At 68.0% G+C, this 54709-nt stretch carries 62 protein-coding genes and 2 tRNA genes (2 of these 64 only partly in view); 13 read left to right on the top strand and 51 right to left on the bottom strand.

Annotated features, from left to right (window positions below):
- Positions 1-948, top strand: the 3' portion of a protein-coding gene (locus ACI3KT_RS16165) for a LacI family DNA-binding transcriptional regulator (protein WP_404905566.1). 54 nt of this gene lie to the left of the window's left edge; only the last 948 of its 1002 coding nucleotides appear in the window; its start codon lies beyond the left edge, outside the window; its stop codon occupies positions 946-948.
- A 19-nt stretch (positions 949-967) separates the two neighbouring features.
- Here ACI3KT_RS16165 and ACI3KT_RS16170 read toward each other — a convergent pair whose 3' ends face one another.
- Positions 968-1717 (bottom strand): SURF1 family protein, encoded by a 750-nt coding sequence (locus tag ACI3KT_RS16170; protein ID WP_404905598.1) that lies wholly within the window; start codon positions 1715-1717, stop codon positions 968-970.
- A gap of 59 nt (positions 1718-1776) precedes the next feature.
- Complete coding sequence (locus tag ACI3KT_RS16175) at positions 1777-2898, bottom strand: GuaB3 family IMP dehydrogenase-related protein (RefSeq protein WP_292905546.1); 1122 nt, start codon at positions 2896-2898, stop codon at positions 1777-1779.
- Between the two features lie 53 nt (positions 2899-2951).
- Between ACI3KT_RS16175 and ACI3KT_RS16180 the strand changes: the two genes are divergently transcribed.
- Complete coding sequence (locus ACI3KT_RS16180; RefSeq protein ID WP_404905567.1) at positions 2952-4049, top strand: FAD-dependent oxidoreductase; 1098 nt, start codon at positions 2952-2954, stop codon at positions 4047-4049.
- Between the two features lie 64 nt (positions 4050-4113).
- On the opposite strand, the gene ACI3KT_RS16185 is transcribed toward ACI3KT_RS16180, so the two are convergent.
- The 4 genes from ACI3KT_RS16185 to ACI3KT_RS16200 form a co-directional block, all read right to left on the bottom strand.
- Positions 4114-5802, bottom strand: a complete 1689-nt coding sequence (locus tag ACI3KT_RS16185) for an ABC-F family ATP-binding cassette domain-containing protein (protein WP_404905568.1) — start codon at positions 5800-5802, stop codon at positions 4114-4116.
- Positions 5803-6098: 296 nt separating this feature from the next.
- A complete protein-coding gene (locus ACI3KT_RS16190; protein WP_404905569.1) occupies positions 6099-6650 on the bottom strand; it encodes an OsmC family protein in 552 nt (183 codons plus the stop codon).
- Positions 6651-6746: 96 nt separating this feature from the next.
- Positions 6747-6896 carry a hypothetical protein gene (locus ACI3KT_RS16195; RefSeq protein ID WP_404905570.1) on the bottom strand — a complete coding sequence of 50 codons (150 nt, stop codon included), beginning with the start codon at positions 6894-6896 and terminating at the stop codon, positions 6747-6749.
- Positions 6877-7509 carry a TetR/AcrR family transcriptional regulator gene (locus ACI3KT_RS16200; RefSeq protein ID WP_307295196.1) on the bottom strand — a complete coding sequence of 211 codons (633 nt, stop codon included), beginning with the start codon at positions 7507-7509 and terminating at the stop codon, positions 6877-6879. The genes ACI3KT_RS16195 and ACI3KT_RS16200 overlap by 20 nt, the downstream gene beginning before the upstream one ends.
- Before the next feature lie 94 nt (positions 7510-7603).
- Here ACI3KT_RS16200 and ACI3KT_RS16205 point away from each other — a divergent pair, with 94 nt between their 5' ends.
- Complete coding sequence (locus ACI3KT_RS16205) at positions 7604-9043, top strand: DHA2 family efflux MFS transporter permease subunit (RefSeq protein WP_404905571.1); 1440 nt, start codon at positions 7604-7606, stop codon at positions 9041-9043.
- A 61-nt stretch (positions 9044-9104) separates the two neighbouring features.
- Here ACI3KT_RS16205 and guaB read toward each other — a convergent pair whose 3' ends face one another.
- On the bottom strand, positions 9105-10607 hold the full coding sequence (guaB, locus tag ACI3KT_RS16210; protein ID WP_292905557.1) for an IMP dehydrogenase: 1503 nt from the start codon (positions 10605-10607) through the stop codon (positions 9105-9107).
- A 221-nt stretch (positions 10608-10828) separates the two neighbouring features.
- On the opposite strand from guaB, the gene ACI3KT_RS16215 reads away from it, so the two are divergent.
- The 4 genes from ACI3KT_RS16215 to ACI3KT_RS16230 are packed head-to-tail and all read left to right on the top strand — an operon-like array spanning position 10829 to position 14919.
- Complete coding sequence (locus tag ACI3KT_RS16215; RefSeq protein ID WP_292905559.1) at positions 10829-12175, top strand: branched-chain amino acid ABC transporter permease; 1347 nt, start codon at positions 10829-10831, stop codon at positions 12173-12175.
- A gap of 2 nt (positions 12176-12177) precedes the next feature.
- Positions 12178-13155 (top strand): branched-chain amino acid ABC transporter permease, encoded by a 978-nt coding sequence (locus ACI3KT_RS16220; RefSeq protein ID WP_292905561.1) that lies wholly within the window; start codon positions 12178-12180, stop codon positions 13153-13155.
- A gap of 46 nt (positions 13156-13201) precedes the next feature.
- Positions 13202-14185 (top strand): ABC transporter ATP-binding protein, encoded by a 984-nt coding sequence (locus tag ACI3KT_RS16225; protein WP_404905599.1) that lies wholly within the window; start codon positions 13202-13204, stop codon positions 14183-14185.
- Positions 14182-14919, top strand: coding sequence for an ABC transporter ATP-binding protein (locus ACI3KT_RS16230; RefSeq protein WP_292905563.1), 738 nt, complete (start codon positions 14182-14184; stop codon positions 14917-14919). Before ACI3KT_RS16225 ends, ACI3KT_RS16230 begins: the two co-directional genes overlap by 4 nt.
- Before the next feature lie 410 nt (positions 14920-15329).
- On the opposite strand, the gene ACI3KT_RS16235 is transcribed toward ACI3KT_RS16230, so the two are convergent.
- The 3 genes from ACI3KT_RS16235 to groES form a co-directional block, all read right to left on the bottom strand.
- The gene (locus ACI3KT_RS16235) at positions 15330-16589 is read right to left on the bottom strand and encodes an ABC transporter substrate-binding protein (protein ID WP_404905572.1); all 1260 of its coding nucleotides are present in this window, start codon (positions 16587-16589) and stop codon (positions 15330-15332) included.
- Positions 16590-16733: 144 nt separating this feature from the next.
- Positions 16734-17666 carry an EamA family transporter RarD gene (gene rarD / locus ACI3KT_RS16240; protein WP_404905573.1) on the bottom strand — a complete coding sequence of 311 codons (933 nt, stop codon included), beginning with the start codon at positions 17664-17666 and terminating at the stop codon, positions 16734-16736.
- A 76-nt stretch (positions 17667-17742) separates the two neighbouring features.
- Positions 17743-18039, bottom strand: coding sequence for a co-chaperone GroES (gene groES, locus ACI3KT_RS16245; RefSeq protein WP_017203655.1), 297 nt, complete (start codon positions 18037-18039; stop codon positions 17743-17745).
- A 136-nt stretch (positions 18040-18175) separates the two neighbouring features.
- Here groES and ACI3KT_RS16250 point away from each other — a divergent pair, with 136 nt between their 5' ends.
- The gene (locus tag ACI3KT_RS16250) at positions 18176-19456 is read left to right on the top strand and encodes a THUMP-like domain-containing protein (RefSeq protein WP_404905574.1); all 1281 of its coding nucleotides are present in this window, start codon (positions 18176-18178) and stop codon (positions 19454-19456) included.
- A gap of 1 nt (position 19457) precedes the next feature.
- On the opposite strand, the gene ACI3KT_RS16255 is transcribed toward ACI3KT_RS16250, so the two are convergent.
- The 12 genes from ACI3KT_RS16255 to ACI3KT_RS16310 all read right to left on the bottom strand — a co-directional run bounded on the left by ACI3KT_RS16255 (position 19458) and on the right by ACI3KT_RS16310 (position 29930).
- Positions 19458-20684, bottom strand: coding sequence for a hypothetical protein (locus ACI3KT_RS16255; RefSeq protein ID WP_404905575.1), 1227 nt, complete (start codon positions 20682-20684; stop codon positions 19458-19460).
- Positions 20668-21099 (bottom strand): hypothetical protein, encoded by a 432-nt coding sequence (locus ACI3KT_RS16260; RefSeq protein ID WP_404905576.1) that lies wholly within the window; start codon positions 21097-21099, stop codon positions 20668-20670. The genes ACI3KT_RS16255 and ACI3KT_RS16260 overlap by 17 nt, the downstream gene beginning before the upstream one ends.
- Before the next feature lie 313 nt (positions 21100-21412).
- Entirely contained in the window at positions 21413-21877 is a 465-nt protein-coding gene (locus ACI3KT_RS16265; RefSeq protein ID WP_307295156.1) for a hypothetical protein, read from the bottom strand.
- Positions 21874-22935 carry a tRNA (adenosine(37)-N6)-threonylcarbamoyltransferase complex transferase subunit TsaD gene (gene tsaD / locus ACI3KT_RS16270; protein WP_292905577.1) on the bottom strand — a complete coding sequence of 354 codons (1062 nt, stop codon included), beginning with the start codon at positions 22933-22935 and terminating at the stop codon, positions 21874-21876. Before tsaD ends, ACI3KT_RS16265 begins: the two co-directional genes overlap by 4 nt.
- Entirely contained in the window at positions 22932-23462 is a 531-nt protein-coding gene (gene rimI, locus ACI3KT_RS16275) for a ribosomal protein S18-alanine N-acetyltransferase (RefSeq protein WP_404905577.1), read from the bottom strand. Before rimI ends, tsaD begins: the two co-directional genes overlap by 4 nt.
- A complete protein-coding gene (gene tsaB, locus ACI3KT_RS16280) occupies positions 23459-24070 on the bottom strand; it encodes a tRNA (adenosine(37)-N6)-threonylcarbamoyltransferase complex dimerization subunit type 1 TsaB (protein ID WP_404905578.1) in 612 nt (203 codons plus the stop codon). The genes rimI and tsaB overlap by 4 nt, the downstream gene beginning before the upstream one ends.
- The gene (locus tag ACI3KT_RS16285) at positions 24067-25227 is read right to left on the bottom strand and encodes a hypothetical protein (RefSeq protein WP_404905579.1); all 1161 of its coding nucleotides are present in this window, start codon (positions 25225-25227) and stop codon (positions 24067-24069) included. Before ACI3KT_RS16285 ends, tsaB begins: the two co-directional genes overlap by 4 nt.
- Positions 25224-26837 (bottom strand): sensor histidine kinase, encoded by a 1614-nt coding sequence (locus ACI3KT_RS16290; RefSeq protein WP_404905580.1) that lies wholly within the window; start codon positions 26835-26837, stop codon positions 25224-25226. Before ACI3KT_RS16290 ends, ACI3KT_RS16285 begins: the two co-directional genes overlap by 4 nt.
- Positions 26838-27008: 171 nt before the next feature.
- A complete protein-coding gene (locus ACI3KT_RS16295; RefSeq protein WP_404905581.1) occupies positions 27009-27794 on the bottom strand; it encodes a response regulator in 786 nt (261 codons plus the stop codon).
- A 188-nt stretch (positions 27795-27982) separates the two neighbouring features.
- Positions 27983-28474: a tRNA (adenosine(37)-N6)-threonylcarbamoyltransferase complex ATPase subunit type 1 TsaE gene (gene tsaE / locus ACI3KT_RS16300; RefSeq protein ID WP_404905582.1), complete on the bottom strand. Its 492-nt coding sequence runs from the start codon at positions 28472-28474 to the stop codon at positions 27983-27985.
- Positions 28471-29574: an alanine racemase gene (alr, locus tag ACI3KT_RS16305; protein WP_404905583.1), complete on the bottom strand. Its 1104-nt coding sequence runs from the start codon at positions 29572-29574 to the stop codon at positions 28471-28473. The genes tsaE and alr overlap by 4 nt, the downstream gene beginning before the upstream one ends.
- Positions 29571-29930: a holo-ACP synthase gene (locus ACI3KT_RS16310; protein WP_292905591.1), complete on the bottom strand. Its 360-nt coding sequence runs from the start codon at positions 29928-29930 to the stop codon at positions 29571-29573. The genes alr and ACI3KT_RS16310 overlap by 4 nt, the downstream gene beginning before the upstream one ends.
- Before the next feature lie 250 nt (positions 29931-30180).
- Here ACI3KT_RS16310 and ACI3KT_RS16315 point away from each other — a divergent pair, with 250 nt between their 5' ends.
- Entirely contained in the window at positions 30181-31047 is an 867-nt protein-coding gene (locus ACI3KT_RS16315) for a DUF559 domain-containing protein (RefSeq protein WP_404905584.1), read from the top strand.
- Positions 31048-31177: 130 nt separating this feature from the next.
- Here ACI3KT_RS16315 and glmS read toward each other — a convergent pair whose 3' ends face one another.
- Positions 31178-33025 carry a glutamine--fructose-6-phosphate transaminase (isomerizing) gene (glmS, locus tag ACI3KT_RS16320; RefSeq protein ID WP_404905585.1) on the bottom strand — a complete coding sequence of 616 codons (1848 nt, stop codon included), beginning with the start codon at positions 33023-33025 and terminating at the stop codon, positions 31178-31180.
- 171 nt (positions 33026-33196) lie between these two features.
- A complete protein-coding gene (gene coaA / locus ACI3KT_RS16325; protein ID WP_292905597.1) occupies positions 33197-34141 on the bottom strand; it encodes a type I pantothenate kinase in 945 nt (314 codons plus the stop codon).
- A 38-nt stretch (positions 34142-34179) separates the two neighbouring features.
- Here coaA and ACI3KT_RS16330 point away from each other — a divergent pair, with 38 nt between their 5' ends.
- Positions 34180-35118 carry a Ppx/GppA phosphatase family protein gene (locus ACI3KT_RS16330; RefSeq protein WP_404905586.1) on the top strand — a complete coding sequence of 313 codons (939 nt, stop codon included), beginning with the start codon at positions 34180-34182 and terminating at the stop codon, positions 35116-35118.
- Positions 35119-35134: 16 nt separating this feature from the next.
- On the opposite strand, the gene ACI3KT_RS16335 is transcribed toward ACI3KT_RS16330, so the two are convergent.
- The 5 genes from ACI3KT_RS16335 to ACI3KT_RS16355 all read right to left on the bottom strand — a co-directional run bounded on the left by ACI3KT_RS16335 (position 35135) and on the right by ACI3KT_RS16355 (position 39369).
- Positions 35135-35986: a patatin-like phospholipase family protein gene (locus ACI3KT_RS16335; RefSeq protein ID WP_404905587.1), complete on the bottom strand. Its 852-nt coding sequence runs from the start codon at positions 35984-35986 to the stop codon at positions 35135-35137.
- A gap of 76 nt (positions 35987-36062) precedes the next feature.
- Entirely contained in the window at positions 36063-37421 is a 1359-nt protein-coding gene (glmM, locus tag ACI3KT_RS16340; RefSeq protein ID WP_292905621.1) for a phosphoglucosamine mutase, read from the bottom strand.
- 14 nt (positions 37422-37435) lie between these two features.
- Positions 37436-37921 (bottom strand): 30S ribosomal protein S9, encoded by a 486-nt coding sequence (rpsI, locus tag ACI3KT_RS16345; protein ID WP_292905623.1) that lies wholly within the window; start codon positions 37919-37921, stop codon positions 37436-37438.
- Positions 37922-37953: 32 nt separating this feature from the next.
- A complete protein-coding gene (gene rplM, locus ACI3KT_RS16350; protein WP_292905625.1) occupies positions 37954-38400 on the bottom strand; it encodes a 50S ribosomal protein L13 in 447 nt (148 codons plus the stop codon).
- Positions 38401-38616: 216 nt separating this feature from the next.
- Complete coding sequence (locus ACI3KT_RS16355; protein ID WP_404905588.1) at positions 38617-39369, bottom strand: MBL fold metallo-hydrolase; 753 nt, start codon at positions 39367-39369, stop codon at positions 38617-38619.
- 70 nt (positions 39370-39439) lie between these two features.
- Between ACI3KT_RS16355 and ACI3KT_RS16360 the strand changes: the two genes are divergently transcribed.
- On the top strand, positions 39440-40411 hold the full coding sequence (locus tag ACI3KT_RS16360) for a GlxA family transcriptional regulator (RefSeq protein WP_404905589.1): 972 nt from the start codon (positions 39440-39442) through the stop codon (positions 40409-40411).
- Positions 40412-40450: 39 nt separating this feature from the next.
- Here the strand turns inward: ACI3KT_RS16360 and ACI3KT_RS16365 are convergent, their stop codons facing one another.
- The 7 genes from ACI3KT_RS16365 to ACI3KT_RS16395 all read right to left on the bottom strand — a co-directional run bounded on the left by ACI3KT_RS16365 (position 40451) and on the right by ACI3KT_RS16395 (position 46882).
- Complete coding sequence (locus ACI3KT_RS16365) at positions 40451-41119, bottom strand: endonuclease/exonuclease/phosphatase family protein (protein WP_307295130.1); 669 nt, start codon at positions 41117-41119, stop codon at positions 40451-40453.
- A gap of 43 nt (positions 41120-41162) precedes the next feature.
- Positions 41163-42041: a hypothetical protein gene (locus ACI3KT_RS16370; protein WP_404905590.1), complete on the bottom strand. Its 879-nt coding sequence runs from the start codon at positions 42039-42041 to the stop codon at positions 41163-41165.
- A gap of 223 nt (positions 42042-42264) precedes the next feature.
- Positions 42265-43548, bottom strand: a complete 1284-nt coding sequence (locus tag ACI3KT_RS16375) for a hypothetical protein (protein WP_404905591.1) — start codon at positions 43546-43548, stop codon at positions 42265-42267.
- Positions 43548-44393 carry a tRNA pseudouridine(38-40) synthase TruA gene (gene truA, locus ACI3KT_RS16380; protein WP_292905636.1) on the bottom strand — a complete coding sequence of 282 codons (846 nt, stop codon included), beginning with the start codon at positions 44391-44393 and terminating at the stop codon, positions 43548-43550. The genes ACI3KT_RS16375 and truA overlap by 1 nt, the downstream gene beginning before the upstream one ends.
- A gap of 9 nt (positions 44394-44402) precedes the next feature.
- Complete coding sequence (gene rraA / locus ACI3KT_RS16385) at positions 44403-44876, bottom strand: ribonuclease E activity regulator RraA (RefSeq protein WP_292905638.1); 474 nt, start codon at positions 44874-44876, stop codon at positions 44403-44405.
- Positions 44876-46414 (bottom strand): APC family permease, encoded by a 1539-nt coding sequence (locus ACI3KT_RS16390; RefSeq protein WP_404905592.1) that lies wholly within the window; start codon positions 46412-46414, stop codon positions 44876-44878. Before ACI3KT_RS16390 ends, rraA begins: the two co-directional genes overlap by 1 nt.
- Before the next feature lie 102 nt (positions 46415-46516).
- Positions 46517-46882, bottom strand: coding sequence for a helix-turn-helix domain-containing protein (locus ACI3KT_RS16395; RefSeq protein ID WP_292905642.1), 366 nt, complete (start codon positions 46880-46882; stop codon positions 46517-46519).
- A 94-nt stretch (positions 46883-46976) separates the two neighbouring features.
- Here ACI3KT_RS16395 and ACI3KT_RS16400 point away from each other — a divergent pair, with 94 nt between their 5' ends.
- On the top strand, positions 46977-47822 hold the full coding sequence (locus ACI3KT_RS16400; protein WP_292905644.1) for an SDR family oxidoreductase: 846 nt from the start codon (positions 46977-46979) through the stop codon (positions 47820-47822).
- Positions 47823-47900: 78 nt separating this feature from the next.
- Complete coding sequence (locus ACI3KT_RS16405) at positions 47901-48635, top strand: hypothetical protein (RefSeq protein ID WP_404905593.1); 735 nt, start codon at positions 47901-47903, stop codon at positions 48633-48635.
- Between the two features lie 25 nt (positions 48636-48660).
- On the opposite strand, the gene ACI3KT_RS16410 is transcribed toward ACI3KT_RS16405, so the two are convergent.
- The 15 genes from ACI3KT_RS16410 to ACI3KT_RS16480 form a co-directional block, all read right to left on the bottom strand.
- Entirely contained in the window at positions 48661-48999 is a 339-nt protein-coding gene (locus ACI3KT_RS16410) for a hypothetical protein (protein ID WP_292905648.1), read from the bottom strand.
- Positions 48996-49622, bottom strand: coding sequence for a hypothetical protein (locus tag ACI3KT_RS16415; protein WP_404905594.1), 627 nt, complete (start codon positions 49620-49622; stop codon positions 48996-48998). The genes ACI3KT_RS16410 and ACI3KT_RS16415 overlap by 4 nt, the downstream gene beginning before the upstream one ends.
- Entirely contained in the window at positions 49619-50185 is a 567-nt protein-coding gene (locus ACI3KT_RS16420; RefSeq protein WP_307295115.1) for an RNA polymerase sigma factor, read from the bottom strand. The genes ACI3KT_RS16415 and ACI3KT_RS16420 overlap by 4 nt, the downstream gene beginning before the upstream one ends.
- 111 nt (positions 50186-50296) lie before the next feature.
- Positions 50297-50563, bottom strand: a complete 267-nt coding sequence (locus ACI3KT_RS16425) for a GlsB/YeaQ/YmgE family stress response membrane protein (protein ID WP_292905654.1) — start codon at positions 50561-50563, stop codon at positions 50297-50299.
- 43 nt (positions 50564-50606) lie between these two features.
- A complete protein-coding gene (locus ACI3KT_RS16430; RefSeq protein ID WP_292905656.1) occupies positions 50607-50780 on the bottom strand; it encodes a CsbD family protein in 174 nt (57 codons plus the stop codon).
- Positions 50781-50925: 145 nt separating this feature from the next.
- On the bottom strand, positions 50926-51528 hold the full coding sequence (locus ACI3KT_RS16435; protein ID WP_307295112.1) for a hypothetical protein: 603 nt from the start codon (positions 51526-51528) through the stop codon (positions 50926-50928).
- The gene (locus ACI3KT_RS16440) at positions 51525-52091 is read right to left on the bottom strand and encodes a DUF6286 domain-containing protein (protein ID WP_307295110.1); all 567 of its coding nucleotides are present in this window, start codon (positions 52089-52091) and stop codon (positions 51525-51527) included. Before ACI3KT_RS16440 ends, ACI3KT_RS16435 begins: the two co-directional genes overlap by 4 nt.
- On the bottom strand, positions 52088-52423 hold the full coding sequence (locus tag ACI3KT_RS16445) for a hypothetical protein (protein WP_404905595.1): 336 nt from the start codon (positions 52421-52423) through the stop codon (positions 52088-52090). The genes ACI3KT_RS16440 and ACI3KT_RS16445 overlap by 4 nt, the downstream gene beginning before the upstream one ends.
- The gene (locus tag ACI3KT_RS16450; protein ID WP_292905664.1) at positions 52420-52611 is read right to left on the bottom strand and encodes a DUF2273 domain-containing protein; all 192 of its coding nucleotides are present in this window, start codon (positions 52609-52611) and stop codon (positions 52420-52422) included. The genes ACI3KT_RS16445 and ACI3KT_RS16450 overlap by 4 nt, the downstream gene beginning before the upstream one ends.
- Entirely contained in the window at positions 52608-53054 is a 447-nt protein-coding gene (locus tag ACI3KT_RS16455; RefSeq protein WP_404905596.1) for an Asp23/Gls24 family envelope stress response protein, read from the bottom strand. Before ACI3KT_RS16455 ends, ACI3KT_RS16450 begins: the two co-directional genes overlap by 4 nt.
- A gap of 179 nt (positions 53055-53233) precedes the next feature.
- A complete protein-coding gene (locus ACI3KT_RS16460; protein ID WP_292905668.1) occupies positions 53234-53776 on the bottom strand; it encodes a hypothetical protein in 543 nt (180 codons plus the stop codon).
- A 93-nt stretch (positions 53777-53869) separates the two neighbouring features.
- Positions 53870-54166 (bottom strand): hypothetical protein, encoded by a 297-nt coding sequence (locus ACI3KT_RS16465; RefSeq protein ID WP_292905670.1) that lies wholly within the window; start codon positions 54164-54166, stop codon positions 53870-53872.
- Positions 54167-54290: 124 nt separating this feature from the next.
- Positions 54291-54364, bottom strand: a tRNA-Met gene (locus ACI3KT_RS16470).
- A 34-nt stretch (positions 54365-54398) separates the two neighbouring features.
- A tRNA-Thr gene (locus ACI3KT_RS16475) sits at positions 54399-54470 on the bottom strand.
- A gap of 79 nt (positions 54471-54549) precedes the next feature.
- Positions 54550-54709, bottom strand: the final stretch of a protein-coding gene (locus ACI3KT_RS16480) for a M23 family metallopeptidase (protein WP_404905597.1). 1016 nt of this gene lie beyond the right edge of the window; 160 of the gene's 1176 nt are visible here — the last part of the coding sequence; the start codon falls outside the window, past its right edge; the stop codon is at positions 54550-54552.

The raw sequence follows: 54709 nt of genomic DNA on the forward strand, positions 1-54709 counted from the left end.
GTCTCCAAGGTCCTGAATTCACGGCCGGATGTGGCAGCGCGCACCCGTGCGCGGGTCACGGAGGCGCTCGAGCGGCATGGCTACGCGATCAGGACCCGCGCGACCGCGGATACCGGGTTCCTCCACGTACGTGTGGTCGATCTCGACGGCGCCTGGTCCGAGGCCGTCGTGCGTGGCGCCGTGGAGGCTGCGCGGGCACAGGGCAAAGATGTCGTCCTCACGGTCGACCCTGCTCCCGACGACTGCGACGATTGGGTGCGTCACGCGCTGTCACGCGGGACCGACGGCCTGCTCAGCGTGGTCGCGGTTCCCAGCGAGCACGCACGCCGCGCCCTGGCCGACGCCGGGGTGCCGCTCGTCGTGGTCGACCCGCTGCACCAGGTTCCCGACGGCACGCTGTCGGTCGCGGCGACCAACTTCAAGGGCGCCTTCGACGCTGCCCAGCATCTGATCTCGCTCGGGCACCGCCGCATCGCGACCATCACCGGCCCGATCGACCAGGACAACGCGATCGCTCGACTGGCCGGATTCCAAGCCGCGATGCTGCAGGCCGCGGTCCCCGTCGACGACGGTCTGATCATCCGCGCGCACTACGGCGTCGACCAGGGATACGAGGCGACTCGCCTCCTGCTCACACGGGCCAGCCGCCCCACGGCCATCTTCGGGGCGAGCGACGACACGGCGCTGGGCGCGATCCATGCACTGCGCGAGCTCGGCCTGCGAGTGCCCGAAGACATCTCCGTGATCGGATTCGACGACCTGACCGCCGCCGCCTGGGCTGATCCCCCGTTGACGACGATCCGTCAGCCCCTTGCCCAGATGGGAAGCGCTGCCGTCGACGCACTCGTCCAATCGCGACTGGGCCGCGCGCCGGCCGCGCACACCGAGCTGTCCACCACGCTGATCGTCCGTTCATCGACAGCACCGCCGCGGGAGCCTCAGGACTGACAGGGGTCTGCGCGGAGGATCAGGCGGATGCCGCGTCCTCGAACTCCTCGACCTCGCGCTCCCACGCGTCCTTCGCGAGGCGGTACCAGAGGTAGAACGCGAAGCCGGCGAAGATCGCCCACTCCACGGCGTAGAAGATGTTGAGCCAGTTCACCGACGACCCTTCTTCGGGCGCGGGCGAGGAGATGTCTACCAGGCCCGCCGTCGCCGTGGTCGAGGCGAGATACGGGCGGTACACGTCGAGCTGCTCGACATCGTGCCAGCGGCTGAGCAGCGCGGCGGTCGACATGCGGTCGAGGCGGTCGGGATCGTCGCGTGTCGGAAGCACCGGCCCCTCGTCCGAGATGATGCGCCCGCTCACGGTGATCACCTCGCCATCGGAGTCGGCGTCGAGGCGTTCCGCCGCGGCATCCGCGCTTTCGCGGTCCGGCGCCCAGCCGACCGCGACCGCGATCGAGGCGCGATCGTCGACGCGAAGCTGGCCGGTGACCCAGTAGCCCTGCACGCCGTCGTTGAAGCGGGAGGACACGATGATGAAGTCGCCGGGGATCCAGTGGCCCTCGGTCTCGACCTTCTGCCCGACGAGCGGCTCCGCGAGATACTCGCCGGGCTGGAGCACGTCGTCGAGGGGTCGCACCTGCTCTGTGGCACCGGGCTCCTGTGGCGCCGTGTCGACCGCGCGGCCGAGCTGCCACTGCCCGAGCCAGGCGAAGACGCCGGCGACGAGCAGGCACAGCAGCAGCATGGCAATCCAGCGCCCGCGGAGCATCACCTCACGCAGGGTGGGCGGGAACAGCGCAGGGGTGGTCACGGTGAGGCGGACGGCTCTCAGGCCTCGTACGGTGCGAGGACGACCTCGACCCGCTGGAACTCCTTGAGGTCGGAGTATCCGGTCGTCGCCATCGACTTGCGAAGCGCCCCGATGAGGTTCGCCGTGCCATCGGCCACGGGGGCCGGACCGTACAGGATCTCCTCGAGCGTTCCGATGCCGCCCACCTCGACGCGGCGACCGCGCGGAAGCTTGGGGTGGTGCGCCTCCGGCCCCCAGTGGAAGCCGCGGCCGGGTGCGTCGGTGGCGCGAGCGAGCGCGACGCCGAGCATGACGGCATCCGCCCCCATCGCGAGAGCCTTGACGATGTCTCCCGAGGTGCCGACGCCGCCGTCGGCGATCACGTGCACGTAGCGGCCGCCGGACTCGTCGAGGTAGTCGCGACGCGCGGCGGCGACATCGGAGACGGCGGTGGCCATGGGAGCGTGGATGCCGAGGGTCGCGCGCGTGGTCGACGCCGCTCCCCCGCCGAAGCCGACGAGAACACCCGCGGCCCCCGTGCGCATGAGGTGCAGGGCCGCCGTGTACGTCGCGGCGCCGCCGACGATCACGGGCACGTCGAGGTCGTAGATGAACTTCTTCAGGTTCAGCGGCTGGGCGACGCTCGAGACGTGCTCAGCCGAGACCGTGGTGCCGCGGATGACGAACAGGTCGACGCCCGCGCGCGCGACGGTGTCGTAGAACTCCTGCGTGCGCTGCGGAGTCAGGGACCCGGCGACGGTGACGCCGGCGTCGCGGATCTCCGCGAGGCGGCTCGTGATCAGCTCGGGCTTGATCGGCTCCGAGTAGAGCTCCTGCATCCGCGTGGTCGCGAGCTCGTCGCTCAGTCCCGCGATCTCCGCGAGCAGAGGCTCGGGGTTCTCGTAGCGGGTCCACAGGCCCTCGAGATCGAGGACCCCGAGTCCGCCGAGTTGACCGAGCATGATCGCGGTCTGCGGGCTCACCACCGAGTCCATCGGGGCGCCGAGCACGGGGATCTCGAAGCCGAAGGCGTCGATCGTCCATGCGGTCGACACGTCTTCCGGATTGCGGGTGCGCCGTGAGGGCACCACCGCGATGTCGTCGAACGTGTACGCGCGGCGCGCGCGCTTTCCTCGGCCCAGCTCGATCTCTGTGGTCACCCATCAAGACTACCCGGTGCGGTGAGGGGCCCCGTGGCTGGGAGACTGGGGGCATGCGAGCGGATGCTGTGGAGGTCGCCGTCGTCGGCGGCGGTGCGATGGGCCTGGCGACGGCCTGGGAGCTGACGCGGAGGGGCATGCGACCGACCGTTTTCGAGCGGTTCTCGCGCGGTCACCACGAGGGCGCGTCGCACGGCGCCACCCGCAACTTCAACAACGCCTACGACCAGGAGCACTACCTCGATCTGCTCGTGCGCGCCCGCGAGGGCTGGGATCGCCTCGGGGTCGTCGACGGCGAGCCGCTGCTGCGTCTGCACGGATTGGTCACGCACGGCGCTGTCCAACTCTCCTCGATCGCCCGGCGTCTCACCGATCGCGGCATCCACGCCGAGATGATGTCCGCCGCCGACGCCGCGTCGAGGTGGATCGGCATGCGCTTCGACGGCGACGTGCTGTTCTCGCGCGACGCCGGAGTCGCCCGAGCCTCCTCCGCCCTGATCGAGTGGGAGCGGAGGATCGTGGAGAGCGGAGGATCGGTGCACTGGGAGACCCCGGTCCTCGGCATCGAGGAGACGGATGCCGGAGTCGAGCTGACGCTGCCCGACTCCGTGGTGCGCGCCGACGTCGCCGTGATGACGGTCGGAGCGTGGAGCGAGCGGATGCTCCCCTCGATCGGCCTTCCGCGGTTGACCGTCACCGAGGAGTCTCCGGCGCACTTCTCGCCGACCGGCCCTGCGCAGTGGCCGTCGTTCAACCACTACACCGACCCCGAGCGCTACCCCGCCACCGTGTACGGCATGCCGACTCCCGGTGAGGGCGTCAAGGTCGGATTCCATCGGGTCGGCGACGAGGTCGATCCGGATGCTCGCCCGCACCGCTCGGCGCACGCCGACGCTCTCACGGACTACGTGCGGGAGTGGATGCCGGGGTTGGAACCGGCATCCGCTGTTCCCGTGAGCTGCACGTACACCTCGACCGACGACGGCACGTTCGTGCTGGACCGCCGCGGGCGCCTCGTCGTCGGCGCAGGCTTCTCCGGTCACGGCTTCAAGTTCGCCCCCGGTATCGGAGCCGTGCTCGCCGACCTCGCGCTCGATCCCTCAGCTCGCGCCGCCGAGCCCTTCCGTCTGCCCTCACCCACCGGTCGTTGAGCGAGAGAGCGCAGCGAACGAGACGAAACGCTACGTCAACACGGAGCAGCAGCCCCGATGACGCTCAGCGCGCTCGCGCGACCCGCTTCTCGTCCCAGACGGGGGCGTCGGCCTCGTAGACCTCGCCCTCGGAGCCGAAGACGAGGAATCTGTCGAAGGAGCGGGCGAACCAGCGGTCGTGCGTGACCGCTAAGACCGTGCCCTCGAAGCGCACGAGGGCGTCTTCCAAGGCCTCGGCGGACTCGAGGTCGAGGTTGTCGGTCGGTTCGTCGAGCAGCAGCAGAGTCGCACCCGAGAGCTCGAGCAGCAGCACCTGGAACCGCGCCTGCTGCCCGCCAGACAGCGAGTCGAAGCTCTGTTGCGCCTGCCGCACGAGGCCGTAGCGGTCGAGTGCGCTGCTCGCGGCGTCGCGCGGCAGGCCGGTGCGCCGCTCGTCCCCGCGGTGCAGGATGTCGAGCAGAGTGCGTCCGAGGAACTCCGGATGCGCATGCGTCTGTGCGAACAGTCCCGGAACGACACGCGCGCCGAGCACCGCCCTCCCGGCGTGGGCGACTTCGCTCAGCTGCTCACCGGTGGATGTGACATGGCCGAGGGTCGGATCAGGATCGCTGCCGCCTCGAGCCAGCAGCCGCAGGAAGTGCGATTTGCCCGATCCGTTCGAACCGAGCACGGCGACCCGGTCGCCGTACCAGATCTCGGCGTCGAACGGGCTCATCAGTCCGGTGAGCTCCAATGCTGTCGCGACGACTGCACGTTTGCCGGTCCGCGCTCCGCGCAAGCGCATGTCGAAGTCCTGCACAGGCGGACGCTCTTCGGGCGGGCCGGCCTCTTCGAACTTGCGCAGACGGGTCTGCGCCGCCTGATATCGCGACGCGAAGCCGTCGTTGGCCGAGGCTTTCACCTTCAGATTCGCCACGAGAATCCGCAGTTTCTCGTGCTGCTCATCCCATCGCCGGCGCAGTTCGTCGAGCCGGTCCATCCGGTCGCTCCGCGCCTGGTGATATGTGGCGAACCCGCCGCCGTGTACCCACGCGGTCGCCCCCGCTCCGCCCGGCTCGAGAGTGATGATGCGATCGGCGGCCCGTGCGAGCAGTTCTCGATCGTGCGAGACCAGCAGCACGGTCTTCGAGGTCTGCCGCAACTGCTCTTCGAGCCAGCGCTTCGCCGGCACATCGAGGTAGTTGTCGGGCTCGTCGAGCAGCAGCACCTCGTCGGGTCCGCGAAGCAGAGCCTCCAGCGCGAGGCGTTTCTGCTCTCCCCCGGAGAGCGTCGTGAGCTCGCGGTACCTCGCCCGCTCGAACGGCACGCCCAGAGCCGCGACCGTGCACTGGTCCCATACGGTCTCGTGCTCGTATCCGCCGGCATCCGCATACTCCGCGATCGCCGTCGCGTACGCCATCTGCGTGTCGTGCTCGTCGCGCTCGATGAGCGCGTTCTCCGCCGCCTCCAGGGCGTCGGCCGCCGCACGGATGCGCCCGGGCGCGACGCGCACCAGCAGCTCATGCACCGTCTGGCCCGCTTCGCCGTGACCGACGAACTGATCCATGACGCCGAGTCCGCCGTCGATCGTGACGACGCCCGCATCCGCCGCCTGATCGCCGCGGATGATCCGCAGCATCGTCGTCTTGCCTGCGCCGTTCGGTCCGATCAACGCGCTCGTCGAACCGGAACCGACGCGGAACGTCGCTTCATCGAGAAGCGGTCTGCCATCTGGGAGCGTCAATGAGACGCCGGAGACATCGATATACCCCACCGTGCGTGGCCGTCCTTCCGCCCGCATGGCGAGCCGACCAGGCTATCAGGCTTTCGATGTGCACCGCTTCGCCGTGCTCCGGTCGGGATTCGGGCCGCCCGCCCGCAGCCTCAAGCCTTGTTCCGGTCGCAGTCCGCGCCGTCTCCTCAGCCTCAAGCCTTGTTCCGGTCGCAGATTGTGCCGTCGACGAGCGATTCAGACGGCACGAATCGCGACCGGAACGCCGAGATCACGGTCGCAGCGGCACCGGATCGCGGCCGAGGATCGGACAGCCACAGACGCAGACGAACGGATGCTCAGACCAGCACCCCCGAGGTGGGCACCGGATTCGCGAACAGGTCGAGCACCGGGCAGTGCGCATCGACGACCCGGCGCAGCTCCTCGTACTGCTCGGCCGTGTCGGGTCCGGTGATGTCGACCCGCACGCGCACGTCGTGGAATCCCGCGCGACCGGATTCGTCGATGCCGAACAGCTTGCGCACGTCGAGGTCGCCCTCTGCTGTGATCTCGATCTCATCGATCGTGAGGCCCAGCGCCTGTGCATACAGGCGGAACACGACGACCTGACAGGAGACGAGCGCGCCCAGCGCGTACTCGACGGGGCTCGCCGCCGCGTCGTCGCCGGCGAGGGCGCCCGGCTCGTCGACGAGGAAGAGGTGCTTGCCCGCACGGATCTCGGTCGCCACGGATCCGACGCCGCGACCGATGACCCGGTAGGTGAGGGCGGCCGCACCCACGTCGGCGGTGATGCGCTCGTTCCACGCGGTGCCCGCGGAGGTGAGACGCCGCGCACGCTCCTCGGCGGTGACGTCGGCGACGAGCGAGAGCTGTTCCTGGAGAAGAGTCATGCGGCGAAGGTATCCGGGCGACCTACGGTGACGTGCGGGCGACGTCACCCGCGGTCACCCGCCGTCACAGCGCGACACACGAGGTGTGCGGCCGGTTCATCCCTGACGCAGTCCCTCGGTTCCTGGGACGAAGAACGTGCCCTGCATGTCTCTGCCCTGCATGTCTCCGGAGATGCAGACGCTGGTCACCGCGACCGAGAGCCGGATCACGTCGTTCTCACCGCGGTCACCAGCGTTCGGCGCCACGCGGGAGCACGTCGAGCACGTGCGGCAGCTCGCTCGGGAAGCAGGAGCGGAAAAGCTCGGTGATCTGCGGGTCGGAGCCGTAGTCGTCGACGATGCGGAGCCCGATCAAGGTGCTGATGAGCATGCCCTCCGCGAAGAAGGCCCGCGCCTCGTCGGCATCCATCCCGACCTCGTCTCGGAAGAAGCGCCAGACCTGCGCGAAGCCTCGGCGGGCGGCGGGGCCGATCACGGGGTGGCTGCCGAGCAGGTAGGAGTGCGCGAGCGTCTGGTGCAGTCCGCGCACCTCGATGAGGTCGACGTACGCCTCGCCGATGCGCTTGCCCACAGGGAGGTCGTCGTCGCGGGCGAGCGCCGCTCGGAACGACGTCAGCAGTCGAGCGAGCGCCTCGTCCACCGCGGCGAGGAAGAGGTTCTCCTTCGAGCCGAAGAGGCGGACGACGTAGGGCTGACTCACGCCGGCCGCTCTGGCGACCTCGTCGGTCTTCGCGCCCTCGTACCCGCGCGCACCGAACACCGCGAGCGCCGCCTGGACGATCTGCGCGCGCCGCTCGTCCGAAGAGAGTCGCCTGCCCGACTCGTCGGAGAGGACGCCGGATGCCGCAGCTGAGCTCATGCCGAAAGGCTATCAGCGAATCACTTGACTTTGTAATCATTCGATTACTACATTGCTTCAAGACAAGTAATCATTCAATTACAACTGGAGCATCATGTCTCAGCCCACCCCCGTGATCAGCCGCCGCCCGGTCGCGCTCGTCATCGCCGCGGCATCCCTCCCGATGTTCATGGCCACACTCGACAACCTCGTCATGACCAACGCTCTGCCGGTGCTGCACCAGGAGATGGGCGCGAGCGTCGAGGAGCTGCAATGGTTCGTCAATGCCTACGCTCTCGCTTTCGCTGGAGCGATCCTGATCGCCTCCGCGCTCGGCGACCGGTTCGGCCGCCGCACGGTCTTCGCGATCGGCATCGCCCTCTTCGGCGCCGGCTCCCTGTTCGCCGCCCTCAGCACCGACCCAGGTCAGCTGATCTCCGCACGCGCCGTCCAGGGCCTCGGCGCGGCAGCCGTGATGCCCCTCTCCCTCGCTCTCCTGACCGGAGCGGTCCCCGCATCCCGCCGCCCGCTCGCCATCGGCATCTGGGGCGGCGTCTCAGGACTCGGGGTCGCGGTCGGGCCGCTCGTCGGCGGCGCGATCATGGAAGGCTGGAACTGGCAGGCGATCTTCTGGATCAACATCCCCGTCGCGATCGTCGCCATCCCCCTCGCTCTGCTCGTGCTCCGTAACGACTTCGGCGCCCGCTCCCGTATCGACATCCCCGGAGCCGTGCTCGCGGCATCCGGCGTCCTCGCTCTCGTCCACGCGATCGTTCGAGGCAACGACGACGGCTGGGACTCGCTCGGCGTGATCCACGAGCTGGCGCTCGGCACCGTGCTGCTCGCGGCATTCGTGATCTGGCAGAAGCGTGCGACCGCGCCGCTGGTGCCGTTGCGACTGTTCCGAGACCGCTCCTTCTCGATCACGAACGTGGTCGGCTTCGCCTTCAGCTTCGGCACCTTCGGCTCGGTGTTCATCCTGATCCAGTACCTGCAGGTCGTGCAGGGATCGACTCCCCTCGAGGCCGCGGTGCAGACCACTCCATGGACCCTCGCTCCGATGTTCGTCGCGCCGCTCGCCGGCATGATCGCGCCGCGCATCGGCACACGCGCACTGCTCGTGCCCGGCCTGCTGCTGCAGGGCATCGCCCTCGCGTGGATAGCGCAGATCACCGCTCCCGACCTGCCCTACCCGAACCTGATCGCCCCGTTCATCATCGCGGGCGTCGGCATGGGACTTGTGTTCGCCCCGTCGGCGACGGCGCTGCTCGCGACCCTCGGGCTCGTCGACCACGCAAAGGCGGCGGGCGTCAACTCGACCGTCCGCGAACTCGGCGTCGCGCTCGGCACCGCGGTGATGACCGCGATCTTCGTCGGCGCTGGTGGCCAGCTCACCCCCGACCTCTACGTGGACGCGGCAAAGCCCGCCGTGTTCACGGGCGCCGCCGTGCTGCTCGCCGCGACCGTCGTCGCGCTGTGGCTGCCGTCAGGGAAGTCGACCGCCCCCATCCCAGTCCAGGCTGTAGAGGAAGAACCGGCCCTCGCCGCCCGCTGACCCGGGACGCAGAAGGAGGGGACGGATGCCGCAGCATCCGTCCCCTCCTTCACTGTCTGTCTCAGCGCTTGTAGTTCGGCGCCTCGACGACGATCTGCACGTCGTGCGGGTGCGACTCCTTGAGCCCTGCCGAGGTGATGCGCACGAACTTGCCGCGCTGCTTGAGCTCTTCGATGGTGCGGGCGCCGACGTAGAACATCGACTGGCGAAGGCCACCGACCAGCTGATAAGCGACGGCCGAGAGCGGGCCGCGGTACGGCACCTGACCTTCGATGCCTTCAGGGATGAGCTTGTCGTCGCTGGGCACGTCTGCCTGGAAGTAGCGGTCCTTCGAGTACGAGGTCTGCTTGCCGCGGGTCTGCATCGCGCCGAGCGAGCCCATGCCACGGTACTGCTTGAACTGCTTGCCCGACTGGAAGACGATCTCGCCCGGCGACTCGTCGGTGCCTGCGAGCAGCGAGCCGAGCATCACAGCATCCGCTCCGGCGACGAGCGCCTTGGCGATGTCGCCCGAGTACTGCAGACCGCCGTCGGCGATCACGGGCACACCGGCGGGGCGAGCGGCGAGCGACGCCTCGTACACGGCGGTGACCTGCGGTACACCGACTCCGGCGACGACGCGCGTGGTGCAGATCGAGCCCGGGCCCACGCCGACCTTGACGGCGTCGACTCCGGCGTCGATGAGCGCCTGGGCGCCCTCGCGGGTCGCGACGTTGCCGCCGATGACGTCGATGTGAGCGAAAGACTCGTCGGCCTTCAGGCGCTTGACGAGGTCGATGACCCCCTGCGACTGGCCGTTGGCGGTGTCGACGACGAGCACGTCGACCCCCGCGTCGCGCAGCGCCTCTGCCCGCTCCCAGGCGTCGCCGAAGAAGCCGATGGCCGCGCCGACGCGCAGACGGCCCTGATCGTCCTTGGTGGCGAGCGGGTACTTCTCGCTCTTGTCGAAGTCCTTGATCGTGATGAGTCCGGCGAGCTTGCCGTCGCCGTCGATCAGCGGCAGCTTCTCGACGCGGTGCTTCGCGAACAGCGCGATGACCTCTCCGGCGGCGACACCGACGGGCGCCGTCACGAGGCCCTCGGATGTCATGACGTCCTTGACGAAGGTGGTCTGACGCTCGAAGCCCGAGACGAAGCGCATGTCGCGGTTGGTGATGATGCCGACCAGGCGTCCGTCGGGGTCGACCACCGGCAGGCCCGAGATGCGGTACTTCGCGCACAGCGCGTCGACCTCTTCGACCGTGGCATCGGGCGTGGTGGTGATCGGGTCGGTGATCATGCCCGATTCGCTGCGCTTCACCCGGTCGACGTGCGCCGCCTGATCGGCGATCGAGAGATTGCGGTGCAGGATGCCGATGCCGCCCTCACGCGCCATCGCGATCGCCATGCGAGACTCGGTCACCGTGTCCATCGCGCTGGAGAGCAGCGGGGTCGCGACCGAGATCCGGCGCGTGATGCGAGAGGAGGTGTCGGCCTCGCTCGGGATCACGTCGGTGTGTCCCGGCAGGAGCAGCACGTCGTCGTAGGTGAGTCCGACGAATCCGAACGGGTCGTGCTGTTCCATGGGTGTCCTCCTGCGAGCGCGAGTGTGGCGACGGTGTACCAATTCTAAGCGCGAGGACCCTGCGTAAATTCCCTGTGCCGCAGTCGTTCAGCGGGCAGGTTCCCCATGATGCGCACGATCGTGTCTTGGTCGAAACAGAATCGACACACTACGCTCATAGCGTCGTACATCAAGGCTGATGAACACCCTGTCATGGCCTGTGTACTGGACTGGGAGGTTCTGTGAGTCCGACGATCTCGGCGAAACGGAGCGGCAGCCGGTGGGTCAGCGCCCTCCTCGGCACGCTCTTCGCCTTCGTGCTCCTGCTGATACCCGCGACGGCCGCGTCAGCCGATACGACGGATGACGGACAGGAAGTCACCGACTTCTACTTCGCCGGCGTCATCACCTTCGATGACGAGCCGGTTCCCGACGTCGTCATGACCATCAAGGGCAACGGCTTCGAGGGCGAGACCAAGACCGACGCCGACGGCAAGTGGCGCCTGTACGTTCCCGAGAAGGAGACGTACACCCTGACCGTCGACGAGGAGACCCTTCCCGACGGCGTCATCGTCGACGCGGCGCAACTGCCCGAGGGCACGCAGCCGATCGCGGGCACCACGGCATCGTTCGAGGTCGAGTTCGGACTCACCGGCACGAAGATCATGAACCTCTTCCTCGGCGAGGGCGAGCGCATCACTGTCTCGTTCTGGGATCAGCTGTTCTCGCGTCTCGTCGGCGGGCTGAACTTCGGACTGCTCCTGGCCCTCGCATCGATGGGCGCGGCGCTCATCTACGGCACCACGCGCCTGTCGAACTTCGCCCACGCCGAGATGGTCACCTGGGGCGGCATGCTCGCGCTGGTGACCACCACCTTCTGGCACCTTCCCCTGTGGGCGGGCATCGCCGCGGCCGTGATCGGCGGCGGTCTCTTCGGCTGGGGAATGGATGCCGGCATCTGGCGTCCCCTGCGCCGGAAGGGCCTCGGCACGGTGCAGTTGATGATCGTCAGCATCGGTCTCTCGCTCGCGCTGCGCTATGTGTTCCAGTACTTCATCGGCGGCGGCACCTACCAGTTGCCGGGCGCCAGCCCCACGCCTATCCAGTTCGGCCCGATCTCCCTGTCGTACATCGACCTGATCGCGATGGGCGTGAGCATCGTCGTGATCCTCATCGTCGCGTGGTTCCTCACCCGCACGCGCATCGGCAAGGCGACCAGGGCGATCTCCGACAACCCGCAGCTCGCCGCCGCTTCCGGCATCGACGTCGACAGGGTGATCCGCATCGTCTGGATCCTGGCCGGCGTGCTGGCCGCGATCTCGGGCATCCTGTGGGCGTACTTCCGCCCTGGTGTGAAGTGGGACATGGGCGGGCAGATGCTGCTGCTCATGTTCGCGGCGATCACGCTCGGAGGACTCGGCACGGCATTCGGCGCTCTCGTCGGATCGCTGATCGTGGGCATGGCCGTCGAGATCTCGACCCTGTGGATCCCCTCCGACCTGAAGTACGCGAGTGCGCTCGTCGTCCTCATCATCATCCTGCTGGTCAGGCCCCAGGGCCTGCTCGGGCGCAAGGAAAGGCTGGGCTGATCATGGACTTCGGAAGCATCCTCTCCAACACCGCCGTCTATCTGTTCAGCCCGGTCACCATCGCATATGCGCTGGCCGCCACGGGCCTCGCGATGCACTTCGGCTACGCCGGGCTGCTGAACTTCGGCATGGCCGCGTTCATGGCGGTGGGCGGCTACGGCTACGCGATCTCCGTGCTCTCGTTCGGCCTGCCCTGGTGGCTCGGCATGCTCATCGGCCTCGCAGGCGGCGCGCTGTTCGCTGTGCTCCTCGGCATCCCGACTCTGCGACTGCGCGCCGACTACCTCGCCATCGCGACCATCGCCGCGGGTGAGATCGTGCGACTGCTGTTCACGACTCAGCTGTTCGACGAGTGGACGAACTCCGCCGACGGGCTCGCTCAGTACAACGGCGGATTCCGCGATGCGAACCCGTTCCCGCAGGGCACCTACGGCTTCGGCCCGTGGGTCTACTCGGCCGACGATCTGTGGAACCGGGTGTTCGGCGTGCTCCTGCTCGCCCTGTCGGTGCTGCTGGTCTGGTCGCTGATGCGCAGCCCCTGGGGCCGCGTGCTCAAGGGAATCCGCGAGGATGAGGATGCGGTCCGCTCGCTCGGCAAGAACGTGTTCGCCTACAAGATGCAGGCGCTCGTGGTCGGCGGTGTGATCGGCGCAGCCGGCGGGATCGTCTTCGTGCTCCCCTCGGCTGTGGTGCCCGGCAGCTACACGACCTCGCTGACGTTCTTCTTGTGGACGATCCTCCTCCTCGGCGGTGCCGCGACTGTGTTCGGCCCGACGCTCGGCGCGATCCTGTTCTGGGTGGTGTTCGCCTTCCTGGCGAACCTCCTGCCCAGTTTGGCGAAGGCCGGATACCTGCCCATGTCCGACAGCCAGGCGTCGACGCTCGTGTTCGTGTTCGTCGGCATCGCCCTGATGCTGCTCGTGATCTTCCGCCCGCAGGGCATTCTCGGAGACAAGAGGGAGATGACCTTTGTCAAGTGAACTGACCCCTGACGCCGACGCGCCTGCGGAGACGCCCACCGGCAGCATCCGCCGCCCGAAGACCACCGGACTCACCAAGGGGCCCGCGGCTCCCGGTGTCGCGAAGGTCGACCCGATCCTCGTGGTCGATGCCGTGCAGCGCCGCTTCGGCGGACTCGTCGCGGTCGACGTCGATCACCTCGAGATCCCGCGCGGAGCGATCACCGCCCTGATCGGACCGAACGGCGCTGGCAAGACGACCCTGTTCAACCTGCTCTGCGGTTTCGACCGTCCCAACAGCGGAACCTGGTCCTTCGATGGCAGGAGCCTCTCCGGAGTCCCCTCCTTCAAGGTGGCGAGGATGGGTCAGGTGCGCACCTTCCAGCTGACGAAGGCGCTCTCCCTGCTCACGGTCCTCGAGAACATGAAGCTCGGTGCGCCCGGTCAGAAGGGCGAGGGCTTCTGGGCCTCGCTGTTCCCCTTCCTATGGCGACGGCAGGACGGCGAGATCGAAGTCAAGGCGCGTGAACTGCTCAAGCGCTTCAAGCTCGACGCCAAGGAGAAGGACTTCGCCGCTGCGCTCTCGGGCGGTCAGCGCAAGCTGCTCGAGATGGCGCGCGCACTGATGAGCGATCCCCATCTCGTCATGCTCGACGAGCCGATGGCTGGCGTCAACCCGGCCCTCACGCAGTCGCTGCTCGACCACATCCTCGACCTCAAGGAACAGGGCATGACCGTGCTCTTCGTCGAGCACGACATGCACATGGTGCGGCACATCGCCGACTGGGTCGTCGTGATGGCCGAGGGCCGGGTCGTCGCCGAGGGCCCGCCCGAGGAGGTCATGGAGGACCCGGCGGTCATCGACGCCTATCTCGGCGCCCACCAGGATCTCGATCTGGGCGCGGTGACCGGCCGCATCGCCGTTTTGGAGGATGCCGCGGCCGCGAGACTGCGCGAGAAGATCGAAGCAGAGGCCGAAGCCGAACTGGCTGCGAGCTCGACTGCAGACCCGGCATCCGAGATCCACGCACCCGAGGAGGGCAAGGCATGAGCGACGACACCGTCATCGTCGAGCTGAAAGACGTCCATGCTGGCTATCTGCCGGGGGTGAACATCCTCAACGGCGCGAATCTCGTGGCCAGGCAGGGCGAGCTGATCGGCATCATCGGGCCGAACGGCGCCGGCAAGTCGACACTGCTGAAGGCGATCTTCGGCATGGTCAACGTCCGATCGGGAGAGATCACCGTGAACGGAGAGAGCATCGTCGGGCTCAAGGCCGACAAGCTCGTCCGCCGCGGCGTGGCATTCGTCCCCCAGACGAACAACGTCTTCCCCTCGCTGTCGATCGAGGAGAACCTGCAGATGGGGCTCTTCCAGAACCCGAAGATCTACGCCGAGCGGCTCGAGTTCGTGACGGGCATCTTCGCCGAGCTCGGCAAGCGCCTCAAGCAACGAGCCGGTTCGCTCTCCGGCGGTGAGCGTCAGATGGTGGCGATGTCGCGCGCGCTGATGATGGACCCGTCCGTGCTGCTGCTCGACGAGCCGTCGGCGGGGCTCTCCCCTGTCCGACAGGACGACGCGTTCATCCGCGTCTCCGACATCAACAAGGCCGGCGTCACGACGATCATGGTCGAGCAGAACGCCCGCCGCTGCCTGCAGATCTGCGACCGCGGCTACGTGCTCGATCAGGGCAAGGACGCCTACGAAGGCTCCGGCCGCGACCTGCTGAACGATCCGAAGGTCATCGGTCTGTACCTCGGCACACTGGGAACCGACGCCGCCTGAGCGCGCGGCGGACCCTCGGCCGTTGAGCGAGCGCAGCGAGACGACGCCCTCCCTCGGCCGTTGAGCGAGCGCAGCGAGACGAAACGCAGCGAGGCTCGCACGAGCTCCAGCCGTTCGTCGGAGCACGCGTTTCGTCTCGGTCGCTGGCGCTCCCTCGCTCAACGACCGGTTGCTCGTCGTTGACCGCGGCCGCGTTCCGGTTGCAGTTCACGCCGCCACCGGCATCCACCCCCGCCTTCCGGGCGCAGTTAGCGCCGTCGCCGCGCACGACAAGCGGCGCCAACTGCACCCGGAAAGCCCAGCCCCGAGCGAGAAGCGGCATCAACTGCGACCGGAACTCCGACGCGATCGCGCGGCAGGCATGACGAAGGCCCCGGATGCTCGCATCCGGGGCCTTCGCTCTGCTCACATCAGTTGGTGCGGGTGATGGTGTTGTCCGCGCCGTACTTGTAGATGCCGATGGTGGCGCCCTGAGGGTCGCCGTTCTCGTCGAACGTCACATCGCCGGAGTAGCCGTTGTAGTCGGCGACCTTTCCGTCGTTGATGATCTTCGCGCAGTCGGCGAACGTGGTGCACGCCTCACCGTCGCCAGAACCGCCCGAGACCTCTTCCATCTTGGCCGCGATGTCCGCGCCCTTGGTCGAGCCCGCAGCCAGCGAGGCCAGTGCGACGAGGACGACCGCGTCGTAGGCCTCACCCGCGTAGGTGAAATCCTTGACCTCGGCGTTGCCCTCGCCGGTCCAGTACGTCTGCAGACGCTCGGTGAAGTCGTCGGCGAGCGCCGGGCCGGCCTTCGTGCCCTGAGCTCCTTCGAGGGAGACAGGGATGTCGGTTCCGTAGTCGGACAGGTTGCCGTCGACCATGTAGAACTTGTCGGCCGAGATGCCGGCGTTCACCAGCAGCGGGGCGATGGTCTTGAACTGCTCGAACGACACGATCGCGATGGCATCCGGGTTCTGCGCCTTGATGGTCTCGACCTGGGCGTCGAACTGCGCGTCGCCGACGTTGTAAGACGCCTCGGCGACGACCTCGCCGCCGGTGCCCTCGAACGTGCTCTTGATCGCCGCGTCGAGGCCAGTGCCGTAGGCGTCGTTCTGGTAGATGATGCCGAGCGTTTTGTGGCCGTCCTCGGCGATCAGGTTGCCGAGGACCTCGCCCTGAAGCAGGTCGCTGGGGGCGGTGCGGAAGTAGAGGCCCTTGTCGTCCCAGCTGGTGAAGTCGGGCGAGGTGTTCGACGCCGAGATCTGCAGGATGCCCGCGGCGACATTGCCGTCGAGGATCAGCTTGGAGACGCCGGATGCCGCGGCGCCGACGATCGCCGACACGCCTGCGCCCTGGAGCTTGGTGATCGAGGTCTCGTACGCCTTGGTGTCGGTGTCGCCCTCGTCTTCGGCCGTCAGGTCGATCGTGATACCGGCCTTGGCGTCGTTGATCTCCTGCACTGCGAGTCCGACACCGGACTCCATGGGCGGGCCGAGGAAGGCGAGCGATCCGGTCTGCGGAAGCAGCGATCCCAGCTTGAGGGTGAGGTCGGTGGCGGGCTTGCCGCCATCGTCACCGGAATCGGACGGCGTGCTGCTCGCGCAGCCCGACATGACGAGTGCGGATGCGCTGACCAGCGCGATGCCGGCGAGGACCTTCGCTGTGCGCGAGCCCTTCAGTACGTTCATGATGCTCCCTTGCGTAACTGAGCGTGGATCGTGACCACGATCGGGTGCTCTAACCCTAGAACGCGAGGTGCGCGCGCAGGGGTCGCAAGTGTTTCGGTGCGTTAACGATCCGGTACCGGGTTTCACACGATGTGCGTCCCGGAATCAGACGAGTTCGGGGCGTTCCACTCGGCGTCCGCGGCGAGAGGCGAGCAGCATGTCGACCACGAATACGGCGATCGCGATCCACACGAGGGTGAATCCGGCCCAGCGAGCGGGCGGCATGGCTTCGCCGAGCACGACGACGCCGAGCAGGAACTGCATGATCGGGGTGATGAACTGGATCATCCCGATCAGGGTGAGATCGATCCGACGGGTGCCTGCCGCGAACAGCAGCAGCGGAACCGCGGTGGCGACGCCCGCGAACGCGAGGAGCACGGCGTGCCAGGCGCCGTTCTGCCCCATCGTGATGCCCTCAGGCGTGGTGGCGACGAGAATGAGCTGCACGACGGCGATCGGGATCAGCCAGAAGGACTCGAGGGTCAGCCCGCTGACGGCATCCACCGCTGGTCCGATCTTCTTCTTGATCAACCCGTACACCCCGAACGACGCCGTGAGCGACAGGGCGATCCACGGAAACGACCCGTAGACGACGATGATCACCACGACGGCTATAGCGGCGATGCCGATCGCGACCCACTGTGCGACCCGTATGCGCTCACGCAGCACGAACACGCCGAGGAGCACGGTGGTGATCGGGTTGATGAAGTAACCGAGACTCGTCTCGACGACCTGATCGTTGAGAGTACCGATCACGAAGACTTGCCAGTTCACGTAGATCAGCACGCCCGCGAGCGCGGTGAGGGCGAGAAGCTGGGGCCGGCGGATGATCGCGCCGAGCGCCTTCCACCCGCGGGTGACCGTGAGCAGGACCACGCAGAACACCAGCGAGAGCACGACTCGCCATGCGACGAGCTCCCAGGGTCCGGTCGGCGTCAGAAGCAGGAAGTACAGCGGCAGCAGACCCCAGAGGAGGTATGCGGCGATCGCGTACAGTGCCCCCGTGGTCCGGGTGGCGCTGGTCGCTTCTGAGGTCACCACGCAACCCTATGCCCGGGCAACGAAGAAGGCTCGGATGCCGAAGCATCCGAGCCTTCTCGTCTTGTACGCCGTATCAGCGGACGACGACAGCCAGCACGTCGCGAGCCGACAGGACGAGGAACTCGTCTGCGCCGAACTTCACCTCGGTGCCGCCGTACTTGCTGTAGAGCACACGGTCGCCCACGGCGACGTCGAGCGGGACGCGGTTGCCATTGTCATCGATGCGGCCGGGGCCCACGGCCACGACCTCGCCCTCCTGGGGCTTCTCCTTGGCGGTGTCAGGGATGACCAGGCCACTCGCGGTGGTCTGCTCGGCCTCGACCTGCTTGATGACGATGCGGTCCTCGAGCGGCTTGATGGAAACCGACACGGTCTACCTCTTCTTTCTTGACGATGACACGAAAGACTCGTTCGCACTCTCAACCCGAGAGTGCTAATCCAGTCTAGGCGGTCGGCTGGCACTCACGCAATGCGAGTGCCAGCCACCCGCCGCCTAAGCTGAGCAGGTGGAGATGTCCGAGCTGCGCGCCCTGCTCACCCCCGACGGTCTGGAGCTGCTCGACGCCCTGGGCCCGATCGAGTCGACGGGCGAGGTCGCGAAAGCGGTGTCGCGGCTTCGCGCCGCCGGGCACTCGCCTGATCTGGTGTCGGCGGTCGTCGGTCAGGCGCATCTGCGCGCGAAGGCGACCGCGAAGTTCGGCGAGTTCGCCCAGCGGATGCTGTTCACCCGCGCGGGCCTCGAGCAGGCCACGAGGCTCGGAGTCGGCGCCCGCCACGCCCAGCGACTCCGCGCGGCCGGCATCACGGCGGTGGCCGACCTCGGGTGCGGCATCGGAGGAGATGCGCTCGCGTTCGCGGGGGCGGGCCTCGAGGTGCTCGCCGTCGACGCCGACGAGGTCACCGCGGCCATCGCCGCCTACAACCTCGCCCCGTTCGACTCGGAGGTGCGTCACGGCACGGCCGAAGACGCGTACGCCGCGCTCGGAGATGTTCCCCTCCCTCGGTCGGATTCTCCGGATTCCGCCGAGGCAGGCGCACAAGACCGAGGGAAGCGCGCGGCACAGAGCGGTGCTCGAGCGATCTGGATGGATCCGGCCCGCCGCACCTCGGGGCACAGCGAGACTCGTCGCGTCTCAGCCGACGACTACTCCCCCTCGCTCGACTGGGCGTTCGACGTGGCCTCGCAGGTTCCGACCGGCATCAAACTCGGCCCCGCGCACGACCGCGATGCGCTCCCCGCCGACTGCGAAGCTCAGTGGGTGAGCGCCGATGGCAGCGTGGTCGAGCTCGTCGTCTGGACGGGCGTCCTCGCGCGCCCCGGCATCCGTCGCTCCGCCCTGGTCATCCGGGGCGACCGCTCGTACGAACTCACCTCTGGCGCCGACGCCGACGACGCACCTGTACGCGAGCTCGGCGCGTACCTGCACGAGCCCGACGGAGCCGTGATCCGCGCCCGCCTGATCGGCGACGTCGCCCGGAGCCTCGACGCGGGCATGCTCGACGAGCACATCGCCTATCTCACGTCGGATGCCGCGTTCACGAGCCCCTTCGTGCAGTCCTTCCGTGTACGCGAGACGATGCCGGCGAATCCAAAGGCGATCAGCGACGCGCTCAAGCGCCACGACATCGGCACGATCGAGATCAAGAAGCGCGGCATGGATGTCGATCCGGCGGCGTTCCGCAAGAAGCTCACCCTCAAGGGCGCCGAGACGGCGACGCTCATCCTCACGCGCGTGGGCTCCCGGAGGCTCGCGATCCTCGCCGATCGGGTGCCCGCCGCGTCGTAGGTCATCCGTCGGGGTCTGTCACCTCGATCGGGTCGCCGGTCTCGGTATCGATCACGATCGTCGACGCGCCGCCGGCGTTCTCGGTGATCGTCAGATAGGGCGTTCCCCAGTTCGTGAACTGTGCGGACACTTCGATGCGCCCGTTCTCGTCTTCGGCCGTGAGGGTGAGCCCGTCTTGGAGGGTGTCGGAATCGAGGCCGCAGGCGGTCGCACCGAGTGCGTCGACGATGAGGCAGCGCTCGTTCTGGTCGGAGTCCGTGAAGCGGTAGGCGATCCAGGCCGGCTGCTCGCGGACGTACCCGACGAGCGAGACGCCCGCGAGGTACCCTTCGTCGATGAGCGCCTGCGCGCGCGTGCGCTCGTCCCCCTCGAACTGGTCGAGCATCGAGGCGTCGTTGTCCCAGCGCTGGATGGCGACCATAGGCTCTCCCGCGGTCGAGAGCATCCCGTAGGCGTTGATCGAGGCTCCGAAATCGCCCTCGGCCGCGTCCTCCTCTGGCGGGAGGGAGATGGTGGCGTTCAGGCCGTAGGCGAGGTTGACGTCGTCGGCCCGCGCGCATCCGATCTGACTCTGTCCGGCGGCCTCGAGCACGAGGCAGTTCTGATCGCCGTCGCTCTGTGTGCCGAACCACACCAGCGCATCGTCGTCTCGCGCGACCGCGCGCAACGTGCCCTCATCGAACTCGTACTTCTCGTCGAGTTCGAGCTTGTGCTGCACCTCGTCTTCCGTCAGGGCGACGGCATCACGCACGCGGGGTGCGAACAGCGCCCAGCCTGCCCCGAGCCCGAAGATGAGCAGAAGAGCGGATGCCGCGGCCACGGCCTTCCAGTGACGGCGGAGGGTCGGGCGCCAGGAGAGTTCTTCGGTCGTCGGGCGAGCGCCGCGAGACGTGGATTCCGATGGCTCCTCGGCTGCCTCGCGAGCGTCGGTCGTCGAGCGCGCCGCAGTCGAGTCGAAGAGCCGAGACGAGACGTCTGTTCCCTGAGGCCGAGAGATGAGAACGTGTTTCGCCTCGGTCGCTTCGCTCCCACGCTCAACCGCCGGGAGCTCGTCGGTCGATGAACGAGGGTCGGGCCTCGAGTGCGCATCGGGCGAGTCGACTCGCGGAGGCTCAGGCTGCTCCAGCTCACGCAGACGCGCCGCCTCGGCATCCGTCAGTCCGCCTCCTCGGCCATAGGCCTTGTGCTGCAGCGCGCGCAGCTCGTCGGGCTCAGGAATCGGCGTCATCGGAACTCCTCGTGATCAGCGAATGCGAGGTCAGCGCCGCCGGATCGCCTTCGGCGTCGAACAGGATCTGCGCCTCGACCAGCCCCTCTCCGCCATCGACCTCTCGCCTCAGGCTGGTCTGGAGGCCTCGCATGATCGCCACATCCCGCTCACGGCAGGCGGGTGCGGTCGTCTCACCGTCACTGATGATCGCGCAGACGATGTCTCCGCCGTCGCGTGTCGCGAACCACACGATCGTGCCGTCCTCCTCGGCGATCGGGCGCAGGGAGCCCGAGTCGTAGACCGCGGACACGAGTATCTCGTTCTGCCAGGACTGCTGCTCCGCACTCAACGGAACCGCCTGCGACGCGCGCGGAGAGAACAGCGCCCATCCGACCAGCACGCCGACGAGGATGGCGACGATCAAGGCTGCCAACGCCGCGCCTCGGGCACGAAGGCCACTTCGCAGCCGGGGCGTCGAGCGCGCCTCGGTCGTCGAGCGACCGGACGGAGACGAATCGCCCGTGCCCTGAAATCGATGCAAAGAACCGCGTTTCGTCTCGGTCGCTTCGCTCCCTCGCTCAACGACCCGGGGCTCCTCAGCCGTCGCACTCCCTCGCTCGACAGCCGGCAACCCCTCCAGTTCCCTCAACCGTGCGGCATCCGCATCGGACAGACCTCCGCCACGACCGTACGCGCGCTCCTGCAGCGAGCGCAGCTCGACGATGGCCTCGGCGTCCGGCATCCGCTCAGCCGAACCGCTCGAACTGCAGACCGGCCCAGACCAGCCAGCCCAGGCTGTAGGCGGTGGCGGTGAGGCCCAGCACGAGCGCCCAGCGCGCCATCGCGTGGTTCTCGAGGGGGCGTCGCAGTGACATGATCGCCGCGATCACCGCGACGATCGCCACAGGGACCCCCCATCCGACGAAGAACGAGGCGCACAGTGCGACGATCGACGCCAGCAGCGCCCACGGCGCGAGGCGCGCGTCGTCGGCCCGTGCGGGAGCGTCGCTCGGCGACCATTCCTCGTCGCCGTCATCCGCTTCGAGGTGGGGGCCGGTCGCGACCACCGGCTCGATGCCGACCGGCCCGGTGGGGAGCTTCGTGTAACCCTCCCGACGAGCGCCGGGCAGCCGCGCGGCCCCGGCGGGGCGTTCGACCTCGCCGCTGGGTTTGTCGATGCTGGCGTGCAGCCCGTCGTCGGACATGGTCATGATCGCTCGGCCACCTGGATCTCGGTCACGGGCAGCGTCGAGTCCGCCCCGAACGAGAGCGTCGAGGGACGACGCCCCGATGAGATCAACTCGGCGGCGAGGGCCGCGATCATGGCTCCGTTGTCGGTACAGAGCGACAGAGGGGGGATGCGCACGGTCACCCCGGCGGCCTCGGCGCGGGCCAGCGCGACCTCGCGCAGGCGGCGGTTGGCGATCACTCCCCCGCCGAGCAGCAAGCGTGGAACACCGAGGTCCTCGCAGGCGGCCAGCGCCTTCGTCACGAGCACATCCACTACGGCTTCACGGAAGCTCGCGGCGACATCGGCCACCGGCACGTCGATGCCCTCGGCATCGCATCGCTCGATCCATCGTGCGACCGCGGTCTTGAGACCCGAGAACGAGAAGTCGTAGCGGTGCTTCGCGAGGTCCGACGCCTTCGACAGGCCACGAGGGAAGCGGATCGCCTTCGGGTCGCCGTCGAGCGCCGCCCGGTCGATCTCGGGCCCGCCGGGGTAGGGCAGGGAGAGAAGCCGCGCGACCTTGTCGAACGCCTCGCCGGCCGCGTCGTCGACGGTCTCACCGAGCAGCTCGACATCGGTCGTGAGATCTCGCACATGCAGCAACGACGTGTGCCCGCCGGAAACGAGCAGCGCGATCGTCGGATACTCGAGCGGCTCGGCATCAGGAGTGAGGATGTCTGCGGCGATGTGCCCGACCAGATGATTCACGGCGTACAGGGGCTTGTCGATCGAGACGGCGAGGCCCTTCGCGGCGCCGACCCCGACCATCAGGGCGCCGGCGAGGCCGGGTCCGCTCGTGACGGCCACGGCGTCGAGGTCGTCGAGAGCGACGCCCGCCTCCGTCAGCGCCGCGTCGATCGACGGCTGCAGCGCTTCGAGATGCGCGCGCGCGGCCACCTCCGGCACGACGCCGCCGTAGCGGGCGTGCTCGTCCATGCTCGACGCGATCGTGTTCGAAAGCAGCGTGCGGCCGCGGACGATGCCGATGCCGGTCTCGTCGCAGCTCGTCTCGATGCCGAGGACAAGAGGTCCAGTCATCCCTGCACCCCGCTCTCGTCATCCACCGCGCGCGTCGTCACGTCGACTCGCTCCGCTCGCTCGGCGGCCGAGAGCGCCCGACGCCGAAGATCGAGCCTCATCACGATCGCGTCCACATCATCCGGCTGATAGTAGCCGGGGCGCCGCCCGATCTCCGCGAACCCCTCCGACAGGTACAGGCCCTCGGCTGCGGGGTTGTCCGCGCGCACCTCGAGGAAGACTTCGCGCGCCCCGCGTTCCGACGCCGCTTCGAGTAGCGCCCGCAGCAGCGCCCGCCCGAGACCCCTTCCCCGCTGTGCGGCGTCGAAAGCGATGGTCTGGATGTCGGCATCCGCCCCTCCCTTCAGAGCGCGCACACCTCCGTAGCCGATCACCAAACCGTCTGCCTCATCGACGAGATAACTGTTGTGGGCAGAGGCGAGTTCAGCGGCCATCGCCTCGGCGCTCCACGCATCGGTCGGGAAAGACGCCTTCTCGATAGCCATGATGCCGTCGAGATCGTCAGGAGTCGCCGCTCTGAGCGTCACAGCCCCACCTTCTTCGGCGCTCCGGGAACGACCACGTCGGGGTGGCGCATGTACAGCGGCTCGTCGTCGGTCAGCGTGCGCTGTGCGGCGAGCGCCAGCGCGCCGACGCGCGCGAGATCGGCACCCGAGAGAGTGACGACGTCGATGCGCCGGATGCCCGCGAGATGCGCGTCCGCGTCGACGGCGCGCACAAGCGTCGTCTCTGCGACGACCGAGGGGAGGCCATCGGCATCCGTCCCGTCGAACACGGTGATCGCGACCTCGCGGCGGCGGGCGTCCGTGACGATAGCGAAGCGACCGTCACCTGTGTGCGTGAGAGCGGCGGCGAGATGGCTGGGCACAGGGATCACAGGAACTCCGCGGCCCATCGCGAAGGAACGAGCGGCCGCGATGCCGATGCGGAGCCCCGTGAACGGACCAGGGCCCATACCGGAGACGACGTGCGTGATCTCACCGGCGCCTGCCTCGGCGAGCGCATCGGCGAGCAGGTCACCGATCACCTCGGCATGGCCGAGCGGGTCGGTCGTCGCCGCCTCGGCGCGGAGCGTTCCGTCGTCGTCGACGAGGGCGACGGCGGTACCGAGAGAGGTGTCGACGGCGAGAATCACGCTTCCAGGTTAGCCGGGGAAGCTGAGGCCGGTCTTTCCGCGCGCGCCCAGCGGTCACCTCCTGCGGCGCGCGCGGCATCCGCCGCTCGATGCGCGGCGACCACGAGCATGTCGTAGTCGAACCCGAAGGTCGTCGCCGTCGCCCATCCGACGCTCGCCGAGACGCGGATGCCGGGCACCGCCGTCCCCTCGCCCATCGACGATATCCGGCTCAACAGTGCGGGAACATGGTGCCTCATCGCCTCTTCCCCTGCGCCTATCACGACGATGACCCGGCCGTCGTCGATGCAATGGATGTCTGCCGCCGCGGGAACGGAGCGCTCGACATCGGCGTGGAAGCGATCGCGGACCTCCGCGAAGACCGTCGCCGAGAGGGCCTCGCGCAGATCGACCTGATCATCCAGATGCACATCCAGCACTGACCACGCGTCATCGCCCTGGGCCTCTGCTCGGGCCAGACGCCGACGGGACCGTTCGATCTGCTCGTCCCAGCCGCCCCGGCTCGGCGCATCCGTGCGGACCAGCAGGATCAGAGTGAACGCCGCGCATGTGCTCATCACCATGGCGCCCGTGCTGTTCGTGCCGCGGAGGATGCCGAGCTGCTGCTCGGCCGTCAGCCCGTCGACCGCGAACGCCGAGATCACCGCGACGACGGCGAGCAGAACGAACGTCGCCGAGGCGAGGATCAGCGGCATCGTGATGTCGCGGTCGACGTTCTTCATTCGGATCAGTTCGTAGACGATGAGCCCCGCGAACACGCTCGCGGTGAGGAAAAGGGCACGGAACGCGACCTGATATGCCGGGTGCCCCGCGGTGCCAAGCAGCAGCACGGGACCGAGCGCGATGAACGCGATCACCGGCCACCAGATCGGGCGTCTTCCCGCGAAAGCACGCAGCCCCCACCAGACGAGCGGTTCGAAGCTGAACAGGATCGCCGAGGCTCCCGCGCGCATCACGGGATCGTCGAGCTGGTATCCGCCGAGCCAGAGGTACGCGCCGAAGATGCCGATCGCGTACGCCGTGCCCCACGCGATCGTGGCACGACTCGGCTTGGCGAGCGTGGCGAGGCCCGATACCAAGACCGCCAGCACGGTGACGACGGCGACCATGCTGGTCGTCACGTCGACGTTCAACGGCGCGAGGGCTGCGCTGATCACAGGACTCCTTCTGAAGGGCCGACTGAAGAGTCGGCGCCGGCTGGGGCGGGCGGAATCGGGAAACGCAGGGTGACGCGCGTACCATCGCCTTCGACGCTGTGCACGTCTATGGTGCCGCCGTGCATGGCGACGATGTCTCTGGCGATGCCCATGCCGAGGCCCGTCCCGGGGATCGAGGCGCGAATCGCCGAATCGGTGCGGAAGAAGGGTTCGAACAGTCTGCCGAGTTCCGCCTCGGCGATGCCCATGCCGGTGTCGACGACCACGACTTCGGCTGCCTCACCGGCGACCAGCACGACGGTGATACTGCCCGTGGCAGGTGTGTACTTCACCGCATTGCTGAGAACGTTGTCGATGACCTGGCGCAGCCGGAACGCATCACCGAGGATCACGAGCTCGGTCGCTCCCTGGATGCCGATATCGAGCCCGGCGGCAGCAGCCATCGGCGCGTAGGAGGCGGCGGAGGCTTCGACGATCTCGCGCAGGTCGACACGCTGGTGCTCCGCCTCACCGCCGCGCGGATCGTCGAGCGCACCCGTGACGAGTCGCTGCATCCGCTCGGCCGCGTTCACGATCACCCCGACCTGCCCGATCACGCGCTCGGGCAGATCGTCGCGCTCGAGCAGCAGGTCGGCATGGCCGATGATCGCGGTGAGGGGATTGCGCAGTTCGTGCGAGACCATCGCCGTGAGCGCTCGACGCTCCACATCAGCGTCGATCAGGGCGGTGATGTCATCGATGATCACGAGAGTCAGCTGATCGGCGTCGCCGGCCATCGCGTGCGTGCTCACATCGAGGGCGTGCCAGGACCCGCCGCTGTCGAACAGCCAGACCCGCTCGCTCTGCAGCCGCTCACCCGCCGCGGCGCGAACGAGGGTCGTGCGCTCGGGTGGGACTGGGCTTCCCCGTCGGTCGTCGTACTCGACGGACGCCGACGGCAGAACGGCTCCGTACCTGTCGCGTCCGTACAGTGTGCGGTAGGCCCCGTTCATCCTGACGATCCGCTGGTCCTCGGCGACGACGACGAGGGCGATGTCGAGAGCGTCGATGATCTGAATGACCCTCATCTGCTGCATCTCCGCGCGCTCGGCCGCTCTCGCCGCCTGCTCCGATTGCCGCTTCAGGAGGCGGCGAGATGCGCGGGACCGATGCGCGCCGAGGCGCACCGTCGTTCCGAGGAAGCTCAGCGTGAACACCACGCTGAGAATGCGCAGCACGATGTCGGCCTGCGTGCCGCTGTGGTCTGCGAAGACGGCGAGGCACAGTGCGACGAACGCGATGCCCCCGAACACCCAGGGCAGCGTGAAGAACGTCGCGAGCCACGTGATCGGGAAGACCCACAGGAACCCGAGCCGGCTGTCCGGAGCGTTCGTCGTGAATCCGATCGCGAGAGCGTCGAGGAAGGGCACCGCCGCCACCGCAGAGCGCGGCAGCTTCTGCCACGGCACGGCGAGGGTCACGATCGTCGTCGCCAGGATCATCCCGAGACCCGCGACCACGAGGGGGTTGCCGAACGAGGCCGGTTTGAAGGCCGCGATCGCGACCGTGATCGCGATCATGCTGCCGGTGAAGATCAGCTGCCATCGCCATATGGAGAGCGTGCGGGTCATGATCCCCTCGCTTCCTCAAGGTTGACGCAAGATTGGTGAAAGAACGTCTTGAGCAGACGTACTCGAAAGCTCGAGAGCCCTAGCATGCTGGGTGGGGCCGGTCCGCGTTCTGGGGAGAAGCGGATGCCGAGGCTGCGGTTTCTGGGGAGCCGCGGCCTCGTCGGCTACCGATCATCCGCTCTCCTCCCCCGTGGTGAGCCGGTACCCCACCCCCCGCACCGTCTCGATGTAGCGCGGACTCGTGGGGGTGTCGCCGATCTTGCGGCGCAGATTCGTCATGTGCACCTCCACTGCACGCTTGTCTGAGGCCGCGATGTAGTCAGAGGCCGCACCCGATGCGGTGCGCACCAGCCGGGCCAGGTCGGCCTTGCTCTGCACGCGCCGCTGCGACTCGAGAAGTGCCGAGAGCAACACGAACTCCGTCGGGGTGAGCACGACCTCGCCCGTCCCGGCCTGCACCGTGTGAGTGTCGGGATCGACGATGAGATCGAGATGCCGCATGGATCTGCGCGAAGAAGCCGTGGTCTGCGGCGTGCTCGACTGCCGCGCAGCCTGGACTTCCGCGGTGGCGGCACTATGCGGGCGCCTCATGAACGCCTCGATCCGCGCACGCAGTTCGCGTGGCCGGAATGGCTTGACGAGATAGTCGTCGGCACCGCTGGTGAGCCCCAGCACCACGTCGGATTCATCGCCGAGTGCCGAGATCATGATGATGTGAGTGCTGCTCATCGTGCGGATGCGGCGAGCGACCTCGAGCCCGTCGATGCCGGGCAGGTTCACGTCGAGTGTGGTGATCGCAGGCTCGTGCCGCGTGATCGCCGCGAGTCCTGACGGGCCATCGCTCCTGAGCACGGTCGCGAAGCCGGCCGCGAGAAAGACCTCGTCGAGCAGGCTCCGCACATCCGGGTCGTCTTCGATGATGACCGCGACACGCGCACGTGCACTGTGCTCGACCATGTCTCCCCCACGCTGAGAGCGCCCGCGCGCCATGGGTCGCGCGAATCCGTGTCTCGCATTCTAGCGATCGGGGGTCGATTCCGTCCCGAGACGTCGAGGGGCGCGTTCACGCCGCTCCCGCGCGAACGCGCGACCAGAAGGCGCACCGCCGCGGTCTGCGGCAGGGGCCCGGCATCCGCTCGGTGCGGTCACGCGGCGGAAGCGGTCACCCGGGTGATCGTCACGACGCGCGGTGCATCGGCGTCGAGCTCGGATGGGTCGAGGTCGTCGTCGCTCCCGACCGGGCGCTCCAGCTCGACGTCCCACCACGAGTCCGCGAGGTCCTCGGCCATGCCGCGTCCCCACTCGATCACGACGACCGAGCGTGCGAGATCCAGGTCGAGATCGTCGAGTTCTGCGCCGGAGCCGAGACGGTAGGCGTCGACATGCACGAGCGGCGCGCGTCCGATGACACTGGGGTGCGTGCGAGCGATCACGAAGGTCGGGCTCTGCACGGGGCCGCGCACGCCGAGTCCCTCGGCGAGCCCCCGCGTGAAGGTCGTCTTGCCCGCACCGAGGGGGCCGGTCAGGATCAGCAGGTCACCCGGCTCGAGGGTCTCGCCAAGGGCGAAGCCGAGCCTCTCCATCTCCTCGCTCGTGGCGACGTCACGCCGGCCGAGCAGAGAAGGATCGACGCTCACGACGCCCTCCGGGGCACCCGCCCGCCGATACGGGTGACGATCTCGTAATTGATCGTGCCCGCGGCATCCGCCCATTCCGTGGCCGAGGGCATGCCGAGGGTGGGGTCGCCGAACAGCACCACCTCGTCGCCGATCGACACCGCCGTGTCTCCGACGTCGACGACGAACTGATCCATCGCGATGCGGCCGACGTTGACGAACCGACGGCCCGCGATCGAGACGGGCAGCTTGCCGGAGGCGCTGCGCGGCACCCCGTCGGCGTACCCCAGGGGCACGAGCACGAGGGTCGTGTCCCGGTCGGTGCGGTGATCGTATCCGTAGGAGACGCCCGTGCCGGCAGGCACCCGGCGCACAGCCGCGATCGATCCGCGCAGCGTCATCGCGGGCCGCAGTCCGAGTTCGGCTGACGAGCGGTCGTCGAAGGGCGAAAGACCGTAGAGGCCGATGCCGATGCGCACGGCGTCGAGGCGCGTCTCGGGGAGGTCGATCGCGGCCGCGGTGGCGGCGATGTGCCGGATCTCGGGACGGATGCCGAATCCCTCGGCGGTCGCGAGACCCTGCTGGAACTTCGCGAGCGCTGCGCGGTCGTCGTCGGGCGAGGCGTTGGACAGGTGGCTGAAGAGACCGACGATGCGCAATCGGCCGATGCGCTCGAGACGCGCGGCCTCGGCGAGCACACGGTTCCAGTCGGCCGGCGGGATGCCGTTGCGCGAGAGACCGGTCTCGAGCTTCAGATGCACGCCGACGGGGCGATCGACCTCAGCGGCTTTCGCGGCCGCCTCGAGCTGGTCGAACGAGGAGATGCCCACCTCGATGTTCTGTGCCGCGGCGGACTCGAACCTCTCCCCAGGGGCGTGCAGCCACGCGACGATCGGCGCCGTGATGCCCTGACGGCGCAGTTCGAGCGCCTCGGGGATCTCTGCGACACCGAGTCGGGTGGCGCCCCCGGCGAGTGCAGCTACCGCGGTCGCGGCGGCACCGTGACCGTAAGCGTTGGCCTTCACGACGGCTATCACCTGCACACCGGTGAGACGCCGGAAGTGGCGGACGTTGTCGCTGATCGCGTCGAGGTCGATCGTCGCCTCTCGGAAAAGGGTCACAGTGGCTCTCCTTCGGCGACGACGAACGCGGCTGCCAATCCGGCGTCGTGGGTCAGAGTCAGATGCAGCTTCGTGATCCGCCTGTCCTGCACGACCTGAGCCGTGCTGCCGCTGAGGACGAAATGGGGCGCGCCGGAGGCCGCCGAGGCGATCTCGATCTCGGCCCAGTGCACGCCGTCGGAGCCCCCGAGAGTCTTGATCAGGGCTTCTTTCGCGGCGTAGCGCGCCGCGAGCGACGGCAGGCGCAGAGTCTGCTCTGCGGGGGTGAACAGCCGCTGGAGCAGCTTCGGGGTCCGCGTGACGGTCCGCTCGAACCGCGGGATGTCCACGAGGTCGATGCCGGTCCCGATGATCACCCGTTCAGCCTACCCGTGGGCCCGGCGATCCCGCCGTACGGTCCGGCCCCTCCGACTCCTGGCCTCCCCATCCCTGTCCCTGGTCCCGTCCCTAATCCCGTCCCGTCTACAGGCTCAGATTCCGTCTGCAGGCCGAAAACCGGGTTCTGGGCCTGCAGACGGAATCTGAGCCGACCAACGGGACGGCCACTTCTCCTCCACAATCGCCCATCCGCTGAATCCATCCACAATCACGTGCTCCGGCATCCGGATGACCAAGCGGATGTCGGATGCTGGTGCGATGCTCACTCCGGCCGGACTCCTCACGAACACCGACGGCGTCGCCCGCACCGCGTGGCTCATGCGCCACGGGTGCACCAAGCGAGAACTGGCGGATGCCGTCACCGCCGGCGCCGTCGCGCGGCTTCGCCGCGGAGTTCTCGCCCTGCCCGACGCCGACCCGAAACTCATCATCGCCGCGCGGCACGGCGGCGCGCTGAGTTGCGCCGATGCCTTGCGCCATCACGGAATCTGGACGCTGCCTCGACCCGATCAGAAGGTGCATGTCTGGCTCGGTGATTCCGGCCGCCTGCATGCGCATCCTCAATGCAAGGCCTTCTGCACGACGCACTTCTCTCCCGGCACGGCGAGACTCGGCTACGCTCCAGTCGTCGTCGCACTCATCCACGCCTTTCGCTGCCTCGATCGCGAAGCGTTCTTCGCCGCGTACGAGTCGGCCTGGAATCAACGAAAGATCTCAGCATCCGATCGCCGCCGGATCCGCAAAGAGCTCCCTGATTCCGCGGGCTGGATGCTGGACCTGGCGCGCCCGGACGCGCAGAGCGGGCTGGAATCGCTGCTGCGGTTCCGGCTGCATCTACTGGGTCTCACGCTCGAGTCACAGGTCAGGATCCCCGGTGTCGGGACTGTGGATTTCGTGATCGACCGGGTGATCCTCGAAGTCGACGGACGCGAGAATCACGCGGGCGCCGAGCGGCGCCACAACGACCTGACTCGCGATGCGAAGTCGTCGGTCCTAGGCTACGAAACGCTGCGTTTCGACTACGCGATGGTTATCTACGAGTGGGATCGCGTAGTCGCGGCGATCCTGGCCGCGCTGGCGCGCTCGATGGCATGACAGCCGTGTCCCGTTTGCAAGCTCAGATTCCGTCTGCAGGCCGAAAACCGGGTTCTGGGCTTGCAGATGGAATCTGAGCCGACCGACGGGACCAGAGGAACCGGAATGTCCAGTCCAACGGAGACGATTCTTACTCGACCGTGACCGACTTCGCGAGGTTGCGGGGCTGGTCGACGTCGAGCCCCTTCGCGGTGGCGAGCGCCATCGCGAAGATCTGCAGCGGCACGACCGACAGCAGCGGCTCGAGCATCGCACCCGCGAGAGGGATGCGGATGACCTCGTCGGCGAACGGCAGAACCGCCACATCGCCCTCTTCGGCCACCACGATCACCCGGGCGCCGCGAGCGCGGATCTCCTGGATGTTCGAGACGACCTTCGAGTGGATCAGCGCGGAGTGCCGCGGCGACGGCAGCAGCACGAACACGGGCTGGCCGGGCTCGATGAGCGCGATCGGACCGTGCTTCAGCTCTCCCGCTGCGAAGCCCTCGGCATGGATGTACGAGATCTCCTTGAGCTTGAGCGCACCCTCGAGCGCGATCGGGAAGCCGACGTGGCGTCCGAGGAACAGCACCGAGCGGGTGTCGGCCATCCAGCCGGCGAGCTGCTCGACGTGCTCCTGCTCGGAGGCGAGCACCTTGGCGATCTTCTCGGGCAGCGCCTGCAGTTCGGCGACATCGGCGGACGCATCGGCCACCGTGCCTCGGACGCGTCCCATGTGCAGGCCCAGCAGCAGCAGCGCGGTGATCTGCGCCGAGAACGCCTTGGTCGAGGCGACGGCCACCTCGGGGCCCGCGTGCGTGTAGACGACGGCATCCGACTCACGGGGAATCGTGGCACCCTGGGTGTTGCAGATCGAGAGCGTGCGTGCGCCGCGCTCGCGTGCGTACTTCACGGCCATCAGCGTGTCCATGGTCTCGCCCGACTGGCTGATCGAGACGACGAGGGTGTCCGCGCCGATCACCGGGTCGCGGTAGCGGAACTCGTGCGCGAGCTCGACGTCGACCGCGACGCGAGCCCACTGCTCGATCGCGTACTTGCCGACGAGGGCGGCGTAGGATGCCGTGCCGCATGCCGTGATGATGATGCGGTTGATGCCGATGAAGAGCTCGTCGAGGCCGTCGAGCTCGGGGATCACGACCTCGCCGTCATGAATGCGTCCGAGGATCGTCTTCGCGACAGCTTCGGGCTGCTCGGCGACCTCCTTGGCCATGAACGACGACCATCCGCCCTTCTCCGCGGCTGCGGCGTCCCAAGACACGTCGAAAGGCTCGGCCTCGACGGGGGTGCCGGCGAAGTCGGTGACGGTGACGGCCTCAGGGGTGATCGACACGATCTGGTCCTGGCCGATGGCAAGAGCCTTGCGGGTGTGCTCGACGAACGCGGCCACGTCGGAGCCGAGGAAGTTCTCGCCCTCGCCGAGACCGATCACGAGCGGCGAGTTGCGGCGGGCGCCGACGACGAGGCCGGGGTGGTCCTGGTGCATGGCGAGCAGCGTGAACGCACCCTCAAGACGGTTCACGACACCGCGGAAGGCGAGCTGCAGATCGCCGCCGTTCTCGCGGTACTCGCGGCCGAGGAGAGCCGCAGCCACCTCGGTGTCGGTCTCGCTGCGGAAGCTCACGCCGGAGGCGAGTAGCTCATCGCGCAGTTCGGCGAAGTTCTCGATGATCCCGTTGTGGATCAGGGCGAGCTTGTCGTCGTCCGCCAGATGCGGATGCGCGTTGACGTCGGTAGGGCCGCCGTGCGTGGCCCAGCGGGTGTGCCCGATGCCGGTGCTCCCGTCGGGCAGAGCCGCCTCGGCGAGCGAATCGCGCAGCATGCTGAGCTTTCCGGCCTTCTTGCGCATACCGAGAGTGCCGTCGCCATCGATGACGGCGACGCCAGCGGAGTCATAGCCGCGGTACTCGAGGCGGGCGAGCCCTGCGAGCAGGATGTCCTGGCTGGGGCGCGGGCCCACGTATCCGACGATTCCACACATAAGTTCAAGGGTAAGCGCGAAGTTTTGGCAGGAGCCCGTACGAATAGTGGATGCCGTGGCACCGCCGACTCGTCAGTGTGTTTCGTCTCGCTTCGCCCACTCAACGACCATCGCCCGCTCAACATCGACCGCCGACGGAGCAACGCGCGCCGCGCACTAATCCGTCGCGTGTCAGAGCTTGCGCAGCAGCACGCTCTCCACAGCGTGGTCGGCGCCCTTGTTGAGCACGAGGCGCGCGCGGTGCTTCGTCGGCATGACGTTCTCGACGAGGTTCGGCATGTTGATCTCGTTCCAGTAGCCCAGCGCCGTCGTGATGGCCTCGGCATCCGTGAGGTGCGCGAACACGTTGAAGTACGAGGTGGGGTTCGAGAACGCGCCCTGCCGCAACGCGAGGAAGCGGTCGACGTACCACTTCTCAATGTGCGCGGTGTCGGCGTCGACGAAGATCGAGAAGTCGAAGAGGTCGCTCACTGCCACGTCGTTCGGCGCCGCCGGTGGCTGCAGCACGTTGAGCCCTTCGACGATCACGACGTCGGGCCGCCGCACGACGACGTGCGCGTCGGGCACGATGTCGTAGCGCATGTGCGAATAGAAGGGCGCTCGCACCTCGGGCGCACCGCTCTTCACCTCGGTGAGGAACTGGATGAGCGATCTTCGGTCGTACGACTCCGGAAAGCCCTTGCGCTCCATGAGGCCGCGGCGCTCGAGCTCGGCGTTCGGATACAGGAACCCGTCGGTGGTCACGAGCTCGACGCGGGGCGTGCCAGGCCAGCGGCTCATCAGCTCGCGCAGCAGACGAGCGATGGTCGATTTGCCCACGGCCACAGACCCGGCGACGCCGACGACGAAGGGAGTGGTCGAATCGTCCTCCTGCAGGAATGACGATGTGGCGGCCCCGAGTCTCTTGGTCGAGGTGGCGTACAGCGAGAGCAGGCGACTCAGCGGCAGATACACTTCGCGCACCTCGGTGAGGTCGAGTCGGTCTCCGATGCCACGGAGCTCGACGACCTCGGTCTCGGTGAGCGGCTGGTCCAGCCCCGCTGCGAGCCGTGCCCATTCCGCCCGGCCGATCTCCCGATAGGGAGACAGCGGGAGCGTGGGGTCGACAGTGGTCACGGCTCAATGGTATCCGCGGCGCAGGTAGTCTCTTTCCCGTGCGTCTGGGAATTCTCGACATCGGCTCGAACACCGTCCACCTCCTGGCCGCGGATGCCCGCCCGGGAGGCCGCCCTCTGGCGACGACCAGCGATCGCACGGTCGTGCGGCTCATGCGCTACCTCACTCCGGAAGGCGCCATCAGCGAAGAAGGCGTGCAGGCGCTGGTCGCAGCGGTCACCCGCGCACGATCGATGGCGGAGGCCGAGCGCGTCGACACCCTGCTCGCCACGGCGACGAGCGCGGTGCGCGAAGCCCTCAACGGCGACGACGTGATCGCCCGCATCGAGTCGGCACTCGGACAGCCCCTGCAGGTGCTGACCGGCGAGCAGGAGGCGGAGCTGACGTTCCTCGCGGTGCGCCGATGGTTCGGATGGGATGCCGGGCGCATACTGCTCTTCGACATCGGCGGCGGCTCGTTCGAGTTCGCGGCGGGGGCAGACGAGGTGCCCGAGGTCGCGGCATCCGTGCCTCTGGGTGCCGGTCGCATGACGGTGCAGTTCATGCCGGACGACCCGCCCGGCGAGGATGCCGCAGCTCAGCTCCGCGCGCATGCCGAGACGGTGCTCGCTCCCGTGGCTGAGAGGATCATGGCCCTCCCCCGCCCCGACCACGTCATCGGGTCGTCGAAGGCGATCCGCTCGCTCGCGAACCTCGCCGGCCGCGAGGTGACGGGTCTCGGCTTCGACCGCACCGTGTTGTCGCGCTCGTCGCTCGGGTCGTGGATTCCGCGGCTCGCGCGGATTCCGGCATCCGCTCGTCAGGAGCTGCCTGGAATCACCGCCGACCGGGCGCTGCAGATCGTCGCGGCCGCCGTCTCGCTGCACACCGCCATGACGATGCTGAAGATCGACGAACTCGAGGTGTCGCCGTGGGCGCTGCGCGAAGGTGTGCTGCTGCGCTACACCGAGCAGCTCAGCTGGAGCGGTCGGGCCTGACCCGGCTGCCGAACGCTCAGCGCCACCACTCCGCGAGCGACTCCGCCAGTACGCGTCCCTGATCGAACCCGGCTCGGGCCGCCTCTGCGCGCAACGCGAGGTCCATGGCGGTGGCGCCCTGCATCCGCTCGGTCCCCTCACCCGGGAACACCGTCTCGACCCTGCTGCCGGCGGCCCGCAGCTCGGCCACCTGGGCCGCAAGATCGGTGCCCCACGAGAGCGGATGCCGGGTGCGCCCGCCGAACGGCGACAGCACCAGCACCCGGTCGGCCCCGGCAGTCAGATCGGCGTTCTCGTTGCGCCGGTATCCGCCGTCGATGTACCGCTCGTCGCCGATCGCGTAGGCGAAGCCGCTCGAGCAGCTCGCGGCGACGGCGTCGACGAGATCCACGCCGCTGTCGCGATCGAACACGACCGGCTCACCCGTGCGCGCGTCGACCGCTGTGATCCTGAGCCGGCGTTCCGGCCACTCCGTCTCCGGCAGGCGCCGGGAGACGATGCCGCGCCAATGCGCGGACTTCTCTCCGTCGGGGTCGAGGGCGATGGCGGCGGCGCCCATCCGGCGCCGCATGTCCGCAGCATCCGCCGCCTCCGCGATGATCGCGGCTGTGCGCGCCATGTTGTCGGCCGCAGCCTGCGTGTGCACGGGCCCGACCCGTGCCGGAACGGGGGCCAGAGACGCTTCGTACAGCTCTGTGGGCGGCACGGCCGCCAGCTGCGCGGCCGAGGTCGCGCCGGCGGAGGTGCCGATCACCAGGTCGGAGTCGGTCACATCGAGGCCGCCGTGGAGCAGGCCCGCCGCCACGCCGATCATCCACGCGTTGCCGGTGGATCCTCCGCCGGCCAGGACGAGTGCGGTGCGAGTCATGGTGACATCCTCTCGCACCCGGGACGGAGAAAGCGGGCGGATGCCGTGACAGCATCCGCCCGCTTCGAATGTTCTCTCAGAGCGCCAGGCGCTCGCGCACGACGTCGGCCAGACGAGTGGCATAGGTCTGCACCGACTCGGCATCCGCCGCTTCGACCATGACCCGCACCAGGGGTTCGGTGCCCGACTTGCGCAGCAGCACGCGTCCGGTGTCGCCCAGTTCGGCCTCCACCTCGCGCACCGCGGCCTGCACGACCTCGTCGCCTTCGAGCGCGTCTCTGTCGACACCGCGGACGTTGATCAGCACCTGAGGGTAGACCGTCATGACGCTCGCGAGCTCGGCTGCGGTCTTCTTCTGCCGCGCCATCTCGCTCACCAGGTGCAGGCCGGTCAACAGACCGTCGCCGGTGGTGGCGAACTCGCTCATGATCACGTGACCCGACTGCTCGCCGCCGAGCGCGTAGCCGCCGGCATTCATGTCTTCGAGCACGTAGCGGTCGCCGACAGCGGTCTGCCGAACAGTGATGCCGTGCTCGCGCATCGCGACATGCAGGCCGAGGTTGCTCATGACGGTGGCGACGAGGGTGTCGTCGGTCAGGTGACCGCGCTCCTTCATCGACACGGCGAGGATCGCCATGATCTGATCGCCGTCGATGATCTTGCCCTCTGCGTCGACTGCCAGGCAGCGGTCGGCGTCGCCGTCGTGGGCGATGCCGATGTCCGCGCCGAGGCGCACGACCGCTTCGGCCAGCTTGTCGAGATGGGTCGAGCCGACGCCGTCGTTGATGTTCCAGCCGTCGGGATCGGCGCCGATCACGGTGACGTCGGCTCCCGCGTCCTTGAACGTCTCGGGAGAGACGCCGGACGCCGCGCCGTTCGCGCAGTCGAGGACGACCTTGATGCCGTCGAGCGGATGCGGAATCGAGCCGAGCAGATGCACGACGTAGCGGTCTTCGGCGTCGGCGAAGCGGATGATCCGGCCCACGCTCGCGCCGGTCGGGCGGAGCTTCTCGCCGGCCATCGCGGCCTCGATTCGCTCTTCGACGACGTCGGGCAGCTTGACTCCGCCGCGGGCGAAGATCTTGATGCCGTTGTCGGGAGCAGCGTTGTGCGATGCGGAGATCATGACACCGAAGTCGGCATCACGATCGGCGATGAGGAAGGCGAGCGCCGGCGTCGGGATGACGCCGGCTTCGAGCACGTCCACACCGGAGGAGGCGAGTCCCGCCGCGACGGCTGCTTCGAGGAAGTGGCCGGAGACGCGAGGGTCTCGTGCCACGACTGCGGTGAGTCGCTTGCCAGCGGCTTTGCGAGCCTCCGCAGTACGGCCCTGGCCCAGGACGACAGCAGTCGCCTGGGCCAGGGTGAGCGCCAGATCGGCGGTGAGGGTGCCATTGGCAAGCCCTCGCACGCCGTCCGTGCCAAAGATCGGCATCGGTCGGTGAGACCTTAGCGCTTCGAGTACTGAGGCGCCTTACGGGCCTTCTTGAGACCGGCCTTCTTGCGCTCCTTGACGCGAGCGTCGCGCGACAGGAAGCCGGCCTTCTTCAGGGTCGGACGGTTGTTCTCCGCGTCGATCTCGTTCAGCGCGCGAGCGATGCCGAGACGCAGTGCGCCGGCCTGACCCGAGGGGCCGCCACCGGAGATGCGCGCGATGACGTCGTAGCCGCCGGCGAGGTTGAGCACCGTGAACGGGTCGTTGATCAGCTGCTGGTGCAGCTTGTTCGGGAAGTAGTCCTCGAGCGTGCGGCCGTTGACCGTGATGGTGCCCGAGCCGGGGATCAGACGCACGCGGGCGATGGCCTGCTTGCGACGGCCCACAGCGGCACCCGGGACGCTGAGCACGGGGCGGGGAGCCACCTCGACTGCTTCGGTCTCGGGAGTCGACGTCGAGAAGTTCTGGGGGGTTTCGGTGGTGTCCTGGATGTCAGCCACGAGTATGTCCTTAAGTCCTTTAGGTCCGGCGCTTACTGGGCGACCTGGTCGAGGGTGTACGTCTGCGGCTGCTGAGCGGCGTGCGGGTGCTCGGCACCGACGTACACCTTGAGCTTCGTCAGCTGCTGGCGGCCGATGCTGTTCTTGGGGAGCATGCCACGGATGGCCTTCTCCACAGCGCGGACCGGGTTCTTCTCGAGGAGCTCGGCGTAGGTGACCGACTTCAGACCGCCCGGGTAACCCGAGTGGCGGTAGGCCAGCTTCTTCTGGAGCTTCTGACCGGTGAGCGCGACCTTGTCGGCGTTCACGATGATGACGAAGTCACCCGAGTCGATGTGGTTGGCGAAGGTCGGCTTGTGCTTGCCACGCAGGAGCGCGGCGGCGTGCGAAGCGAGACGGCCGAGAACGACGTCGGTTGCGTCGATGACGACCCAGTCACGCTGGACCTCGCCGGCCTTCGGGGTGTAAGTGCGCGTCACGATAGTGCTGCTTTCTTGTTCGAACGGAGAAGTTCGTGAATCCCACTCCGGGGTGGTTCCCTGTGGCCTGCGGACAGGACTTCGGGGAACACGCCAGTGGAGGGCTCACGTTCGCGGCACTCGGCAGTCGAGTACCAAAGTGACAGCTTACGCCATGGGAGCAGGGTTTTGCGAATCGGGGCGGACGCTCTCTGCGGCATCCGCCCCGGGCGGGACTCAGCCGATGTCCGCTCGCTCCCCGGGCTCGAGCACCTGCAGGCGATCCGCACGATCGGCGTGCGCGAACATGCCGATCAGGCGCTCGCGCGTCTCCGAGAAGTGGAACCACCCTTCGGCGTGAACCGGGACGATGACGGCATCCCCCAGCACCTCTGCAGCCTCGAGCGCCGTGCGCGCGTTGAGGGTCAGGTCGCTGTCACCGAAGCGTCCGACGTTGGCCGCACCCGCGAACAGCACCGCGATGTCGATGTCGGGGAACCGCTCGGCGATCTCGCGGACCAGGTCGACCGAGGCGTTGTCTCCCGAGACGTACACGGTCGGATGCGCGTCGGCTTCGAGGACGAACCCCGTCACGGCGCCGCTCAGCGCTTCGGCCCCCTCCGGGCCGTGCAGCGCGGGGACGGCGGTGATGACCGCATCTCCGACTCGATGCTGCTGCCACGGCACGAGTCCGGTCGCATGTGCGATCCTCTCGGCGGATTCGATCGTCGTCAGCACCTGCGGCACGACGGCGAGCAGCGCACGACCGGTTTCGTCGAGGTTGTCGGCGTGCTGTTCGTGCGACAGGAGGACGACGTCGATCTCTCCTAGTGCGGATGCGGGGACGGCCGGTCCGGCCAGCTTGTAGAGCGTCGCGCCGCCGGGGTAGACGCCGGGCTCGTCGAAGGTGGGGTCGGTGAGGATCGACAGTCCGGCGTACGTGAAGTGGAGCGTCGGGCCGCCGACGAGAAGTGCGGAGATGCGTGTCATGGCTTCAGTCTTCGGCATCCGTCGTTCACGATCCAGTGGCCTGAAGGCATCTATTCGATAAGATCAGGCCATGAGTCGTTCGCGCCCTGGCGGGAGGGTCGCCGTTCTGGCCTTCCCGCACATCAGCCCCTTCCACCTGTCGGTGCCGACGCTCGTGTTCGGCGGGGCGGGACTCGACAGCGTCGACGGGCTCTACGACGTCACGGTGTGCGCCGAGCATCCGGGTTCGATGCCCACCGGCGCCGGCTACTCGATTCAGGTGGATGCCGGGCTCGACGCGATGACGACCGCGGACCTCATCGTGATCCCGAGCTGGCGGAACGGCATGACGCCCTCCGAACAGCTGCTCGACGCGGTTCGCACAGCGCATGCCCGCGGCGCCCGGATCGTCGGCCTGTGTCTCGGAACGTTCGTCGTCTCGGCATCCGGAGTGGCTGACGGACGCGAGGTCTCCACCCACTGGGCCGCCGCATCGCGACTGGCATCCGAGCAGCCGCAGGTCGGTGTGCGCGACGACGTGCTGTGGACCGACCTCGGCGATGTGATCACGTCCGCCGGAGCGGCGGCCGCACTCGACTGCTGCCTGCACATCGTCCGCTCCGATCACGGCAGCGTCGCCGCTGCGGCACTCGCCCGCGCGCTCGTGCTCGCTCCGCATCGCACCGGCTCACAGGCGCAGTACATCCCGGCGCCGGTGGTCGCCGCATCCGCTGACGATCCGATCGGGCGTGCGATGCTCTGTGCCCGCGCCGACCTCGCGGGCTCCTTCGACGTCGACGACTGGGCGGGATCGGTTCATCTGTCGCGCCGCACCTTCACTCGACGGTTCCGCGAGCGCACCGGGACCAGTCCGCAGCAGTGGCTGCTGGACCAGCGGGTCGAGGCCGCTCGCGCGATGCTCGAGAGCTCCGACGCGTCGGTCGAGCGCATCGCGGAACTCGCGGGTTTCGGCAGCGCGGTGTCGCTGCGACTGCACTTCCGGCAGCGTCTGGGCGTGAGCCCCGCCGCGCACCGCGCGGCGTTCCGTGTAGGCGCCGCATGACGAAGGCGCCGCCCGACGTCCGTACGGCAGCTGACCGGATCAGTCGAACCTGGCCGTGACGAGGATCGGCCGGTGATCACTCGATCCCTGCGGAAGAGTGGTCACCCGCTCGATCTCGAACCCGGTCGACGTCGCGAAGTCGTAGTGCCCGCGGAAGACCCGATACCGCGTGTAGGTGTGATCGTCGCTGAGGGTGAGCGCGTACCCGTGCTCCCTGATCGCGTGGCCGAGGTTCTCCTTGAAGACCGGATAGTTGTAGTCCCCCACCATGAGCTGGGGCAATCCTGGCCCGAGCGCCGACAGCTGTGTGAGCGCGGCGCGGATCTGGTGCCGACGCAGTGAGTTCAGTGCGGTGAGCGGGGCGGCGTGGAAAGAGGCCACGATGAGTTCGCGCCCCTCGTCGATGTCGTGCAGTCGGGCTCCGAGGACGCGCTCATGCGCCGGTTTCGCGATGCGATCGTGAAGCGACTTCTTCAGTTCGATGGCCTTGACTGCGAGCACCCGGTAGGTGCTCGCACGGTAGTACAGCGCGAGCCCGAGCCGGTTGCCCTGCGTGGCCTCGGCGAGAGCGAGGTCGCCGATCTGCTCGGGGAGCCCCGCCACGTCGCACTCCTGCAGGCACAGGAGATCGGGGTCGTGCGCGCGGACCAGTTCGACGAGCTCTCCGGCCGCGCGGTGCTTCTGCAGGTTGTAGGAGATGACCTTCATGACGGATTCACGCTACTCGCGGATGCTGTGCGACGGCGTGGAATCATTCGTCATATCCCCAGCGGACGCCGAGCACGCCAGGGCCGAATCCGTGTCTGGCGAGGTGGACCGCTCCGCTCTTCACCGACAGCATCGTCGAGACGTAGTCCTCTTCGGTCTCGGCGTACGACTCGCACCACGCCGGGAGCGCGTCGGGATGGAAATGCACCCAGATCAGTGATTCCCGCGCGGCGCGGGCGGTCGCGTGCCATGCGGACTGTTTCCGTGGATAGCCCCGGGGGAAGGTCTCGGTGAACTCGAACAGCGTCGTTCCGCCGGTCGAGATCGGCTCATCGAGCGCGATCACGACCCCCGAGAGAAGTCTGCCCGGATGCAGGTACTCGCGATCGAGCCGCCCGCCCTTGACGTCGGAGATCACCGGCATCTCGTCCGTCTCGACGGGCGCAGCATCGATCAGAGGCACCTCGCTCAGCACCCCTTTGGTCGACTGCACGAGCGCCCTCGTCACGACGCGTTCCACCGTGCCGCCGATCCCGACGTGCACGGTCATCTGCGTCGACAGATCTCGCAGCGCGTCCTGCGGAGCAGCCCTCAGCGCGGCCAGAGTCTCGTCGGCCTCGCGCTGCACGCGCTCCTCGTCGAAAGGCAGCCGCGGCGGCGCGACGGTCCCGAGCCGCGACGAAGGACCGAGCTGGCTCGTCAGATGCCCCCGGTCGAGTCCGAGGCGATCCTCGATACCCTCGACGACGCTGAGCGAGTGCGCTCCCTCGGGATGCCGGTCGCCCGAGCGCCAGTAGCTCAGAGTCGCCATCGACACGGGGTTGCCGTCTTCCTTGAGCTGGCTGTGCAGCCCGGAGAGACTGACGCCGCGCTCCGAGATCGCCATCCGCAGCGCGGCCGCGAAAGCAGACGAACCGCCCATCACAGTTCTCCCTCCCGCTCCGTGAACACGCACTCGTTAGAGTCAGCATACGGATCGCCGATGCCTCCCCCTATGGCGAATCGCACCGCCGTAACGACTGGGGTCGCGTCGCGGATCACGTCGGGGTCGCTCTTGTGGGGAGAGCGACCGCGACGAACCTTCGGGCGCAGGTCATGCCCGAAGCGCTCCCGCCCAGGAGCCCCGGATCTCCGGCAGCGGCGGGCTAAGACCGCCGCCTGCGCCGATGGATCTTCCCCTCCGGCCGCTTCGCCCTGTCCCCCGCCCGAGCGACGTCACCGGGCGCCAGCACGTCGCGGATCGCCTGGCGCTCCCGTCTGCTGCGCGGAGCGTCCGTCCATGCGACCAAGAAGCCGATGAGCAGCAGCACTCCGCCGATCCCGAGAAGCGCCCGGCCGTCGACGATCTCGGCATCCGCCCAGAGCACACCCCACCCGAATATCAACACGATCGTTCCCGTGCCGCAGAGCCCGCGCCCGGCGCGCACCGCGGCACGCCGTTCGACGAGCAGAGGAGCGACGCACGAGACGTCGATCCGTCGCGGCGCCCCGTCGCTCACCCATCGGGACAGCGCGATCTCGCGCACGAACTGCACTGCGATGCTGCCCATCCACGCGACGGCCCCGACGGTCGCGCACGCCAGGATCGCGATGCCGCTGGCCAGGCTCAGCACGTCGATCCCGGTCTCCACCGGATCGCTCCAGTACACGGGTTCGCAGTTTCGGCACTGCTGGCGCAGGAACACAGACAGCATGAAGGCACCCAGAGAAGCAAGCGTCGCACTGAGCAAGACCATAGCCAGGCGGTTCATCAGTTTCGCGCTCGGAGATGTCAGCCACCGTGGCACCAGCTCCTCGGGCGCCGCCTCGCGCCGCATCCGATCGGATCGATCGGCCAGCGGAACATCTCTCTTCCAGCCCGACCGCATCGCGGCGCCGCGATCGTGAGCGCGGTCGACTCCGCGTCGGCCGGTCACACGCAGTGCATAGGCGACCAGCGCGAGCGCCGCACAGCCGCCGATCGCGATCCAGGTCTCGACGTCACCGCGCAGGTCTTCGTCGAAGGCTGCGGCGAGCGCGAAGAACGCGCCCACCCCCGCAACGCACCAGAAGATCACCGTCCCTGTCGTCTTCATGAGCGCGAACGGCGACGTCGTCAACTTGAGTCGGAACTGACTCGGCGGGACGGCATCGCTCGGCAGCCGTTCCACGGCGCGCAGCGCCGCGATCCTCTCGGCGACGAAGACCAGCGGCACGCCGACGCCGAGCACCGCCGCGACCACGAGGAAAACGCCCATGCCGGCCCGGAAGATCGGGTCGAGGTCGAGTCCCGCATAGAGAGACCAGAGCGCCTCTTCCCCCACGATGCCCGCGATCAGGATGCCGAGAAAGGCGTACAGGGCACCCGCGCTGGCGCCGGTGCACGCATCGGCGAGCGCGCGCCAGAACGCCCAACCTGGCGAGGACACTTCGACGAAGGACGCGCCCATCAGCCGTCGATCGACCGCCGCGCGCGAGTCTGCTCAGCCCGCGCCGAGAGCAGTTCGTCGGCCGGATACCCCACCTCGGTGAGGGTGAGCCCTCGCGCGGCGAGCACCTTGAACTCGCTCGTCCTCGTGAGCGCATCGCGCAGCGTCACGACATCGGCGACATCGAGCCGCCCCTCGCCGACGGCGACGCAGGCGCCGACGAGAGCGCGCACCATGCTGTGGCAGAAGGCGTCGGCCTTGAGCTCCGCGACGAGGATCCCCTCGGCGTCGCGCTCCCAGCGGTACTCGAGAAGAGTGCGGATGGTCGTTGCCTCTTCACGGGGCTTGCAGTAGGCGGCGAAGTCGTGGAGTCCGATGAGCGTCTGCGCGGCGGCATCCATCCTCGCGACGTCCAGAGCGCCGCGATGCGTCGTCGTGTTCGCGCGTCGCAGCGGGTCGTAGCCTGCGACATCGTCGGCGAGCCGATAGCGATACCGACGCCACACGGCCGAGAAGCGGGCGTCGAACCCTTCGGGAGCGATCGATGTGCGGGCGACCGTCGCGTCCTGGTATGCGCCGAGCACCCCGCGCATGCGACCGGCGAGGGAGCCTGCCGGATCGTGAGCGGCGCGACCGTGTCGCGCCTCGACACGACCCCACTGCTCCTCGTCGAGATCGACATGAGCGACCTGGCCCGCAGCGTGCACGCCGGCATCCGTTCTCCCCGCCACCACGAGCTGCACATCAGAACCGACGATGCGGGCGAGCGCCTCTTCGAGCGTCCCCTGCACGGTGCGCAGCCCCGGCTGCTTCGCCCATCCGCGGAAATGGGTGCCGTCATAAGCGATGTCGAGCCGGATGCGCACGCATCAAGACTAGGACAGTCGCTCGACCAGGATGCCGTCCTCATCGCTGTACAGGTGGGCGCCCACCGCGAAGTCGACTCCGCCGAACGACACCGTGACGTCGGCCTCCCCCGTGGCGAGCTTCGTGCTCTTGCGCGGGTTGGTCCCCAGCGCTTTCACGCCGAGATCGAGCCCGTCGATCGCGACGCTGTCGCGGATCGCCCCGTTGATGACCACGCCGGCCCAGCCGTTCTCGACCGCGAGGGCGGCGATCATGTCGCCCATGAGCGCACGGTTCAATGAGCCTCCCCCGTCGACGACCAGCACGGCGCCCTCCCCCGGTGTCGACAGCACCGACTTCAACAGTGCGTTGTCCTCGTGGCAGCGCACGGTGCGGATCTTCCCGTCGAAGGCCCGGCGCAGCCCGAATGAACGCAATTGCAGCGGCAGCGACTGGAGGCTCTCTTCGAGTTCGTCGTACAGATCGGCAGTGGCTATCGCCATCAGATGCCACCGTCGATCGAACGGGGGAATTCGGATACGTCTTCGGGCACCATGACCTCCGTGTCCATGTTCAGGCTCTCCCCGGCGAAGAACCGCTTCGACCGCGGGAAAAGGTACCAGAGGAACATCAGCACCAGGCCGACGGCGAGCGATCCGATCCCCACGACGAACGTGCCGCCGATGCCGAACAGCACGGTGTAGCCGTAGTCGACGTCCCACATGTCGATCGCCGACTGCACGAAGGCCCCCGCGAGCATGAGTCCGCCCAGCAACGGGAAGATGCCCTTGAAGAACAGGTCGCGAGCCGACTTCGCGAGGTCCTTGCGGAAGTACCAGACGCAGGCGAAACCGGTGATGGAGTAGTAGAAGGCGATGGCCAGGCCCAGCGACAGGATCGAGTCCTGCAGGATGTTGTCACTGATCAAGGTCATGCCGACGTAGTACGCGACCGCGACGACGCCCATCACGATGGTGGAGAACGACGGCGTCTTGTACACGGGGTGCACGTCTTTGAACTTCGCCGGGAGCGCGCGGTAGACGCCCATGGCGAGCGTGCCGCGCGCAGTCGGCAGGATCGTGGTCTGCGTCGACGAGACCGCAGAGATGATGACGGCGACCACGAGCACCCAGCCGAACGGGCCGAGCAGCCCGTCTTTGATGGCGAGGAAGAAGTCGTCCGCGTGCTCTTCGTTGCCGAGGCCCGTTCCGGTCTCGCCGAGACCGGCGTACATCATCGCCGCGATCGTCACTGCGACATACGTGAACAGCAGGATGACGCAGGTCAGCAGCGCCGCACGACCCGGAATGCGCTTGGGGTCCTTGGTCTCCTCGTTCAGCGCGAGGCAGGTGTCCCAGCCCCAGTAGATGAACAGAGCCAGCAGGATCGCCTCGGTGAACCCCGACCATGAGGTGAAGGCGAACGGGTTCATCCACTCCCACGAGAACTCGATGGAGTTCGGGGCGTTGCCGCTCGCGATCTGCCAGAACACCGCCACGATGAACACGACCAGGGCGAGGTACTGGATGCCGAGCAGGACGTTCTGGATGCGCTCGCCGATCTCGACGCCGCGCCAGCTCACCCAGGTCATCGCGGCGATGAAGACGACGGCGACGAGGATGACGCGCCAGTCGTTGTTCTCGAGATCCTGCCCGATCAGCGACCAGAAGTACACCGAGGCGATCTGCGCGAGGTTGGCCAGGACGACCATGCCGGCGACGGCGACTCCCCAGCCGCCCATCCAGCCGACCCACGGACCGAACGCTTTGGTGCCCCAGGTGAAGGTGGTGCCGCAGTCGGGCACCGCATTGTTGAGTTCGCGATAGGCGAAGGCGATCAGGAGCATCGGCACGAAGGCGAGGACGAACGCGATCGGCGCCTGCGCCCCGACCGCGATGACCACCCAGCCGAGGGATGCGACCAGCGAGTACACGGGTGCGGTGGACGCCAATCCGATGACGGTCGATCCCCAGAGCCCCAGTGTTCCAGCTGCCAGCCCCTTGCCGTCGGGTCGTTCAAGGTGAATTGGCGTCGTTGACATGAACAGAACAGTATGCCGACCACGTTTCTCGCGTCAAGCGGCCGGAGACAACAACGGATTACATATCTGTTACGAGCGAATGACGATGGATTCCGCAGATGATCAGGATCTGACGACCATCGCGTCGGCATGGTCGGCGACCCAGCCGATCAGCGGCAGCATCCGTTCCATCAGATCGCGTCCGAGAGGAGTGAGGCTGTACTCGACGTGCGGCGGAACGGTCGGGAACGACTCGCGATGCACGATGCCGTCATCGACCAGGGTCCGCAGCGTCGTCGCGAGCATCTTCTCGCTGATGCCGTCGACCTCACGGCGCAGCTCGCCCCATCGCCTGGTGCCGTCGGAGAGAGCCGCGAGGACGAGCACTCCCCACTTGCTCATGATGTGGTCGAGGATGACCCGGGTCGAGCATCCGGACTCGAACACCATCGGCATCGAGGCCTTGATCTCTGCAAAACTCACCGTCATGTAGGTACCTTACTTCAAAGTGGGTACCCTCCGGCTGGAATGTTCCCGAGGGGTCAGGAGGTTGTCGCAGAGGTCACCTACGAAAGGACACCCCATGACCATCCTCGTCACCGGCGCCACCGGCCAGCTCGGCCGCCTCATCGTCGCGAGCCTGCTCGAGCGCGGCGCGTCAGCGGACCAGATCGTCGCCGGCGCCCGCGACGTGTCGAAGGCCGCCGACCTCGGCGTGCGGGCCGTGCACCTCGACTACACCGACCCGGCGTCGATCACCGCCGCGCTCCAGGGCGTCGACTCCGTCGTCCTCGTGTCGGGCTCGGAGGTCGGACAGCGCGTGCCGCAGCACCAGGCCGTCATCGATGCCGCCGCGGCGGCAGGCGTGTCGAAGTTCGTGTACACCAGCGCGCCGAAGGCGACGACGAGCGACCTCGTGCTGGCCCCCGAGCACAAGGCAACGGAAGAGGCGATCGCCGCGGCCGGACTGCCCGCCGTGATCCTGCGCAACAACTGGTACACCGAGAACTACCTGGGAGACCTCGCCACGGCCGCCGAGACCGGCGTGCTGTCGTCGGGCGCGGGAGACGGACGGGTCGCCTCGGCGAGCCGCAAGGACTATGCGGAAGCTGTGGCCGTGGTCCTGCTCGAAGACGGGCACATCGGCAAGGTCTACGAGCTCGGCGGCGACGTCGCGTGGAACTACGGCGATCTGGCCGCAGCGTTCTCGGAGATCTCGGGTCGCGAGGTGACCTACGCGCCGCTGAGCTTCGACGAGCAGGTCGCGGCCCTTCGCGGCTTCGGTCTCGACGAGGGCACCGTGGGCTTCGTGTCGGCCTTGGATGCCGGCATCCGCAACGGCGCACTGGCCGACACCGACGGCACCCTCTCGCGCCTGATCGGCCGCCCGACCACTCCGCTCGTCGAGGGTCTGCGCGCCGCCGCCTGAGGCGGTCGGCCCGGGCCGTCGTGAGAGATCGACCCCCACGAGGTCGGCCGCGGGAGTAGCGTCAGCACCGGAGGCATCATGCCCAGCGCACGCGATCTCGCGGCCGACGTCGAAGCTCTGGCGGGACTCCCGCCGGGCCCGACGGAGCGGTTCCTGGGCTACGCCCTGATGAGCCTGCCGTTCGCCTCCGGCCAGGTGCTGGGGCTGCGCCGGTTCCCCGTGACCTCGGTGGGACCCGGGTACACCTCTGTGTGGTCGCGCACCCCCGACGGCGCCTGGCGCATCTACACGACCATCGACGCGAGCCTCTCGTGCCCTCGCTACTTCGGCAGCGCGCTGGAGGCGACCTCGGTGCACGACATCGCCGTCGACTGGAGCGACGATCGCCGGTTCTCCGTGCGCATCGACGACGACATCGATCTGCGCTGGGACGTCGTCCTCACCACCACTCCGATGTCGCGGATGATGTCAGCCATGGCGGGCGGGCTCCCCCATGCCGCCTGGCAGAGCGAGCGCTTTCTCTCGATGCTCGGCGGCATGGCCGGACCCGCGCTCGGAGCGGGACGGATCGGCATGACCGGCGACACCCCGAACCGACAGCGCTTCCGAGCGAGACTCGACCGGATGTGGGTGGTCGAGTCCTCACTCGCCTCGCTGCACGGTGAGAGTCTGGGCCCGGTCGCCCCGCTCGCCGAGCAGACCAGGCTCGGCGGATTCTGGATGCCTCAGCGTGGCATCTTCATGATCGGCGGCGCCGAGTTCGACCCTCGCGACGCCGGCGAACATCCGCCGACGACGAGAGCCGCAGCCTGAGCGCCCATCTGTCGCACCGCGGCGGTCAGGGCTCCTGCACATGCACGACGGTGAGCCGGATCTCTGACATCTCCACACCGGCTGCGCCGAGCACACGCTCGACCACGGTCTGCGCCGATCGCACCGTCTCGGTTGTGCTCTGGGCGCCGTCGACAGCGATCGATGCCTCCACGCTGGCGCTCTCGCCATCGCGCATCACGGCGACGAGAGGTTCATCGCCGTCGCCCAGACCGAGAGCGGCCGCGCCGCGGCCGATCAGGTTCGACACCAGCGAACCGGAGCGATAGACGCTCCGCACGCCCGGCGCCGATCGCAGCGCGGACTCGATCTGCGCCGCGAGAGACGGTTGCTGTAGTTCTGTCATCCGTGGTCCTCCTCACTCCACGACGACGGATCCCTGACATCGCGGATCATGATGTCGATGCCGGTCACGTTCAGCTCCGTGTGGGCACGAAGCCGCACGCCCACCTCCGCGCGCAGCCGCTGGACCACGTCAGAGATGGGATCTCCGTAGGGAACGCTGGCATCGAGAAGCACGCGCACCGGCGCCCCCGGCTGTTCGATGTCGCCGTCGAGCCGGCAACGCCCGACGAGAACTCCGGGGATGCTGTTCTCCGCGGCCCGGACGAGGCCGCGGACAGCCCCCTCCGTGATCCCGAGGTCGGCGGTCGGGGATGAGGATTCGATCGGGACGCGGCGTCCGGATCGCGCGTCCAGGACGATGCCGCTGAGGACGCGGTCCACCCAGCTCTCGTCCGCCTCTGCTTCGGCGGCCTCGTCGTCGGCCATCAGCCGACCGGTGACGGCGTGCAGCCGCTCGAGGGCGTCCAACGCGAGCCGGCATCCGGCCGAGTCGTCGATTGTGGGATCGGCCGGCATCCGCCCCGCATCGAGGTAGTCCGTGAGCTGCTCGATCGTGTGCCCGTCGAGGTCAGCAGGTTCGAGCCCGAGCCGGCGCAGCTCAGGTGCGTCTCGTTCGTCGGTCATCGCCACTCCTCCATCCGCACGATGATGTACTTCCTGGCGCGAGCGAGAAGTCCGCGCGCCGTACTCACGGGAATGTCGAGCTCCTCGGCGATCTCGTCGTAGGAGTATCCGCCGATCTCGCGCAGCACCCAGCACTCGCGCTGCCCTTCGGGCAGTTCGTTCAGTGCCGCACCGAGCGCTTGGACCTCGGCTTTCGCCTCGGCGACCCGTGACGGTGAGGCATGCGAGGGAGCCGGCTGTTCAAGGTCGTCGATGTCCACCGCCGGGCGCGTCGCCCGCAACCGGTCGACCGCCCTGCGGCTGACGATCCGCATCAGCCAGCTCTTCACCTTCGCCGGGTCGTCGAGCTCCGGCAGGCGTTGCCATGCGGTCACGAACGCCTCCTGCACGATGTCGTCGACGTCGGCGGATGCGTTCAGCATCCGGTGCGTGTAGGCCCGCATCATCGGCGTGTACCTCCGCACCAGCACAGCGAACGCCGCGACATCGCCGTCCATCGCCCGCCCGGCGACGATCGCATCGTCCGCGCGCTCAAGCGCATTGCTCGAACGTCTGACGTCCATCCCCCACCCTTTCGCCCCGGTACCCTCGGTCGGGTCGAGGCATCGTCGCCGATGCCCCGACCCCAGCATTGCGCAGCGCGCATCCGATGCCGCCGAGTTCTGTCTGCTTCCTCACGCCTTCGCGCGTCGACCCGCGATCGATCCGTAGATGAGCAACACGATCAGCGAACCGCCGATGGCGAGAACCCACGTCCCGAGCGAGAAGAACGACTCCAGGCTGACGTTGAAGAGCAGGCCGCCCAGCCAGCCTCCGAGCATCGCGCCCACGACACCGAGCAGCAGTGTGACGAACCACCCTCCCGCCTGCTTGCCGGGGATCAGGAGTTTGGCGATCGCGCCGGCGATCAGGCCGAGGAGAAGGAATCCGAAGAAGCTCATTGGTGCTTGTCCTTTCGATGTGAGATGGATGCGTCTGAGTCCGCTACTTCTTGAACACGTCCTTGACGTCCTCCGCGGTCTTCCTGATGCTGCCCTGCGCCTGCTTTGCCTTACCCTCGGCGACGAGCCCGTCGTCACCGGTGACGGTCCCGACCGTCTCCTCGACCTTGCCTGCGACCTTCTCCGCTGCCGCCTTGATCTTGTCCTGAGCGCTCATGGCGTCTCCTTTCCCTGCTCGGTCGCGGATCTCGCGACCGAATCCTGTCGATGATGGATCTCGTGGTTCAGCGCGTGGCTGTCCACAGCTTCCGCCCCGCGTGCTGGATCGAGCGACATGCCTTGTTCGCCCTGTCCGTCTCGCCTCAACGCACCCTCGTGCGTGGTCTCAGCGCGTCCCGCCAACTGCGATCGGCGAGGTGCACCATGATCGGGGCGCGCTCTCCGAGCAGGGTGTCCCACGCGCGCACCGCGTCCTCTGCGGCGGCGAGCACCCGGTCGAGAGATGCTCCGCGCTGCACGGTCACGGCCAGTTCGACGGCACGCGTTCCCCGCACGAGATACGCGCCGGTGCGGGCTGACAGGACGTCGGGCCGCTCGGCGAGAGAGCCTGCGAGGACCGTCTCGGCGACGTTGCGATCGACGACGGTTCGCCCACGCTCCGCATCGACCTTCAGCACGCTCTTCGTCTTCCCGCGCCCCCGCGTGAAGACGAAGACGACGAGCAGCAAGGCTGCCAGCACTGCTGCCCCCAGACCCGCCAGTGCCGCGATCGAGACGGCGCCCCCGCTACCCATCTCGATGCTCGGCTCTCCGATTCGAGAGGCCGCCTCGACCGCGCGCTCCTGCCACGGCTGGAACCACATCGGCTGGAGTCCGACCGCCACGCACGTCGCCCCAGCGACGAGCAGGACGACACCGGACACGAGCAGCAGAGCACGATTGAGGACCCGATTGGTCGAGTTCATGCCACCACACCCGTCGAAGCGACGTGCACGCGGGGTGTCACGGTGAAGCCGAGGGCGGACACCGCCTCGGATGCCGCGGCCTCCGCTGCGCTCTCATCGACACGGATGCCGCTGGTCGGGGTGATCCGCACGGACACCCGCGAACGCCCCAGCGTCGTCGCCACCTGCCGGCGATCGATTCCGCAGCGGAGGGCGACGGCATCCGCCACCGCGTCCGCCAGGACTCCGTCGTCGACCAGCAGTGCGAGGCGCTCCGTGGTGCGAGCCCGCCGGGCGCGCCGGCCAGGGAGCACGGCGAGAGCGAGAAGGACGAGCCCGATCACCGAAGCGACCGCACCCGCGATGACGAGCGCTTCGGGTCGGTTGCGCGGCGGAACCGCCCGATCCAGCCAGGCACCCGCTGTGCCGCGGATGCTCGGATCGAGGAGTCCCCACACTCCACCGACCGCGAGCACCAGCAGGATCACGATCGCGACGACGGCCGTCACGACGGCCGGTGCGGTTCGAGACGAGTGCGTCTCACGCCGCAGCACACGCCGGTAGGCCGATCGTTCGCTCGTCATGACACCCTCCTCTCGCTGATCTTCCGCACGCCCGAATAGCGCACATCCACTGTTCCGACTGCCCGCCCTGCGAGCTCACACATCCCGCCGATCACGGCTGACCGCAGCCCCTCGGCGCTCGCGACGAGAGATCGACCGCCGTCGTCGGCGAGTGCGACCGGCACCGTGACCGACACACGCAGCTGGCCGCGTTCGTCGGAGAGGGCGACCGCGACGTCGCGACGCGGCACGCGGGCCGCGTCGCGCGCCAAGCCGGTCGCCAGGTGCTGCAGCGCGCGGGCGCTGACGGTCGTCCGCCCCGGCGTCCTCCCCACAGGGTCGACGAGCGTCATGATGACGAGCGCCTGCCTCGGAAGACCTCCGCCAGCGCTCGCACGTCGAGACGTCCGTCGACGATGCGCCCGATGATCGCGCCGACGAGCATCGCGACGGCAACCAGGACGAATGCCCAGAAGCCGAGCACGACCCAGGTCAGCGCGAGCGCCGCCCCGGCGGCGGCGCCGATCACCGAGGCGTTCACTGGACTCGCGCCTCCTGGCTGCGGTCGGCGTCATCGTCGTCGGACGGGATGTGCACGTCGTTGACGGTGACGTTGACCTCGGCTACCTCCATGCCGACCAGTTCGACCATCGCGTGGACGATCGCGGAGCGCACATCATCGGCGACCTTCTGCAGCGACACCGGATACTCGGCGACGATCGTGACATCGACCGCGACCTGCGTCTCCCCCACCTCGACGCTGATCCCCTGTGCGAGATCGGTCGTGTTCAGCGCGTCGCGAATGGCCCCCACCACACGCGCGGCGCCCCCGCCGAGCGCATACACGCCGCTGACCTCCCGTGCGGCGATGCCCGCGATCTTCGCGACCACGCCGTCCTCGATCGTGGTCTTCCCCGCTGCCGCCCCCTGCGACGCCGAGACGACCTGAGCCTTGGGCTGGGTGCCACCAGTCACATTCGCCATCTTGAGCTCCTATCCGTGTGTCCGTGTCCGGTGAGGACGCGGGTCGCGATCGTGCGACACCACTAAGACGGATGGGAGCGGAGAAACGTCACAAACTTCTCGGAGAAGCATCGTCGGCGGGCGTTTTCGTCCGCCAGCAAGCTCCTGGAGCTACGCCCACGCGCACGCGACGCGGCGACTCATCCGAGCGTCGTGATGCCCATCTCGCGCAGCCGGCGGGTCGCCGACTCGTCGATGCTGACGCGCACCTCTCCGATGTCCGTGACCTCGCCCAGAGCGACCCAGAAGATGAACGGCAACAACAGGGTGCGGATCAGCATCGCCCAACCTGCTTTACCGACACCGATCCGTCCGCCGTCGGCCACCCGAACCGAGCGCGTGCCCGCGAGGCGTGCGCCCAGCGCCCGCCCGTCGGCGTAGCACCAGCCGTACAGAAGAGGCAGCACGATCATCAGCACGGCCGCGATCACGACTGCGACCGTCCCCCTGTCGACGGCGGACGACGACACGAAATACGTCACACCCAGACCGACCGCGACTCCGTTGACGAGCAGACTGTCGACGAACCACGACCAAAGCGCGGCGCCGACGGTCGAGTCCACATACAGGTCGCCGTTGCGGAATGCCTTCACACGGTTGGACACCGACTTTCCCAGCACAGGTTCGAGGCGCTGCCTCAACTCGGCCAGCGCGGCGACGCGCTCTTGCGCTTTCTGCGTCACGATCTTCTCTCTCGGGTCGGAAGGGGCGGCTCGACGGATGGACGGCACCCCGCAAGGACATGGGCCGTGGCTCGGGGAGGCGACCTATGCGACCTAGGCGAGCTGATCGAGGACGAGTTCGCCGCTGGCGTTCAGCTGCTTCATCATTCGTTCGATCCGTTTCATGTCGACGGCGGGCATGGCCACGTCGTCGAAGGCGAGCGCCAGCGGGATGCTCGGATGCATCCAGATCGTGAGGCGCCCCGGATGCTCTTTCTCGTCAGGCAACCACGACATCATGAAGCTCTCGTGACGGCGAAGCTTGGTCCCGATCACTATCTTCAGATGCGCGAGCGTCACATCATCGACGTCGATCACCGGGCGGGCGCTGTTGTACTCGAGAGTCCCCATGATGTGCACACTACCTTGAGCACGACCGTGCAGGAGGGGAGAACGGATGCCACGGGTTCGCGTGCCGCGCTCCGCAGCCTCCGGATACGACAAAACCCCCGGCTGCACCGGGGGTTTGAATCTGTAGCAGGAGCGGGGCTTGAACCCGCGACCTCACGATTATGAGTCGTGCGCTCTGACCAGCTGAGCTACCCTGCCGCACGGCATCCGCATAGCAGATGCGAACACTGTGAGCCCCGAGTCAGGATTGAACTGACGACCCCTTCCTTACCATGGAAGTGCTCTGCCACTGAGCTATCGGGGCGTGCTGCCCCTCGCGGAGCAACCAGACGAGCCTATCATCCGAGAGGCTCGCTCGCGAAATCGAGACGCGAGTCGAGACGTCAGTCGAGAGACGCTCGACCGGCGTTCGTCCGCAGCCAGGGAAGCGGGTCGATCGTCTTGCCGTTGACGATGATCTCGAAGTGCAGGTGGGCGCCGAAAGAGTGCCCGGTGTTGCCGGTGTCGCCCACGATGTCACCGACCTTGACCGTGTCGCCGGCC

Origin of the sequence: Microbacterium sp. ZW T6_19, assembly GCF_044987465.1 — a bacterium.
Lineage (GTDB): Bacteria > Actinomycetota > Actinomycetes > Actinomycetales > Microbacteriaceae > Microbacterium > Microbacterium natoriense_A.

What these genes read in the sequence shown, in the direction of transcription:
- ACI3KT_RS16375 (WP_404905591.1), bottom strand. Translation starts at nt 43,548, where the DNA reads ATGGGCGCGTCCTTCGTCGAAGTGTCCTCGCCAGGTTGGGCGTTCTGG.
- ACI3KT_RS16255 (WP_404905575.1), bottom strand. Translation starts at nt 20,684, where the DNA reads ATGACGCCGATTCCTGAGCCCGACGAGCTGCGCGCGCTGCAGCACAAG.
- ACI3KT_RS16290 (WP_404905580.1), bottom strand. Translation starts at nt 26,837, where the DNA reads ATGACCCGCACGCTCTCCATATGGCGATGGCAGCTGATCTTCACCGGC.
- ACI3KT_RS16435 (WP_307295112.1), bottom strand. Translation starts at nt 51,528, where the DNA reads ATGAACTCGACCAATCGGGTCCTCAATCGTGCTCTGCTGCTCGTGTCC.
- ACI3KT_RS16355 (WP_404905588.1), bottom strand. Translation starts at nt 39,369, where the DNA reads ATGACACGCATCTCCGCACTTCTCGTCGGCGGCCCGACGCTCCACTTC.
- ACI3KT_RS16365 (WP_307295130.1), bottom strand. Translation starts at nt 41,119, where the DNA reads ATGAAGGTCATCTCCTACAACCTGCAGAAGCACCGCGCGGCCGGAGAG.
- ACI3KT_RS16315 (WP_404905584.1), top strand. Translation starts at nt 30,181, where the DNA reads ATGACCAAGCGGATGTCGGATGCTGGTGCGATGCTCACTCCGGCCGGA.
- ACI3KT_RS16180 (WP_404905567.1), top strand. Translation starts at nt 2,952, where the DNA reads ATGCGAGCGGATGCTGTGGAGGTCGCCGTCGTCGGCGGCGGTGCGATG.
- ACI3KT_RS16465 (WP_292905670.1), bottom strand. Translation starts at nt 54,166, where the DNA reads ATGGGGACTCTCGAGTACAACAGCGCCCGCCCGGTGATCGACGTCGAT.
- ACI3KT_RS16440 (WP_307295110.1), bottom strand. Translation starts at nt 52,091, where the DNA reads ATGACGAGCGAACGATCGGCCTACCGGCGTGTGCTGCGGCGTGAGACG.
- ACI3KT_RS16230 (WP_292905563.1), top strand. Translation starts at nt 14,182, where the DNA reads ATGAGCGACGACACCGTCATCGTCGAGCTGAAAGACGTCCATGCTGGC.
- ACI3KT_RS16360 (WP_404905589.1), top strand. Translation starts at nt 39,440, where the DNA reads ATGAGTCGTTCGCGCCCTGGCGGGAGGGTCGCCGTTCTGGCCTTCCCG.
- tsaD (WP_292905577.1), bottom strand. Translation starts at nt 22,935, where the DNA reads ATGACTGGACCTCTTGTCCTCGGCATCGAGACGAGCTGCGACGAGACC.
- rraA (WP_292905638.1), bottom strand. Translation starts at nt 44,876, where the DNA reads ATGGCGATAGCCACTGCCGATCTGTACGACGAACTCGAAGAGAGCCTC.
- ACI3KT_RS16265 (WP_307295156.1), bottom strand. Translation starts at nt 21,877, where the DNA reads ATGACCATGTCCGACGACGGGCTGCACGCCAGCATCGACAAACCCAGC.
- ACI3KT_RS16445 (WP_404905595.1), bottom strand. Translation starts at nt 52,423, where the DNA reads ATGACGCTCGTCGACCCTGTGGGGAGGACGCCGGGGCGGACGACCGTC.
- ACI3KT_RS16220 (WP_292905561.1), top strand. Translation starts at nt 12,178, where the DNA reads ATGGACTTCGGAAGCATCCTCTCCAACACCGCCGTCTATCTGTTCAGC.
- glmS (WP_404905585.1), bottom strand. Translation starts at nt 33,025, where the DNA reads ATGTGTGGAATCGTCGGATACGTGGGCCCGCGCCCCAGCCAGGACATC.
- ACI3KT_RS16405 (WP_404905593.1), top strand. Translation starts at nt 47,901, where the DNA reads ATGCCCAGCGCACGCGATCTCGCGGCCGACGTCGAAGCTCTGGCGGGA.
- ACI3KT_RS16200 (WP_307295196.1), bottom strand. Translation starts at nt 7,509, where the DNA reads ATGAGCTCAGCTGCGGCATCCGGCGTCCTCTCCGACGAGTCGGGCAGG.
- ACI3KT_RS16430 (WP_292905656.1), bottom strand. Translation starts at nt 50,780, where the DNA reads ATGAGCGCTCAGGACAAGATCAAGGCGGCAGCGGAGAAGGTCGCAGGC.
- ACI3KT_RS16420 (WP_307295115.1), bottom strand. Translation starts at nt 50,185, where the DNA reads ATGGACGTCAGACGTTCGAGCAATGCGCTTGAGCGCGCGGACGATGCG.
- ACI3KT_RS16170 (WP_404905598.1), bottom strand. Translation starts at nt 1,717, where the DNA reads ATGCTCCGCGGGCGCTGGATTGCCATGCTGCTGCTGTGCCTGCTCGTC.
- ACI3KT_RS16390 (WP_404905592.1), bottom strand. Translation starts at nt 46,414, where the DNA reads ATGTCAACGACGCCAATTCACCTTGAACGACCCGACGGCAAGGGGCTG.
- ACI3KT_RS16190 (WP_404905569.1), bottom strand. Translation starts at nt 6,650, where the DNA reads ATGACTCTTCTCCAGGAACAGCTCTCGCTCGTCGCCGACGTCACCGCC.
- ACI3KT_RS16235 (WP_404905572.1), bottom strand. Translation starts at nt 16,589, where the DNA reads ATGAACGTACTGAAGGGCTCGCGCACAGCGAAGGTCCTCGCCGGCATC.
- ACI3KT_RS16455 (WP_404905596.1), bottom strand. Translation starts at nt 53,054, where the DNA reads ATGGCGAATGTGACTGGTGGCACCCAGCCCAAGGCTCAGGTCGTCTCG.
- ACI3KT_RS16410 (WP_292905648.1), bottom strand. Translation starts at nt 48,999, where the DNA reads ATGACAGAACTACAGCAACCGTCTCTCGCGGCGCAGATCGAGTCCGCG.
- glmM (WP_292905621.1), bottom strand. Translation starts at nt 37,421, where the DNA reads ATGCCGATCTTTGGCACGGACGGCGTGCGAGGGCTTGCCAATGGCACC.
- ACI3KT_RS16425 (WP_292905654.1), bottom strand. Translation starts at nt 50,563, where the DNA reads ATGAGCTTCTTCGGATTCCTTCTCCTCGGCCTGATCGCCGGCGCGATC.
- ACI3KT_RS16400 (WP_292905644.1), top strand. Translation starts at nt 46,977, where the DNA reads ATGACCATCCTCGTCACCGGCGCCACCGGCCAGCTCGGCCGCCTCATC.
- guaB (WP_292905557.1), bottom strand. Translation starts at nt 10,607, where the DNA reads ATGGAACAGCACGACCCGTTCGGATTCGTCGGACTCACCTACGACGAC.
- ACI3KT_RS16295 (WP_404905581.1), bottom strand. Translation starts at nt 27,794, where the DNA reads ATGGTCGAGCACAGTGCACGTGCGCGTGTCGCGGTCATCATCGAAGAC.
- ACI3KT_RS16370 (WP_404905590.1), bottom strand. Translation starts at nt 42,041, where the DNA reads ATGGGCGGTTCGTCTGCTTTCGCGGCCGCGCTGCGGATGGCGATCTCG.
- ACI3KT_RS16415 (WP_404905594.1), bottom strand. Translation starts at nt 49,622, where the DNA reads ATGACCGACGAACGAGACGCACCTGAGCTGCGCCGGCTCGGGCTCGAA.
- ACI3KT_RS16335 (WP_404905587.1), bottom strand. Translation starts at nt 35,986, where the DNA reads ATGACTCGCACCGCACTCGTCCTGGCCGGCGGAGGATCCACCGGCAAC.
- ACI3KT_RS16205 (WP_404905571.1), top strand. Translation starts at nt 7,604, where the DNA reads ATGTCTCAGCCCACCCCCGTGATCAGCCGCCGCCCGGTCGCGCTCGTC.
- ACI3KT_RS16395 (WP_292905642.1), bottom strand. Translation starts at nt 46,882, where the DNA reads ATGACGGTGAGTTTTGCAGAGATCAAGGCCTCGATGCCGATGGTGTTC.